Annotated in this window: 66 protein-coding genes (2 of these 66 running past the window's edge); 33 read left to right on the top strand and 33 right to left on the bottom strand. The window is 70.0% G+C overall.

All coding sequences use genetic code 11. The features are described from left to right. From IEY36_RS02490 to IEY36_RS02480, 3 genes are all read right to left on the bottom strand, one after another. A protein-coding gene (locus IEY36_RS02490) for a bifunctional 2-methylcitrate synthase/citrate synthase (RefSeq protein ID WP_188965321.1) crosses the window boundary here: on the bottom strand, positions 1–748 show its 5' portion. The gene continues 386 nt to the left of window position 1, outside the view; 748 of the gene's 1,134 nt are visible here — the first part of the coding sequence; it begins with the start codon at positions 746–748; its stop codon lies off the left edge, out of view. Positions 749–839: 91 nt separating this feature from the next. Next, entirely contained in the window at positions 840–2,408 is a 1,569-nt protein-coding gene (locus tag IEY36_RS02485; RefSeq protein ID WP_188965320.1) for a DHA2 family efflux MFS transporter permease subunit, read from the bottom strand. Next, positions 2,405–3,487 carry an HlyD family secretion protein gene (locus tag IEY36_RS02480; RefSeq protein WP_188965319.1) on the bottom strand — a complete coding sequence of 361 codons (1,083 nt, stop codon included), beginning with the start codon at positions 3,485–3,487 and terminating at the stop codon, positions 2,405–2,407. Before IEY36_RS02480 ends, IEY36_RS02485 begins: the two co-directional genes overlap by 4 nt. A gap of 91 nt (positions 3,488–3,578) precedes the next feature. Here IEY36_RS02480 and IEY36_RS02475 point away from each other — a divergent pair, with 91 nt between their 5' ends. Continuing rightward, a complete protein-coding gene (locus tag IEY36_RS02475; RefSeq protein ID WP_188965318.1) occupies positions 3,579–4,214 on the top strand; it encodes a TetR/AcrR family transcriptional regulator in 636 nt (211 codons plus the stop codon). A 10-nt stretch (positions 4,215–4,224) separates the two neighbouring features. On the opposite strand, the gene IEY36_RS02470 is transcribed toward IEY36_RS02475, so the two are convergent. Together IEY36_RS02470 and IEY36_RS02465 are read right to left on the bottom strand one after the other, a co-directional pair. Beyond that, positions 4,225–5,751, bottom strand: coding sequence for an MmgE/PrpD family protein (locus tag IEY36_RS02470; protein ID WP_188965317.1), 1,527 nt, complete (start codon positions 5,749–5,751; stop codon positions 4,225–4,227). A 158-nt stretch (positions 5,752–5,909) separates the two neighbouring features. Next, positions 5,910–6,776: a phosphonopyruvate hydrolase gene (locus IEY36_RS02465; RefSeq protein WP_188965316.1), complete on the bottom strand. Its 867-nt coding sequence runs from the start codon at positions 6,774–6,776 to the stop codon at positions 5,910–5,912. A gap of 117 nt (positions 6,777–6,893) precedes the next feature. Here IEY36_RS02465 and IEY36_RS02460 point away from each other — a divergent pair, with 117 nt between their 5' ends. From IEY36_RS02460 to IEY36_RS02420, 9 genes are all read left to right on the top strand, one after another. Next, entirely contained in the window at positions 6,894–8,285 is a 1,392-nt protein-coding gene (locus IEY36_RS02460) for a dihydroorotase (RefSeq protein ID WP_188965315.1), read from the top strand. Then, positions 8,278–8,562, top strand: coding sequence for a hypothetical protein (locus tag IEY36_RS02455; protein ID WP_188965314.1), 285 nt, complete (start codon positions 8,278–8,280; stop codon positions 8,560–8,562). Before IEY36_RS02460 ends, IEY36_RS02455 begins: the two co-directional genes overlap by 8 nt. Further along, the gene (locus tag IEY36_RS02450; protein WP_188965313.1) at positions 8,559–9,503 is read left to right on the top strand and encodes an N-carbamoyl-D-amino-acid hydrolase; all 945 of its coding nucleotides are present in this window, start codon (positions 8,559–8,561) and stop codon (positions 9,501–9,503) included. The genes IEY36_RS02455 and IEY36_RS02450 overlap by 4 nt, the downstream gene beginning before the upstream one ends. Before the next feature lie 79 nt (positions 9,504–9,582). Further along, entirely contained in the window at positions 9,583–11,340 is a 1,758-nt protein-coding gene (locus IEY36_RS02445) for a flavin-containing monooxygenase (RefSeq protein ID WP_188965312.1), read from the top strand. Then, complete coding sequence (locus IEY36_RS02440) at positions 11,337–11,537, top strand: hypothetical protein (protein ID WP_188965311.1); 201 nt, start codon at positions 11,337–11,339, stop codon at positions 11,535–11,537. The genes IEY36_RS02445 and IEY36_RS02440 overlap by 4 nt, the downstream gene beginning before the upstream one ends. A gap of 25 nt (positions 11,538–11,562) precedes the next feature. After that, entirely contained in the window at positions 11,563–12,177 is a 615-nt protein-coding gene (locus IEY36_RS02435; RefSeq protein ID WP_188965310.1) for a glutathione S-transferase family protein, read from the top strand. A 74-nt stretch (positions 12,178–12,251) separates the two neighbouring features. Further along, positions 12,252–13,223: an N-carbamoyl-D-amino-acid hydrolase gene (locus IEY36_RS02430; protein ID WP_188965309.1), complete on the top strand. Its 972-nt coding sequence runs from the start codon at positions 12,252–12,254 to the stop codon at positions 13,221–13,223. Between the two features lie 207 nt (positions 13,224–13,430). Next, complete coding sequence (locus IEY36_RS02425; RefSeq protein ID WP_188965308.1) at positions 13,431–13,733, top strand: hypothetical protein; 303 nt, start codon at positions 13,431–13,433, stop codon at positions 13,731–13,733. 95 nt (positions 13,734–13,828) lie between these two features. Beyond that, positions 13,829–14,071, top strand: a complete 243-nt coding sequence (locus IEY36_RS02420) for a hypothetical protein (protein ID WP_188965307.1) — start codon at positions 13,829–13,831, stop codon at positions 14,069–14,071. Positions 14,072–14,204: 133 nt separating this feature from the next. Here IEY36_RS02420 and IEY36_RS02415 read toward each other — a convergent pair whose 3' ends face one another. Beyond that, positions 14,205–14,882, bottom strand: a complete 678-nt coding sequence (locus tag IEY36_RS02415) for an aspartate/glutamate racemase family protein (protein ID WP_188965306.1) — start codon at positions 14,880–14,882, stop codon at positions 14,205–14,207. A 134-nt stretch (positions 14,883–15,016) separates the two neighbouring features. Here IEY36_RS02415 and IEY36_RS02410 point away from each other — a divergent pair, with 134 nt between their 5' ends. The 5 genes from IEY36_RS02410 (at position 15,017) to IEY36_RS02390 (ending at position 19,481) form a co-directional block, all read left to right on the top strand. Next, a complete protein-coding gene (locus tag IEY36_RS02410; protein WP_188965305.1) occupies positions 15,017–15,466 on the top strand; it encodes a DUF983 domain-containing protein in 450 nt (149 codons plus the stop codon). Next, positions 15,459–15,929 (top strand): UPF0262 family protein, encoded by a 471-nt coding sequence (locus IEY36_RS02405; protein WP_188965304.1) that lies wholly within the window; start codon positions 15,459–15,461, stop codon positions 15,927–15,929. The genes IEY36_RS02410 and IEY36_RS02405 overlap by 8 nt, the downstream gene beginning before the upstream one ends. Positions 15,930–16,259: 330 nt before the next feature. Further along, a complete protein-coding gene (mtnA, locus tag IEY36_RS02400; RefSeq protein ID WP_188965303.1) occupies positions 16,260–17,348 on the top strand; it encodes an S-methyl-5-thioribose-1-phosphate isomerase in 1,089 nt (362 codons plus the stop codon). Beyond that, on the top strand, positions 17,348–18,043 hold the full coding sequence (locus IEY36_RS02395; protein ID WP_188965302.1) for a cysteine hydrolase family protein: 696 nt from the start codon (positions 17,348–17,350) through the stop codon (positions 18,041–18,043). The genes mtnA and IEY36_RS02395 overlap by 1 nt, the downstream gene beginning before the upstream one ends. Before the next feature lie 31 nt (positions 18,044–18,074). Next, on the top strand, positions 18,075–19,481 hold the full coding sequence (locus IEY36_RS02390) for an FAD-binding oxidoreductase (protein ID WP_188965301.1): 1,407 nt from the start codon (positions 18,075–18,077) through the stop codon (positions 19,479–19,481). A 384-nt stretch (positions 19,482–19,865) separates the two neighbouring features. Here IEY36_RS02390 and IEY36_RS02385 read toward each other — a convergent pair whose 3' ends face one another. Beyond that, positions 19,866–20,468, bottom strand: a complete 603-nt coding sequence (locus IEY36_RS02385; protein ID WP_188965300.1) for a nitroreductase family protein — start codon at positions 20,466–20,468, stop codon at positions 19,866–19,868. Positions 20,469–20,602: 134 nt separating this feature from the next. On the opposite strand from IEY36_RS02385, the gene IEY36_RS02380 reads away from it, so the two are divergent. Then, the gene (locus IEY36_RS02380) at positions 20,603–21,304 is read left to right on the top strand and encodes an MgtC/SapB family protein (protein ID WP_188965299.1); all 702 of its coding nucleotides are present in this window, start codon (positions 20,603–20,605) and stop codon (positions 21,302–21,304) included. Beyond that, positions 21,301–21,489: a hypothetical protein gene (locus IEY36_RS02375; protein ID WP_188965298.1), complete on the top strand. Its 189-nt coding sequence runs from the start codon at positions 21,301–21,303 to the stop codon at positions 21,487–21,489. The genes IEY36_RS02380 and IEY36_RS02375 overlap by 4 nt, the downstream gene beginning before the upstream one ends. A 2-nt stretch (positions 21,490–21,491) precedes the next feature. On the opposite strand, the gene IEY36_RS02370 is transcribed toward IEY36_RS02375, so the two are convergent. From IEY36_RS02370 to IEY36_RS02290, 17 genes are all read right to left on the bottom strand, one after another. Next, positions 21,492–21,893, bottom strand: coding sequence for a methylglyoxal synthase (locus IEY36_RS02370; RefSeq protein WP_188965297.1), 402 nt, complete (start codon positions 21,891–21,893; stop codon positions 21,492–21,494). Further along, complete coding sequence (locus IEY36_RS02365) at positions 21,884–22,213, bottom strand: DUF1937 family protein (protein WP_229681035.1); 330 nt, start codon at positions 22,211–22,213, stop codon at positions 21,884–21,886. Before IEY36_RS02365 ends, IEY36_RS02370 begins: the two co-directional genes overlap by 10 nt. A gap of 8 nt (positions 22,214–22,221) precedes the next feature. Then, positions 22,222–22,854 (bottom strand): 3-oxo-tetronate 4-phosphate decarboxylase, encoded by a 633-nt coding sequence (gene otnC, locus IEY36_RS02360; RefSeq protein WP_188965295.1) that lies wholly within the window; start codon positions 22,852–22,854, stop codon positions 22,222–22,224. Further along, positions 22,847–24,106, bottom strand: a complete 1,260-nt coding sequence (gene otnK / locus IEY36_RS02355) for a 3-oxo-tetronate kinase (RefSeq protein ID WP_188965294.1) — start codon at positions 24,104–24,106, stop codon at positions 22,847–22,849. The genes otnC and otnK overlap by 8 nt, the downstream gene beginning before the upstream one ends. A 12-nt stretch (positions 24,107–24,118) precedes the next feature. Continuing rightward, complete coding sequence (locus IEY36_RS02350; RefSeq protein ID WP_188965293.1) at positions 24,119–24,601, bottom strand: cupin domain-containing protein; 483 nt, start codon at positions 24,599–24,601, stop codon at positions 24,119–24,121. A 13-nt stretch (positions 24,602–24,614) separates the two neighbouring features. Continuing rightward, positions 24,615–25,487, bottom strand: coding sequence for a class I SAM-dependent methyltransferase (locus IEY36_RS02345; protein WP_188965292.1), 873 nt, complete (start codon positions 25,485–25,487; stop codon positions 24,615–24,617). After that, positions 25,487–26,533 carry a glycosyltransferase family 4 protein gene (locus tag IEY36_RS02340; RefSeq protein ID WP_188965291.1) on the bottom strand — a complete coding sequence of 349 codons (1,047 nt, stop codon included), beginning with the start codon at positions 26,531–26,533 and terminating at the stop codon, positions 25,487–25,489. The genes IEY36_RS02345 and IEY36_RS02340 overlap by 1 nt, the downstream gene beginning before the upstream one ends. Continuing rightward, positions 26,530–26,934, bottom strand: a complete 405-nt coding sequence (locus IEY36_RS02335) for a 6-pyruvoyl trahydropterin synthase family protein (RefSeq protein ID WP_188965290.1) — start codon at positions 26,932–26,934, stop codon at positions 26,530–26,532. Before IEY36_RS02335 ends, IEY36_RS02340 begins: the two co-directional genes overlap by 4 nt. A gap of 46 nt (positions 26,935–26,980) precedes the next feature. Further along, a complete protein-coding gene (locus IEY36_RS02330) occupies positions 26,981–27,181 on the bottom strand; it encodes a hypothetical protein (protein WP_188965289.1) in 201 nt (66 codons plus the stop codon). Between the two features lie 94 nt (positions 27,182–27,275). After that, positions 27,276–28,253, bottom strand: a complete 978-nt coding sequence (locus IEY36_RS02325) for a zinc-dependent alcohol dehydrogenase (RefSeq protein WP_188965288.1) — start codon at positions 28,251–28,253, stop codon at positions 27,276–27,278. Beyond that, positions 28,250–29,026 carry a RibD family protein gene (locus tag IEY36_RS02320; protein WP_188965287.1) on the bottom strand — a complete coding sequence of 259 codons (777 nt, stop codon included), beginning with the start codon at positions 29,024–29,026 and terminating at the stop codon, positions 28,250–28,252. Before IEY36_RS02320 ends, IEY36_RS02325 begins: the two co-directional genes overlap by 4 nt. A gap of 134 nt (positions 29,027–29,160) precedes the next feature. Next, the gene (locus IEY36_RS02315) at positions 29,161–29,676 is read right to left on the bottom strand and encodes a permease (RefSeq protein WP_188965286.1); all 516 of its coding nucleotides are present in this window, start codon (positions 29,674–29,676) and stop codon (positions 29,161–29,163) included. Continuing rightward, entirely contained in the window at positions 29,673–30,200 is a 528-nt protein-coding gene (locus IEY36_RS02310; protein WP_188965285.1) for a hypothetical protein, read from the bottom strand. The genes IEY36_RS02315 and IEY36_RS02310 overlap by 4 nt, the downstream gene beginning before the upstream one ends. A 120-nt stretch (positions 30,201–30,320) precedes the next feature. Then, positions 30,321–31,415, bottom strand: coding sequence for a hypothetical protein (locus IEY36_RS02305; RefSeq protein ID WP_229681034.1), 1,095 nt, complete (start codon positions 31,413–31,415; stop codon positions 30,321–30,323). 97 nt (positions 31,416–31,512) lie between these two features. Then, the gene (locus IEY36_RS02300; RefSeq protein ID WP_188965283.1) at positions 31,513–31,914 is read right to left on the bottom strand and encodes a hypothetical protein; all 402 of its coding nucleotides are present in this window, start codon (positions 31,912–31,914) and stop codon (positions 31,513–31,515) included. Beyond that, entirely contained in the window at positions 31,911–32,252 is a 342-nt protein-coding gene (locus tag IEY36_RS02295; protein WP_229681033.1) for a rod-binding protein, read from the bottom strand. Before IEY36_RS02295 ends, IEY36_RS02300 begins: the two co-directional genes overlap by 4 nt. After that, positions 32,252–33,373, bottom strand: coding sequence for a flagellar basal body P-ring protein FlgI (locus IEY36_RS02290; RefSeq protein WP_229681032.1), 1,122 nt, complete (start codon positions 33,371–33,373; stop codon positions 32,252–32,254). The genes IEY36_RS02295 and IEY36_RS02290 overlap by 1 nt, the downstream gene beginning before the upstream one ends. 181 nt (positions 33,374–33,554) lie before the next feature. Here IEY36_RS02290 and IEY36_RS02285 point away from each other — a divergent pair, with 181 nt between their 5' ends. Continuing rightward, the gene (locus IEY36_RS02285; protein ID WP_188965282.1) at positions 33,555–33,971 is read left to right on the top strand and encodes a flagellar assembly protein FliX; all 417 of its coding nucleotides are present in this window, start codon (positions 33,555–33,557) and stop codon (positions 33,969–33,971) included. Positions 33,972–34,113: 142 nt separating this feature from the next. Further along, positions 34,114–34,530 carry an RNA polymerase-binding protein DksA gene (dksA, locus tag IEY36_RS02280; RefSeq protein ID WP_188965281.1) on the top strand — a complete coding sequence of 139 codons (417 nt, stop codon included), beginning with the start codon at positions 34,114–34,116 and terminating at the stop codon, positions 34,528–34,530. Positions 34,531–34,704: 174 nt separating this feature from the next. Here the strand turns inward: dksA and IEY36_RS02275 are convergent, their stop codons facing one another. The 5 genes from IEY36_RS02275 to flgF form a co-directional block, all read right to left on the bottom strand. Beyond that, on the bottom strand, positions 34,705–35,436 hold the full coding sequence (locus tag IEY36_RS02275; RefSeq protein ID WP_188965280.1) for an SOS response-associated peptidase: 732 nt from the start codon (positions 35,434–35,436) through the stop codon (positions 34,705–34,707). Positions 35,437–35,504: 68 nt separating this feature from the next. Further along, complete coding sequence (flgH, locus tag IEY36_RS02270; RefSeq protein WP_188965279.1) at positions 35,505–36,239, bottom strand: flagellar basal body L-ring protein FlgH; 735 nt, start codon at positions 36,237–36,239, stop codon at positions 35,505–35,507. A gap of 1 nt (position 36,240) precedes the next feature. Then, positions 36,241–37,206, bottom strand: coding sequence for a flagellar basal body P-ring formation chaperone FlgA (gene flgA / locus IEY36_RS02265; protein ID WP_188965278.1), 966 nt, complete (start codon positions 37,204–37,206; stop codon positions 36,241–36,243). After that, the gene (gene flgG, locus IEY36_RS02260; RefSeq protein ID WP_188965277.1) at positions 37,206–37,991 is read right to left on the bottom strand and encodes a flagellar basal-body rod protein FlgG; all 786 of its coding nucleotides are present in this window, start codon (positions 37,989–37,991) and stop codon (positions 37,206–37,208) included. The genes flgA and flgG overlap by 1 nt, the downstream gene beginning before the upstream one ends. Positions 37,992–38,003: 12 nt before the next feature. Further along, a complete protein-coding gene (gene flgF, locus IEY36_RS02255) occupies positions 38,004–38,747 on the bottom strand; it encodes a flagellar basal-body rod protein FlgF (RefSeq protein WP_188965276.1) in 744 nt (247 codons plus the stop codon). 208 nt (positions 38,748–38,955) lie between these two features. Between flgF and IEY36_RS02250 the strand changes: the two genes are divergently transcribed. From IEY36_RS02250 to speE, 9 genes are all read left to right on the top strand, one after another. Beyond that, positions 38,956–39,495 (top strand): flagellar basal body-associated FliL family protein, encoded by a 540-nt coding sequence (locus tag IEY36_RS02250; RefSeq protein ID WP_188965275.1) that lies wholly within the window; start codon positions 38,956–38,958, stop codon positions 39,493–39,495. Beyond that, a complete protein-coding gene (gene fliM, locus IEY36_RS02245; protein ID WP_188965274.1) occupies positions 39,492–40,610 on the top strand; it encodes a flagellar motor switch protein FliM in 1,119 nt (372 codons plus the stop codon). Before IEY36_RS02250 ends, fliM begins: the two co-directional genes overlap by 4 nt. Beyond that, positions 40,607–41,038: a DUF6468 domain-containing protein gene (locus tag IEY36_RS02240; protein ID WP_188965273.1), complete on the top strand. Its 432-nt coding sequence runs from the start codon at positions 40,607–40,609 to the stop codon at positions 41,036–41,038. Before fliM ends, IEY36_RS02240 begins: the two co-directional genes overlap by 4 nt. Then, the gene (locus tag IEY36_RS02235) at positions 41,035–41,673 is read left to right on the top strand and encodes a MotE family protein (RefSeq protein WP_188965272.1); all 639 of its coding nucleotides are present in this window, start codon (positions 41,035–41,037) and stop codon (positions 41,671–41,673) included. The genes IEY36_RS02240 and IEY36_RS02235 overlap by 4 nt, the downstream gene beginning before the upstream one ends. 30 nt (positions 41,674–41,703) lie before the next feature. Further along, complete coding sequence (locus IEY36_RS02230; protein ID WP_188965271.1) at positions 41,704–42,084, top strand: chemotaxis response regulator CheY; 381 nt, start codon at positions 41,704–41,706, stop codon at positions 42,082–42,084. Then, a complete protein-coding gene (locus tag IEY36_RS02225; protein WP_188965270.1) occupies positions 42,077–42,670 on the top strand; it encodes a protein phosphatase CheZ in 594 nt (197 codons plus the stop codon). Before IEY36_RS02230 ends, IEY36_RS02225 begins: the two co-directional genes overlap by 8 nt. Next, entirely contained in the window at positions 42,670–45,579 is a 2,910-nt protein-coding gene (locus IEY36_RS02220; protein WP_188965269.1) for a hypothetical protein, read from the top strand. Before IEY36_RS02225 ends, IEY36_RS02220 begins: the two co-directional genes overlap by 1 nt. Before the next feature lie 160 nt (positions 45,580–45,739). Next, positions 45,740–46,198 (top strand): adenosylmethionine decarboxylase, encoded by a 459-nt coding sequence (speD, locus tag IEY36_RS02215; RefSeq protein WP_188965268.1) that lies wholly within the window; start codon positions 45,740–45,742, stop codon positions 46,196–46,198. Positions 46,199–46,279: 81 nt separating this feature from the next. Beyond that, positions 46,280–47,149, top strand: a complete 870-nt coding sequence (gene speE, locus IEY36_RS02210; protein WP_188965267.1) for a polyamine aminopropyltransferase — start codon at positions 46,280–46,282, stop codon at positions 47,147–47,149. Between the two features lie 90 nt (positions 47,150–47,239). On the opposite strand, the gene IEY36_RS02205 is transcribed toward speE, so the two are convergent. The 4 genes from IEY36_RS02205 to IEY36_RS02190 form a co-directional block, all read right to left on the bottom strand. Continuing rightward, the gene (locus IEY36_RS02205) at positions 47,240–48,715 is read right to left on the bottom strand and encodes a hypothetical protein (protein WP_188965266.1); all 1,476 of its coding nucleotides are present in this window, start codon (positions 48,713–48,715) and stop codon (positions 47,240–47,242) included. 199 nt (positions 48,716–48,914) lie between these two features. Further along, positions 48,915–49,652 (bottom strand): flagellar type III secretion system pore protein FliP, encoded by a 738-nt coding sequence (gene fliP, locus IEY36_RS02200; protein WP_188965265.1) that lies wholly within the window; start codon positions 49,650–49,652, stop codon positions 48,915–48,917. Continuing rightward, positions 49,649–49,909: a flagellar biosynthetic protein FliO gene (locus IEY36_RS02195; RefSeq protein ID WP_188965264.1), complete on the bottom strand. Its 261-nt coding sequence runs from the start codon at positions 49,907–49,909 to the stop codon at positions 49,649–49,651. Before IEY36_RS02195 ends, fliP begins: the two co-directional genes overlap by 4 nt. A gap of 33 nt (positions 49,910–49,942) precedes the next feature. Further along, positions 49,943–50,215, bottom strand: coding sequence for a hypothetical protein (locus IEY36_RS02190; protein ID WP_188965263.1), 273 nt, complete (start codon positions 50,213–50,215; stop codon positions 49,943–49,945). A gap of 125 nt (positions 50,216–50,340) precedes the next feature. Between IEY36_RS02190 and flgB the strand changes: the two genes are divergently transcribed. The 5 genes in view from flgB to IEY36_RS02165 are tightly spaced (at most 41 nt apart) and all read left to right on the top strand, a layout consistent with a single transcriptional unit that may run on beyond the window. Then, positions 50,341–50,721: a flagellar basal body rod protein FlgB gene (flgB, locus tag IEY36_RS02185; RefSeq protein WP_188965262.1), complete on the top strand. Its 381-nt coding sequence runs from the start codon at positions 50,341–50,343 to the stop codon at positions 50,719–50,721. Positions 50,722–50,733: 12 nt separating this feature from the next. Next, complete coding sequence (flgC, locus tag IEY36_RS02180; protein ID WP_188965261.1) at positions 50,734–51,141, top strand: flagellar basal body rod protein FlgC; 408 nt, start codon at positions 50,734–50,736, stop codon at positions 51,139–51,141. Next, the gene (locus tag IEY36_RS02175) at positions 51,141–51,437 is read left to right on the top strand and encodes a flagellar hook-basal body complex protein FliE (RefSeq protein WP_188965260.1); all 297 of its coding nucleotides are present in this window, start codon (positions 51,141–51,143) and stop codon (positions 51,435–51,437) included. Before flgC ends, IEY36_RS02175 begins: the two co-directional genes overlap by 1 nt. 41 nt (positions 51,438–51,478) lie before the next feature. Continuing rightward, positions 51,479–51,748, top strand: a complete 270-nt coding sequence (locus tag IEY36_RS02170; protein WP_188965259.1) for a flagellar biosynthetic protein FliQ — start codon at positions 51,479–51,481, stop codon at positions 51,746–51,748. Further along, positions 51,748–52,255, top strand: the 5' portion of a protein-coding gene (locus tag IEY36_RS02165) for a flagellar biosynthetic protein FliR (RefSeq protein ID WP_188965258.1). It continues 269 nt past the right edge of the window; the window shows 508 of its 777 coding nt (coding positions 1–508); its start codon is at positions 51,748–51,750; its stop codon lies beyond the right edge, outside the window. Before IEY36_RS02170 ends, IEY36_RS02165 begins: the two co-directional genes overlap by 1 nt.

The raw sequence follows: 52,255 nt of genomic DNA, 5'->3' as shown, positions 1-52,255 counted from the left end.
TGCCTTCCAGCCAGCTCTCCGCCGCCTCGGGGGACGGGATCTCCTTCAGCATGTGCATCACGGCCTCGTTGGCGCCGCCATGCAGCGGGCCCTTCAGCGCGGCGATCGCCGCGGTGATGGCGCCATGCATGTCCGCCTGGGTGGAGGTGACGGTGCGCGCGGTGAAGGTCGAGGCGTTGAAGGTGTGCTCGGCGTACAGGATCATGCTGACGTCGAAGGCCCTCAGGACCTCCGGCTGCGGGACCTTGCCGAACACCATGTTGAAGAAGTTGGCGCCGAAGGACAGCGAGGCGTCCGGCGCGATCGGCGCCTGGCCCTTGCCGGCGCGGTGCGCGGCGGCGACGGCGGTCGGGATCTTGGCCAGCAGGCGCATCGCCTTGCGGCGCTGCGCGGCGTCGCCGATGTCGGCCCATTCGGGGTCCTCCATCCCCATGAAGGAGACGGCGGTGCGGATCGCATCCATCGGATGCGCGTCCTTCGGGAAGTCGGCGATCACCCGCAGCAGGGCGGGGGAGAGCGCGCGGTTCGCCTTCTCCTCGGCCTGGAAGGCGGCGAGCTGGGCGGCGGTCGGCAATTCGCCGTTCCACAGCAGGTAGGCGGTCTCATCGAAGGAGGCGAGTTCGCACAGGTCCTGCACGGCATAGCCGCGATAGGTCAGGCTGTTCGTCTCCGGCATCACCTTCGAGATGCTGGAGACGTCGGCATAGACGCCGACGAGGCCCTTCTTGATGTCGGGGGTATCGCTCATGGCTTTCCTCATGCTGGCCGTTCGGCGCGGTGGAACGTGTGCGGCGCAGCAGAATAGGCCGGGGCGAACCCCTGGCAACAGGGCGCCGCTGTCAATGCGCCGGGGCGCCCCCCGGGCCGCGCGGCGCGCGCATCAGCAGTACCAGCGGCAGGGCGGCGGCGAAGAAGGCCGCCATCATCAGCAGCGCGTCGTTGTAGGCGAGCACATTGCCCTCGCGCGTCACCATCATGGCTAGGCGCCGCAAGGCCACCAGGTCGGGATCGACGCCGTTCAGGACATGCGTGGCCATGCCGTCCTGCATGTGGGCGAGCATCGCCACCGCCTCGTTCCGGCCGGTCGTCATGCCCTCGGCCAGATGCAGCCGGTGTGCGGCGCCGCGGTCGATCACCATGGTGTTGATCAGCGCCAGGCCGAAGGCGCCGCCGAAATTGCGCATCAAGTTGAACAGCCCGGCGGCGTTCTTGATCGCCGGTGGCGGCAGGGTGCCCATCGCCAGGGTGGTGACCGGCACCATCACCAGCATGATGCCGAGCCCGCGCAGCCCGAGCGGAAACCACAGTTGCGGCAGCGCCGACTGGTTGGTCAGCCGCGCGGTCAGGAGCATCGCGATGCCGGTGATGGCGAGGCCGAGCGCCACCAGCCAGCGCGCATCCACCCGGCGCGACAGCATGCCCACCACCGGCGAGGCGACGAACATCACCGCCCCGGTGACGAACATGGTCTGGCCGATCTGCAGCGCGTCGTAGCCGCGCACCGAGCCGAGGAACAGTGGCACCAGGTAGACGCTGCCGTACAACGCCACGCCGAGGATGAAGCCGAACATGCTGCCGATGGCGAAGTTGCGGTCGGTGAAGGCGCGCAGATCCACCACCGGATGCGGGTTGGTCAGGCTGCGCCAGAAGAACAGCGCGCCCGAGACCGCGGCGATGGCGGCAAACGTGGCGACGGTGTCGTCCTGCAGCCACTGCCAGCGCGCGCCTTCCTCCAGCACGTAGTCGAGGCTGCCGAGGAACAGGGCGAGCAGGCCGAGCCCGAACCAGTCGAAACGGGAGAACAGGGTGAGGTCCGGCCGGTCGAGGTCGAGGGTCAGCCACACCGTCACCGCGATGAAGATGCCGACCGGCACGTTGATCAGGAACAAGGCGTGCCAGGAGAACGCCGCGGTCAGCATGCCGCCCAGCGTCGGGCCGAGGGTCGGCGCGAGCGTCGCGGTCAGGCCGATAATCACCGTCGCGCGCACCCGCGCCGCGCCGGGGAAGAGCAGGAAGGAGGCGGCGAAGACGGTCGGGATCATCGCCCCGCCAAGGAAGCCCTGGGCGGCGCGGAAGGCGATCATCATCGACAGCGAGGTCGCCAGCGAGCACGCGAAGGAGAAGATGGTGAAGCCGATCGCCGAGATCACGAACAGCCCGCGCGTCGAGAGCATGCGCGAGAGGAAGCCCGACAGCGGGATCATCACGATCTCGGCGATCAGGTAGCTGGTCTGCACCCAGGAGGCTTCATCCGCGCTGGCGCCGAGGCCGGCCTGGATGTCGGCGATCGAGGCGGAGACGATCTGGATGTCGAGCACCGCCATGAACATGCCCAGCACCATCGCGAAGAAGGCGAGGGTGGTGCGCGCGCCGACCGGCGCCGTGGCCGGGGCGGCGCTGGCACTCATGGCGCGGGAGCGGGGTCGGTGTTGACCGTCACCGTCGCCGAGAGGCCCGGTCGCAGCATGGCGTGGCTGTCGTCGAGCGCGATGCGCACCGGCAGGCGCTGGATGATGCGGGTGAAGTTGCCGGTGGCGTTCTCCGGCGGCAGCAGGCTGAACAGCGCGCCGGTCGCCCCCGCGAAGCTGTCGAGATGGCCGCGCAGCGTCTCGCCGGTTACGTCGAGCACCACCGAGACGGGCTGACCGGCGCGCAGGGTGGCGAGCTGCGTTTCCTTGAAGTTGGCCACCACCCATTGGCGCGAGGCCGGCGGCGTCAGCGAGATCAGCCCCTGGCCCGGCTTCACATGCAGGCCGAGCTGGGCGGCGCGGTTGCTCACCGTGCCGTCGAAGGGCGCGCGGATGATGGTGTAGGCGAGGTTGTTCTCGGCCAGCGCGAGGTTTGCCTCGGCCTGGGCGATGCGGGCGAGGGCGCTCTCGGTCTGCGCGGCGAGCACGGGCAGCGCGGCGGCGGCGGCGGCCTGGCCGGCATGGGCGGCGGCCAGCGTGGCATCGGCCTGGTGCATCGCCGCGCGGGTCTGCTCGGCGCGTTCGCGCGAGCCGACGCCGCTCGCCGCCAGCGAGCCGAAGCGGGCGGCCTCGGCGACGGCGAGTTCGCGGCCGGCCTGGGCTTGCGGCACGGCGGCGGCGGCGGCATCGAGGTTGGCCTGTGCCTGGGCTTCCTGCGCGAGCAGCGCGGCATGGGCGGCGCGCGCCTCGGTGACGGCGGCGGCGGCGAGGTCGCGGCGCGCCTGCCAATCGGCATCGACCAGGCGGATCAGCGGCTGGCCGGCGGTGACGGTGGCATTGTCGGCGACCAGGATGGCCTCGATGTCGCCCTCGATGCGCGAGGAGATCGGCGCGATGTCGCCGGCGACATAGGCGTCGTCGGTGGTGACTTCGCCGCGATGCAGCCACCACCAGCCGCCGCCGGCGGCCGCCAGCAGCGGGATGCAGAGCAGGCCGAGAAGGCGCGGGGACAGCCGGCGACGGCGCTTGACCGCGGGGGCGGTACGCGTCGGCAAGACCGGAGGGAGGGCGTCAGGCATATGAACCATACCGTTCAGTTCAGTTTCTGATTGCGCCGCCGAACGGAAAGGGGCAAGTAAAAAAGCTGAAACCTGCCAGCCGATGGACCGCATGACCGCCCCTTTGAAGCCGCGCCAGGCCGCCAAGCGCCAAGCCATCCTGGCGGCGGCGGGGCGGCTGTTCATGGCCGAGGGATTGTCCGGCACCAGCATGGATGCGGTGGCGCGCGAGGCCGATGTCTCGAAGGCAACGCTCTATGCGCATATAGCGAGCAAGGATGCGCTGTTCGGCGCGGTGGTGACGGAACGCTGCGACGCCATGGCGCGTGAGGCGGTGGCGTTGGCGGGGCACGGCACGTCGCTGCGCGAGGGGCTGGCGCGCTTCGGGGCGGCGACGCTGCGGTTCCTCGTCTCGCCAGGCACGCTGGCGATATACCGCATCGTGATGGCCGAGGGGCCGCGCGCACCGGGGATCGCCGCGACCTTCTACGAGGCGGGGCCGATGGCGGGGCGCCGCGCGCTGGCCGCGTGGCTGGCGGATGAGCAGCGGCGCGGCCGGCTTGATCCGACAGTGGATGCCGATGTGGCGGCGGTGGATTTCGCCGGGCTGCTGCGCGGCGATGTCTGGCTGCGCGCCGGGCTTGGGCTCGGCGTGCCGGATGACGCCGCGCTGCGGGCGGCGGCGGAGCATGCCGCCGCCGTGTTCTGCCGCGCCTATGGGACGGTTCAGGCCGCGCGGACGGCCTGAACCGTCGGCATCAGAAGATGCCGGGCTTGCTCTCGGCCAGCGTGCCGGCCGGCAGGGCGACGTTGAGCGCGCTGAGTTCGCCCGCCTTCAGCTTCGGCAGGTTCTGCACCACCTCGATGAAGCGGTTGGTCTCGCGGGCCGTGAGCAGGCCCTCGGTGATGGTGCGGAACTTGCGGATGTAGTCCTCGCGGCCGAAGGGCTTGGCGCCGTTCGGGTGGGCATTCGCCACGCCCAGTTCATCGACCAGCTTCGAGCCGTCCTTGAACAGGATCTCGACGCGGCCGCCGAAGGCCAGCTCGTCGGGGTCCTTGGAATGGTACTTGCGGGTCCATTCCGGGTCCTCGGTCGTGACGACCTTGTGCCACAGGCGGACCGTGTCGGCGCGGCCGGCGCGCTTGGGCGCGTAGCTGTCGACATGGTGCCAGCGGCCGTCCTGCAGGGCGACGGCGAAGATGTACATGATCGAGTGGTCGAGCGTCTCGCGGCTCGCCTTCGGGTCCATCTTCTGCGGGTCGTTTGCCCCGGTCCCGATCACGTAGTGGGTGTGGTGGGAGGTGTGGATCATGATCCTCTCGATGGCGTCGAAGTCGCTGATCTGCTCGCGCATGCGGAAAGCGAGGTCGATCAGCGCCTGGGACTGGTACTCGGCCGAGTGTTCCTTGGTGTAGCTCGACAGGATGGCGCGTTTGGCCTCACCGGGCTCGGGCAGCGGCACGTTGTAGTAGACCGGGCCATAGACGTCGTCGCGATTGGAACGGCCCGAGAGCACCCAGGCAATGACGGAATCTTCGCCTTCATAGATCGGCGAGGGGGCGCCTTCGCCGCGCATGCAGCGGTCGACCGCCTCGATTGCCAGCTTGCCGGCATGGGCCGGGGCGTAGGCCTTCCAGGAGCTGATCTCACCCTTGCGCGACTGGCGGAACGAGACGGTGGTGTGCAGCGCCTGCTGGATGGCCTGGAACACCACCTCCTGCTTCAGGCCGAGCAGCGTGCCGATGCCGGCGGCGGCCGAGGGCCCGAGATGGGCGATGTGGTCGACCTTGTGTTCATGCAGGCAGATCGCGCGCACCAGGTCGATCTGCAGTTCGTAGCCGGTGGCGAGGCCGCGGATGAGGTCCTTGCCCGACTTCTCCATCGCCTGCGCCACGGCAAGCACGGGGGGGATGTTGTCGCCGGGGTGGGAGTAGTCGGCGGCGAGGAAGGTGTCGTGCATGTCGAGCTCGCGCACCGCCGTGCCGTTCGCCCAGGCCGCCCATTCGGGGGAGACGGTGGTCGAGGACTTCACGCCCATCACCTGCGCACCGCCGGCCTTCTTGGCGTGGCCGAGCGCCATACCGCGGGCGGAGACGACCGGGCGGCGGTTGATCGCGGCGATGGCCACCGAGGCGTTGTCGATCACCCGGTTGATGATCATCTCCTGGACGTCTTTCTCGACCGGCACCTTGTCGGTGGCGACGCCGGCCATCTTCCAGGCGAGCTGGTCCTCGCGCTTGAGCAGCGACTTGGACGGGTGGACCTTCACGGGGTGGAGCTTCACGGGCGTTCTCCCTTCAACAGAGCACTAAAGAGCACGAATGATGCCTTGTGCCCTCGTCTGGCGCGATCGTCCAATCCGGCCGGTCGAAGGGCGGGCATGCCGTCCGCTTCGCCCGACCATGCATCCTTTCGATGCGTGCGACCGGCCGTCTTCGGCGATCAGCGCAGGAAGCGCTGCTCGAGGTCCCGCATGTGGTCGTCCCCCTGCAGGGCGAAGATGTCCCGCACCGAGGCGATGCGGGATTCGACGCCCGCGATGCCACCCTCGGCGAGGATGCGCCCGAAGGTGTCGCGCATCGCGGCGACCGCGGCGCGGATCGCGTGGTTGCCGCAGATGATCAGGCCGACCTTGCCCAGCGCGGCGATGTCGCCGAAGGACAATTGCGGATAGGAGGTCGGCACCAGCACCAGCGGCACCTGGCCGGGCCAGGACTGGCAGAAGGTGATGATCTCATCGGGCGTCTTCTGCTTGGAATGGATCAGCACGGCATCGGCGCCGGCCTCGGCATAGGCGATGCCGCGCCTGAGCGCCTCGTCCTGCCCGAGGCCGGCGATCAGCGCCTCGGTGCGGGCGATGACCAGCGGGCCGCCCGCCACCCGCGCGGCTTCGACCTTGCCCTGGAATTCCTCGACCGGCACGAGTTCCTGCCTTCCGCCGACCCGCAGGGAGGAATCCTTGGGGAAGGTCTTGTCTTCCATCACCACGGCGGCGACGCCGGCTGCCGCGTAGCGCGGCACCAGGTAGGCGACCGAGACGGCATTGCCGCTGCCGGTGTCGATATCGGCGACGACCGGGGCGTCCTGCACCTCGACCATGGCGCGCATGGCGGCCAGATGCGTCTCCCAGGACAGGATCGAGGCATCGGGCACCGCATGGGCGGCCGAGAGCTCGAAGCCGCTGCCCCAGATGGCGCCGAAGCCGGCCTCGGCGGCGAGCTTGGCGGAGAGCGGATTGTGCGCCGACATGGCGATGGCCGGGTTGTCGGGGGTGAGGCGGGCGCGCAGCAGCGCGGCGGGCGTTTGCATGCCGCGATGCTCCACCGCCGCGGCCATCGCATCAAGACGGACAACCGGGCCCGGGGTGGGCATGGCGCGCGGCTGGCGGTAGCTTCCCGCCTTCCTTCTTGCCGGGAGTCCCAGCCCATGTCCGACGCCGCCCCCTTCGACCGCGTCATCCGCGGCGACATCGTCCTGTCCGACCGGGTGCTGCGCGACGGCTATGTCGCCATCCGTGGCGAAACCATCGCCGCGATCGGCGAAGGGGCAATCCCGCCGGCCAAGGATGTGGTGGATTTCTCCGGCAAGTATGTGATGCCCGGCCTGGTGGACGGGCATATGCACACCTCCTCCTCGCGCGGCTGGCCGGGGATCAAGGGGGCGTCGATGTCGGCGGCGGCCGGTGGCGTGACCACCTGCGTCGACATGCCCTATGACGTGCCGCGGCCGGTCACCGATGCCTCGATCCTCGCCGAGAAGATCGAGGTGGTGAACAGCCTGTCGCATGTCGACATGGCGCTGTACGGCACCATCAGGAAGGAAGGCGGGGTAGACGCCATCGCCGGGCTGGCGGAAGCCGGCGTCTGCTCCTTCAAGCTGTCTACATATGAGTATGACCCGGTGCGCTTCCCGCGCATCGACCATCCGACCATGGTCGCCGCCTTTCGCGAGATCGCCAAGACCAACCTGATGGTTGGCATTCACAATGAAGACCAGGAGATCGTGGTCCGCATGACGGCGGAGGCGAAGGCCGCCGGCCATACCTCGCCGATCTGGCATTGCCGCACCCGCCCGCCGCTGTGCGAGACCATGGCGGACCTCGAGATCTTCGAGATCGGGCTGGAGACCGGGGCGCATGTCCATATCGCCCATTCATCGCTGGCGCGTGGCTTCGACATCGCCGAGGTGTTCCGCAGGATGGGCGGCAAGGCCTCCGGCGAGGCCTGCATCCAGTACCTGTGCATGACCGAGGAGGACATCATCCGCCTCGAGGGCTTCGGCAAGTGCAACCCCCCGTTCCGCACGGCGGACGAAGTCACCCGCATGTGGGACGCCTTCGCCGCCGGCAAGATCGCCTATGTCTCGACCGATCACGCGCCCTGGCCGAAGGATCGCAAGACCTATACCGGTGATATCTTCACCGTGGGCGCCGGGCTGACCGGCATGCAGTCCTTCGCGCCGCTGATGTTCACCCTGCTTACCGAACGCTCGCTGCCGGTGACGCTGATGGCGAAGTACTGCGCCGAGCGGCCGGCGAAGTTCCACGGGCTGTTCCCGAAGAAGGGTGCGATCCGCATCGGGGCGGATGCCGATTTCGTGGTGATGGAGACCGGCGACTTCACCTTCGACGCGCGCGAGATCCAGGACGACGAGGATGCCCGCTGGTCGCCCTATGACGGGCGGCGGATGTCGGCGCGCGTTGCCTCGACTTGGCTGCGCGGTGCGTGCATCTGGGACGGCAAGACGGTGCTGGCCAAGCCGGGGGCCGGGCAGTTCGTGCCGCGCCAGCACAACGGGACCTATCTCGGCGATGAGTGACAAGCGACCACCCGGCCATTGGGTGAAGCGCCCGCCGCGGCCCTCGCGCGCCGGCGATGCGCCGCCGCCGCGCCAGAAGCCAGGCTTCGGGCCGGCGATGATCGCCATCGCGGTCGGGCTTGGGCTTGGCCTGCTGGGTGCCAGCCTGTCGGCCCAGGCCGGGGTGCGCGAAGGCGTGCCCGGGCTGCTGCTCGGCGGTGGCTTCTGTCTTGGTGCCGCGCTGGTGTGGCGCGCGTTTGGTGGCACGCTTCAGGATTTCAGGGATCTCTTCAAATGAGCCGTATCATCCGCCTTGCCGGCGCCCAGATGGGCGCCAACCAGAAGGCCGACAGCCGCCGCCAGATCCTCGATCGCATGATCGCGCTGCTGGACGATGCCGCCGGCCAGGGCGCGCAGCTCGTCGTCTTCCCCGAACTGCCCTTCACCACCTTCTTCCCGCGCTGGCTGTTTGAGACGCAGGCTGAGGTCGATGCCTGGTTCGAGACATCGATGCCCGGGCCGAACACCCAGGCGCTGTTCGACCGGGCGAAGGCGCTCGGCGTCGGCATGTATGTGGGCTTCGCGGAACTCACCCCGCAGGGGCAGCATTTCAATACGTCGATCACCGTCGGGCCGGATGGGACGATCCTCGGCAAGTACCGCAAGATCCATCTGCCAGGCACGGTGGAACCGCGCATCGGCGACCGTTTCCAGCAGCTGGAGAAGCGGTATTTCGAGTATGGCGATCTCGGCTTCCCGGCCTTCCGTGGGCCGGAATCCTGGGGCCGCGCCATCATGGGCATGCTGATCTGCAATGACCGCCGCTGGCCGGAAGGCTGGCGCGTCTATGGGTTGCAGGGCGTGGAGCTCATGCTGATCGGCTACAACTCCGCCGCCTATGACCCGATGGGCGGGACCACCGAGGACGCCTCGCTGCGCACCTTCCACTCGACGCTCGCCGCGCAGGCCAATGCCTATATGAATGCGACCTGGGCGGTCTCGGTCGCCAAGGCCGGCAATGAGGATGGCTCCGGGTTGATCGGCGGGTCGGTGATCGTCAGCCCGAATGGCATCGTCGTCGCCGAGGCGAAGACGCTCGGCGACGAGGTGATCGTCGCCGATGCCGACCTCGACGCCTGCCGCCAGGGCAAGGAGAAGATGTTCAACTTCGCCGCCCATCGCCGGCCGCAATGGTATCGGCCGATCATCGACCAGGTGGGCGCCGTCCCGCCGGCCTGACCGCGCGCGCCGCTTGCCGCGCCGTTGCGTGGCGCCCAAACTCCGTCCCAACAATCATAGGGATGGAGGAAGCGGCGCCATGGACGGCATCCTCACCGGCACATCGACCGAGGCTGCGGCACGGGCCTGGATCGCGGATTTCGCGGCGGCGCTCGAAGCCGCCGACGCCAGGCGTCTCGCCGCGCTGTTCGGGGCGGAGTGCCATTGGCGCGACATCCTCGCCTTCACCTGGGACCTGCGCACCGTCTCGGGGGCGGCGGCGATCGCCGGGCGGCTGCTGCCGAGGCTAGCGGCCACGACACCGCGCGGTCTCGCCCTTGCCATGGACCGCACCCCGCCGCACCGCGTCACCCGCGCGGGGACCGAGGCGATCGAGGCCATCTTCACCTTCGAGACCGCGACAGGTCCCTGTACGGGCGTGGTTCGCCTGGTGACTGAGGGCGGCGCCGCGCGCGCCTGGACGCTGATGACCTCGCTGGAGGAGATCCGCGGCCATGAGGATCCGGCCAATGGCAAGCGTTGGCGGGATGTCGACTGGAAGCGGAATTTCGGCGGCGAGAACTGGCTCGACCGGCGCAACAAGGCGCGTGCCTATGCCGCCCGCGACCCGGCGGTGCTGGTGGTGGGTGCGGCGCAGGCCGGGCTGTCGGTCGCGGCGCGGCTGGGGCTGCTCGGCGTCGATACGCTGGTGGTGGACCGCGACCCGCGCATCGGCGACAGCTGGCGGCAGCGTTATCACGCGTTGACGCTGCACAACGAAACGCGCGTCAACCATTTGCCCTACATGCATTTCCCGAAATCCTTCCCGGTCTTCATCCCGAAGGACATGCTGGCCAATTGGTTCGAGCTCTACGCCGAGGCGATGGAGCTGAATGTCTGGACCGGCACGGAACTCGCCGGCGGGTCCTGGGACGAGGCGGCGCAATGCTGGGAGGTGACGCTGCGGCGCGCCGATGGCCTGACGCGGCGGATGCGCCCGCGCCACATCATCATGGCCAATGGCGTCTCCACCACGCCGATCATGCCCGACCTTCCGGGGCTGAAGGACTTCAAGGGCGCGGTGCGCCATTCCAGCAAGCTCGGCAGCGGGCGCGACTGGGCGGGCAAGCGGGCGCTGGTGCTCGGCACCGGCACCTCCGGGCATGACGTGGCGCAGGACCTTGCGGTCTCGGGCGCGGCGGAGGTCAGCATCATCCAGAACCGCCCCTCGCTGGTGGTCAGCCTGAAGGAAGCCCAGGCGCCCTACATGCTTTACGACGAGGAGATCAGCTTCGAGGACAAGGACCTGCTCGCCACCTCCTTCCCCTATCCGGTGATGCGGCGGGCGCACCAGCGCATTGTGGTGATGAACCGCCAGGCCGACAAAGCGTTGCTGGAGGGACTGGAACGGCGCGGCTTCCGCCTGAACTTCGGCGAGGACGATACCGGCTGGCAGATCATGTATCAGAACCGGGGCGGCGGGTATTACTTCGATGCCGGCTGCTCGCAGATGATCATCGATGGCCGCGTCGGGCTGCTGCAGTTCGCCGATATCGAGCGCTTCGGGCCTGACGGGGCGGTGATGAAGGATGGCTCGGTGACGCCGGCCGACCTCATCGTGCTCGCCACCGGGTATGAGGGCCAGGCGGCGGCGGCGCGGCGGCTGTTCGGCGATGCGGTGGGCGATCGGGTCGGGCAGGTCTGGGGCTTCGACGACGAGGGTGAATTGCACGGCATGTGGCGCCCCACCGGCCAGAATGGGCTGTGGTTCCATGCCGGCGGGCTGGCACAATGCCGCATCTATTCGAAGGTGCTGGCCTTGCAGATCAAGGCGCGGGAATTGGGGATGGTCGCGTGATCGAGGTCGTCCAGGATGAGCAGACCGGCTTCTTCCGCGTGGTGACGCTGCGCGGCGAGACGCTCGGCATCGCCCGCACGCGCCCGGCGGCCGATGACCTTGCGGAATTGATGCTGGAAGCCTGGGAGGAAGCGCTTTCCGCCGCCGCCGCCCGGGCGCGGCTGAAGCATGGGGCGGCGATCATCGAGCCGCGGTGAGGCGGCGCGAGGTGGAGGGCAGCGGGTGCACCGGTTGTTCTATGCGCAGGGATCCTCCTCGCTTGCCGCTCATATCGCCCTCGAGGAAGCCGGCATCGAGTTCGACGTGCAGCGCATCGATGAGGATGCCGGCGAGCATCGCCGCCCGCCCTATCTCGCGATCAATCCGCGCGGCAAGGTGCCGGCGCTGCGCCTGCCGGATGGCTCGGTCCTGGTCGAGAACATCGCCATCCAGTTCTACGCCGCGCGCAGCAATCCGGCGGCGGCGCTGCTGCCACCCGATCCGGCCGGCGAGGCACAGGTACTGGCAATCATGGCGCTTTTTGCCACCGCGGTGCACCCGGCCTTCTCGCATTTCTTCGCCCCGCAGCGCTTCACCGGCGACCCGGTGGGCGAAACCGGGGTGCGGGAGCGCGGCCTCGCGACCTTTCATGAGCATTGCCGTGACATCGATGCTCGGCTCGCCGGGCGGGTCTGGCTTTTCGACACCTATACGCTTGCCGATGGCTATGCCTTCGTCTTTTACGGCTGGGGGCTAAGGGCCGGCCTGCCGATGGAGGCGCTGGTGCATTACACCGCGCATCGGGCACGCATGATGGCCCGTCCCGCCGTGTGCCGGGTTCTCTCGCGTGAGGCCTGAGGGCAGTGCCGCCGGGCCTCGACCGAGCGGACCTGGATGGTTAGGACTCGCCGAGCCATTCGGAGCTCCCGCCCATGACCCGCAGCCTCGTCCTCGCCGCCGCCCAGCTCGGCCCCATCCAGAAGGCCGAGGGCCGTGACGCCGCCGTCGGCCGCATGGTGCGGCTGATGGAAAAGGCGCACCGGATGGGCGCGCAGGTCGTCGTCTTCCCGGAACTGGCGCTGACCACCTTCTTCCCGCGCTGGTACGAGGAGGACATCGCTCAGGCCGACCATTGGTACGAATCGGCGCTGCCGTCGAACGAGACCGCGCCGCTGTTCGAGGCTGCGCGCAAATACGACATCGCCTTCCATCTTGGCTATGCCGAGAAGACGGCGGATGGCCATCGCTACAACACTGCCGTCTTCGTCAGTCCGGGCGGTGAGATCATGCTGAAATACCGCAAGGTCCATCTGCCCGGGCACAAGGACTACGACCCGATCCGCAAGGTGCAGCATCTGGAAAAGCGCTACTTCGAGGTCGGCAATCTCGGCTTCCCGGTGATCCGCGCCCCGGTCGCCGGGCAGGAGGTCAACGTCGGCATGCTGATCTGCAACGACCGGCGGTGGCCCGAGGCCTGGCGCGTGCTGGGGCTGCAGCAGGTCGAGCTGGTCATGCTCGGCTACAACACGCCCTCGCTGAACATGGATAACCGCGGCTTCGAGGCGCATCACCTGCGCGTCGCCCATTCGCACCTGACGATCCAGGCCGGCTGCTACCAGAACGCCTGCTTCGCCGTCGCCACCGCCAAGGCGGGCACCGAGGACGGCCACGAGCTGTTCGGCCATTCCATCATCGTCAATCCGCAGGGCGAGATCATGGCCCAGGCGACCTCCTGGGGCGACGAACTGATCGTCGCGGAAGCCGACCTCGGCATGTGCGACCTCGGCCGCACCACCATCTTCAATTTCGAGAAGCACCGCCGGCCCGAGGCCTATGGCCGCATCACCGCGCAGGTCGGCAGCGAGCCGCCGGCGGTGTGGTCCCCGGCGCGGGCGGCGGAATAGCCGCACCTGGGGCAGAGGGTTGGCGGCAACCACGCGTTGAACAGCGGCGCGCCGCGCCCACGGGCGCCTGGCGCGGCGCCCTTCGCAAGCGTCGCGCAGTTCGCCCTAGCTTGTTGTTTTCATGCGTATCTTAACCCGACCATGTGATTCCATCCGATCGGGATCTGCTCTAGGATCGTGGCCGACATTCCTCAGGACGAACACCCCATGCTTCGCCTTCTGCTGCCGGCCATTCTCCTCATCGGTGCCTGCGAGCAGCGGCCGCCCATCCCGATCACCTATGTGCCGCAGGCGCCGACTCCGGCCGCGGCCGGCACCGCGGCGCAGCAGGATTCGCAACGTCTGAACCGGGCGATGAACCAGGAGACGCGGCAGGATCGTGCGCAGGATGCCGACCCTTATGCCGCCTCGATGTCCGGCATGCCGACGCCGTCCACCGACCTCGATGTGGGTGGCAACGACGTCGGTGGGGCTGTGCCGCAGGTAGGCATCCCGTTCAGCGGCATCTGACCGCGGCCTCGCGACGTTGTCCGTGCGGGGCGCGGTGCCGCCTGCCGTGGCGTGGCCGGTGTCGTGTCCGACATGCTTGTTGAGGAGGGGAAGCAATGCGCCGCATGATCCTGATGGCCGCGGTGCTCGCCGCTGGCTGTGCCGAACAGCCCATGCCGCCTGCCGCGGCACTGCCGGCCCCGGTGCCCCGCAGCGCCCCTGAGCAGCAGGGCGCGCGCCGCCCCCCACCAACCGCCCAGCCGAGCGGCGAACCCGGCTATGCGCCCTTCGACATCGGTGGCTCGGGCCAGGGGCCGGTGATGCCGGACCAGGTCCCGCCGGCCTTCCGCAACTTCTAGCGCGGCGCCCCGTCATCCGGCGCCATGGCGGAAGGTCTCCGCAGCACGCGGTTGGGGGATGCCTCGTCGGCCCGGCGCTGCCGATGCAAGCGGCCAGGCTTGTTCCGACCGCGAAGCCCGGGAACGGCGATGCCTACTCGGCCGCCATCCGGACCTGCCCGCCGCGTGCCGCCACGACCGCCAGCAGCGCCTGCGTTGCCGCCGCCTGGCAGGGTTCGATCACCGGCACGCCGCAGGCATCCTCGGCGAAGGCGCGATGCCCGGCCATGCCGGCGCAGCCGAGGATGATCGCCTCCGCCCCCATCGCCACCAATTCGCGCGCCGCCTCGGCCAGCCGGGCGCGTGGCGCGACCGGGTCGGTGAGCACTTCCATGTCGAGGTTGAGCGGGACCGTGCCGGCGAGCCGCCCTTCCACCCCCAGCGCCTGCAGCGCCCGGCGCTGGCGCGGCTTCGATTTGTCGGTGAAGGCGACGATGCCGAAGCGTTCGCCGCGCATCATCGCCGCGGCGACGGCACAGCGCAGCGTCCCGAAGACTGGCTTGTCGGTCGCGGTGCGCACCGCCTCGATCCCAGGGTCGGAGACGCAGGCAATGACATAGGCATCGGCCTTCTCGCGCTCGACGACGCGGCACAGCGGTTCGGCGATGCCGTACCAGTCGCGCCAGGTGACGATGGCGGGCGGCCCCTCGGCGATGCGCATCACGTCGAAGCGCGGCAGCCCCGGCGCCGCAAAGGGCGCGATGGCGGTAGCGATTCCGTCCGTGCAGGACAGGCTCGAGTTCGGGTTGATCACCAAGATGCGTTCGGCCATCACGCATCCTCGCGCCGAGTGCATGGCTGCTTCAAGCCCGTCCTGGTGCGTCAAGCTTGAATTTTCGGCACGAAACGTGTTTATGTTGCATTGCACAATCGGCGCCGCGAGAGCGTCAGCGAAAGGAACGCCACATGCCCTGGACTTCCGAGCCGGCCCCCGCCGCTGTCGCCGCCGCCCTGCCGCCGATCGGCACCGCCCTGGCGCGTGGCGCGATGGGCCGCTGCCCGGTCTGCGGACAAGGCAAACTGTTCAACGGTTATCTGCGGCTGGTCGATGAATGTTCGCAGTGCCACACGCCGCTCGGCCGCATCCGCGCCGATGATGCGCCGCCCTATTTCACCATCCTGATTGTCGGCCACGTCCTGGTGCCGATCGTCTTCGTCGTCGAGCGCGCCTGGCATCCGCCGATGTGGGTGCACATGGCGGTGTGGCTGCCGCTGTTCGCCATCCTCAGCGCGCTGTTCCTGCGCCCGGTGAAGGGGGCGGTGGTGGCCTGGATGATGCGTCTCGGCCTGACCGGCACCGAGCAGGGCGCGCAGATCCCGACCCCGCCGACCCGAACGGTGCCGCGCGATGCCTGAACAGCGTCTGATCCGGCTGGAACTGCCGGAGGAAGCACCGGCACCTTCCGCCTTCGCCGAGGCCGACCGTCGCCAGGCGATCGCCGACCTGCTGTCGGGCAACCACTTCGACCCGCCCAACCTGCCGCCGGGTCCCTATGCGCTGGCGGTGTCGGTGCGGGAAGGGCGGCTGGTGCTCGACATCCGCGATGTCGACAACCGGCCGCTGCATGTTCTGGCGCTGGCGCTCGGCCCGTTCCGCCGGCTGATCAAGGACTACCACATGGTGGTCGAGGCGCATGAGCGGGCGGTCGCCGAAAGCGGCCCGGAGTCCCGTGTCCAGGCGATCGACATGGGCCGGCGCGGGCTGCACAACGAGGGTGCCGAACTGCTCCAACAGCGCCTCAAGGGGCGGATCGACGTCGATTTCGAAACGGCGCGGCGGCTGTTCACCCTGGTCTGCGCGTTGCACCAGCGCATCTGATTTCCTGACCCGACGTCTTGCGGAGCTGGTTTTCGCACCACCCGACATGGTTTTCGGTGACCTGCCCGTTCCTACGGTTCGCTGGAATGTCAGTGACCTTTGCCGGCAGGACACCAAGGCGATGTCCGACCTTCCGGACGCGTCACTCCCCCTCGCTCGGCCACCCATTCGGGCGATTGTCACCGTGACAGGCGCCCTGGGCCGGAGCCGTCCGATCGAAAAGCGTGCCGGGCGGATCGAGCTGCAACCGGTTGCGCTTGTCGTCCCGCATCCAGTCGTGCGACTGCGGATGCATCGGACCATGCATGCATCGCTGAGGACACCCCCGCCATGAAGATCGACGGCATCTGGTACCGCAGCGTGCGCGTGGATGCCGATGACGGCTGGTCCGTGCGCATGCTCGACCAGACGAAACTGCCCTGGCACGTCGAATGGCTGCGCCTGACCGATGAAGCGCAGGTCGCGCACGCGATCCGGTCCATGCAGACGCGCGGCGCACCGCTGATCGGCGCCGCTGCGGCCTATGGCGTGGCGCTGGCGATGCGGCGCGACCCGGCGGCGCTGGAGGCTGTCTGCGCGAAGCTGGCGGCGACGCGCCCGACCGCGATCAATCTGCGCTGGGCGATCGAGCGCATGCTTGCCGCGCTGCGCAGCCTGCCCGAGGCGGCCCGTGCCGCCGCCGCCTATGCCGAGGCGGCCGCCATCGCCGAAGACGACGCCGCCACCTGCGAGGCGATCGGCCGCCACGGCCTGCCGCTGTTGCAGGCCATCGCGGCGCGCAAGCCGAACCAGCCGGTCAACGTGCTGACGCATTGCAATGCCGGCTGGCTCGCCACGGTGGACTGGGGCACTGCGCTCGCGCCCATCTACATGGCCCATGATGCCGGCCTGCCGATCCATGTCTGGGTCGATGAGACGCGGCCGCGCAACCAGGGTGCGGCGCTCACCGCCTTTGAACTCGGCGCCCATGGCGTGCCGCACACCGTCATCGCCGACAATGCCGGCGGGCACCTGATGCAGCATGGCGAGGTCGACATCGTCATCGTCGGCACCGACCGCGTGACGCGCAACGGCGATGTGGCAAACAAGATCGGCACCTATCTCAAGGCGCTGGCGGCGCAGGATAACGGTGTGCCGTTCTGGGTGGCGCTGCCGCATTCGACGCTCGACATGCGCGTCGCCGATGGCGTCACCGAGATTCCCATCGAGGAACGCAGCCAGTCTGAAGTGACCGACCTGACCGGCCGCACCAAGGATGGCCGGATCGAGACCATCCGCGTCGTCGCCGAGCACAGCCCGGCGGCCAACCCGGCCTTCGACGTGACGCCGGCGCGGCTGGTGACCGGGCTGATCACCGAACGCGGCCGCATCGCGGCGACGGCCGAGGCGATCGCTGCGATGTATCCCGAGAAGCCGTGATGGCCGGCTGGAAGACCGCCTGGCGTTCCTTCTACTACGACGGCGCGCCCGAGGCGGAGGACCCGGTGTTAGTGAAGGGCCGCGTCGCGCTGCTGGTGATCGACGTGCAGAACACCTACCTGGTCCAGGCCAACCCGGCCGGGCTGCCACCGGCCGAGCAGGCGCGCATTGCCGGTTGGGCGCCCTTCCACGACCGCATGCATGGCACGGTGATCCCGACCATCGCGCGGCTGGTCGAGCGCTTCCGCGCCGATGGCAACCCGGTGGTCTTCGCGCGCATCGCCTGCCTGACGCCCGATGGCGCCGACCGCTCGCTCAGCCAGAAGAAGCCGGGCTGGAACAACATCTTCCTGCCGAGGGATGCCGAGGCCTCGCAGATCGTTGCCGAACTCGCGCCGCGTCCCGGCGAGGTGGTGGTGACCAAGACCACCGATTCCGCGCTGACCGGCACCAATCTGCGGCTGGTCCTGCACAACATGGGCGTCACCCATGTGGTCTGTACCGGCATCTTCACCGACCAATGCGTGTCCTCCACCGTGCGGTCGCTGGCCGATGAATCCTTCGATGTCATCGTGGTCGAGGATGCCTGCGCGGCCGGGACCATGGAGTTGCACACGCGCGAGATCGAGATCCTCAACCGCATCTATTGCGAGGTGATGCGCGCCGACGACCTGCTCAGCTACCTGCCGGCTTGACCGGCCGCGCCGCGGGCGCAGGATCACGGGCATGGAAACGCTCGACGAATTGGCCGCAACGCTCGGCCCGCGCCACTGCCTCACCGAACCGGACGACATCGCCCCCTATGCCGTGGATTGGCGCGGCACCTGGCACGGCACGCCGCGCGCCGTACTGCGGCCGGGCAGCACGGAGGAGGTCGCCGCCACGCTGCGTGCCTGCGCCGCGCAGGGGCTGTCCGTGGTGCCCGCAGGCGGCCGCACCGGCCTGTGCGGCGGCGCCATCGTGGCTCAGAACGGGCCGCCCTCGGTGGTGCTCAGCCTCGAACGGATGAACCGCATCCGCGACGTCGATGCGCGCGACTTCTCGCTGGTCGCCGAGGCTGGCTGCGTCATTCAGAACGTGCAGCAGGCGGCGGTGGCGGTGGACCGGCTGTTCCCGCTCTCCTGGGGCGCGCAGGGCTCGGCGATGGTCGGTGGCGCGCTGTCCACCAATGCCGGCGGCATCCGAACCCTGCGCTGGGGCAATGCGCGCGACCTGGTGATGGGTCTCGAAGTGGTGCTGCCCGATGGCCGCGTGCTGAACGACTTGCGCCGCGTGCGGAAGGACAATTCCGGCTACGCGCTGCGCCACCTCTTCCTGGGTGGGGAGGGTACGCTCGGTGTCATCACCGCCGCCGCGCTGCGGCTGGTGCCGGCGCTCAAGCGGGTCGAGACCGCCTTCGTCGCGGTGCCCTCGCCGGATGCCGCGCTGGCGCTGTTCTCACGCGTGATGGAGAGCGGCGCGGATGTCATCGCCTTCGAACTCATCATCGGCGAATGCATGGAGATCGTCAGCCGCAATGGCATCGGCATCCGTATCCCGCTGCCGGTCGGCAGCCCCTGGTATGTGATGGTTGAACTTGCCGCCGCGCATCCCTCGGTGCCGCTGCGCGAGATGCTGGAGGACACGCTCGCCGCCGGGGCCGAGGCGGAGGAGGTGCTTGACGCCGCCATCGCCGAGAACGAGGCGCAGCGCGCGATGATCTGGCGCATCCGCGAGGACTGGCCCGATTGCGGGCGGCGCGAGGCGCCCTCGGTCAATACTGACACGGCGGTGCCCGTCTCGGCGGTGCCGGCCTTCTGCGCGCGGGTCGGGGCGGCGCTGGCCGAGCGTTGGCCGGAAGGGCGGCTGATCGCGATCGGCCATGCCGGCGACGGCAATATCCATGTCAGCCTGATGGCGCCACGCGGTACCGACTATGCCGCCTGGAGCGTCCGCGCCAGCGGGGCGGAGGAGGTCGTCAACGCGATCGCCGTCGATCTCGGCGGGTCGTTTTCCGCCGAGCACGGCATCGGGCAGTCGAAGCGGCATGCGATGGCGACGCACAAGGACAAGGTGGCGCTCGACCTGATGCGTGCGGTCAAGGCGGTGATCGACCCGACGGGGATGATGAATCCTGGCAAGATGCTGCCCTGACGGGGGGAGTGCCGCTGAAGCACTGGAGGGGCGTTGGACCGCAGGCGTGAGGAAGGTGCGGCCGCGCGGTAGAAGCGGAGAGGGCTTTGCCCCCTCCGCGCGAGGCAGTGCCTCACGCCCCCACCAAAGACCTAAGGGCCTCTGGACACCAATACTGGGCGTTGCGCGGGCCGGGATTTGCGCCGGGACGATGCGGCCGCCGCGCCCGAAACGTGGTCGCGATTCACGGCACTATGCTCGAAAGCGTGCCTATGCTGCCCAGTACCACGTCCCGGCGGTCCAGGGTGCCCGGCACCCTGGCGGGGTGAGGTTTGGAGAGGGGCAGCGCCCCTCTCCAATCGCCGACGGCAATTGGCGCGGCGCCTTCCCCAAGGCGCCCGCGCGTCACGGCGCCCCGGTGCTGCCCCAGGCGCCGAGATGCACGAACTCACCGATCGGCTTGCGCATCCGCGGCGCCGTCTCGCGCGCCGCCAGCGCTTCCGGCAGCGCCTCGGCCGGGCCGGGGTGGCCGAGGGCGACCATCACCAGCGGGTCGAAGCCCTCGGGAATGGCAAAGGCCTCGCGCGCCTTGGCGGCATCGAAGCCGGCCATCTGGTGCACCTGCAGGCCGGTCGCCGCCGCCTGCGCGGCGAGGTTCGCCGTCGCCTGGCCGAGGTCATAGGCCGCATGCCGGTTCGGGTTGCCGTTCGCGGCGAAATGCGTGCGTGCGATGCCGAGGATCAGCACCGGCGCGCGCCCGGCCCAGCCCTGGTTGTTCGCCGACAGGCAGGCGAACAGCCTGGCATGCGCCTCCGGCTCGCGATCCTTGCGGGCGACAATGTAGTTCCACGGCTGGTCATTGACGCAGGAGGCCGCCCAGCGCGCGGCTTCCAGCACCTGCGCCAGCGCCGCGTCGGGCACGGCGCGGTCCTCGAAGGAGCGCGGGCTCCAACGCGCGGCGAGGACGGGCGCGATCGGATGCGCGGCGGGGGCGGTGCGGTCGGTCATTGGTGAAGTTCCTCCGGCGCCTGGATGGCGCGTTGTCGTGGCCTCTCGCCTGCCGGCTCGGCCGGGTCAAGACGCCGCCCTTGCCGTGCCGCTCCTGACCGGGGCACATCCGGTGTGCCGGGAAGGATGCCGCCATGTCGTTCGAGGATGCCGCGTTGCGGCTGGTCATCTCCCTGTTGCTGGGCGGGGCGATCGGTGTGGAACGCCAATACCGCCAGCGCGCCGCCGGGCTGCGCACCAATGCGCTGGTCGCCCTCGGGGCGGCGGCCTTCGCGCTGGTCGGATTTTCCATGGCGGGGGAGGCGAGCCCGACCCGCATGGCCGCGCAGGTGGTCTCGGGCATCGGCTTCCTCGGCGCCGGGGCGATCATGCGCGAGGGGCTGAACGTGAAGGGGCTGAACACCGCGGCGACGCTGTGGTGCTCGGCTGCGGTGGGCGTCGGCTGCGGGGCGGGGTTCTTCGCGCTGGCGACGCTGGTGGCGGGGCTGATCGTGGTGGTGAACATCGTGGTCCGCCCGCTGGTCGCGGCGATCGACCGCTCGCCGCGATCGGGGGCGGAGGTCGAGCGTGTCTTTCGCATCACGGCGACCGGCGCGGCCGAGAGCGAGGCGGCGCTGCGCCTTCTGCTGGTCAAGCAGATCGCCGCCAGCGAGGCGCGGTTGCGGCGCCTGGACAGCGAGGACCTGCCATGTCCTGACGGCGGCACCGCGCGCGTCGCCCTGACGGCGCAGGTGGTGGTCGGCGGCGCGGCCGAGGAACGGCTGGAGGCGATCACCGGCCGGCTGAGCCTGGAGCCCGCCGTGACGCGGGCGGGTTGGGCGGAGGTGGGTGAATGACCGCGAAGAGGGCGCGTCGATGGCGCTGGCACGCGCTGGCGGCCGGGCTCGCCTGCCTCGCAGCCTGTGCCGCTGCCCCGCCGCCACCGCCGGAGCCGGTCATCCGCTGCCACGAAATTCCGAATGGTCTCGTCGAATGCGCGGTCATCGAGCCGGGGCAGGAGGCGCCCAGCGCCGGGCACTGAGTTCAATCGCCGCCGGCGGCCTTCGGTGGCGTCAGCAACCCGCCGGCTACGAGCAGATCCGCCGTCGCCGGGCTGAACGCCGCCGGGATGTCATAGACCAGCGCGATGCGCAGCAGCGCCTTCACATCGACGTCGTGCGCCTGGGGGGCGAGCGGGTCGGGAAAGAAAATCAGCGCGTGGATTTCTCCCTCGGCGATCATGCCGCCGATCTGCTGGTCGCCGCCGAGCGGGCCGGACTTCACCAGGCGGATCGGCAGGTCGGGGCATTGCTCACGGATCGTCCCGCCGGTCGTCGCCGTGCAGACCAGCGCATGCGGGGCGAGTTCCGCCGCGTGGCGCGTGGCCCAGGCGGCGAGCGCGGGCTTCATCCGGTCATGCGCGACCAGGGCGAGGGTCAAGGGCATGCCGGAACTTCCTCGATGGTGTGGCACACCAGCTTGCCGGCGGCGGTGAACCGCGCCACCTCGGCATCCGCCCCGGCGCTCGGCCCGCCGATGCGCAGCACCGCATCGCAGCGCTCGGCCAGCGCGAGGGAGAGCGGCATCATCACCTCGTCGAAGGCGTCGCACTCGGCCGCTTCGATGACCGGCAGCGCCATGTTCACGCCGATGACCGGCACATGGCCGAGGCGGAACAGCGCGAGCGCGGCGCGGTTCATCTCGGCCACGCGTACCGCGCGGGTCGCCTCATCGGCATCGCCACTGGTGTATGGCCCGGCGACCATGATCCACATCAGCCGAAGGTGGTCAGCAGGTCGTCCACCTGCGCCGGCGTCAGGCCGCGCGCGCCCACGCCGCGCAGCAGCAGCGCGAGGCGGGCCGATTCCTCGAGTTCCTCGGCAGCGGCGACGGCATCGGCGAGTGTCCTGCCGCTGACCACCGGGCCGTGGTTGGCGAGCAGCACCGCCTTCGCGCCCTTCGCCGCCTCGTGGATGTCGCCTTCCATCGCGCCGTCACCGGGCCGGTAGTAGCGGATCACCGGCAACGAGCGGCCGACGCGCATGACGAAATACGGTGTCAGCGGCGGGATCGGCGCCGTCTCGCCGGGTTCGGCGAGGCATCCGATGGCGGTCGCATAGGTCGAGTGCAGATGCACCACGGCGCCGGCATCCGGCCGCGCTGTCAGCACCGCGCGATGCATGAAGACTTCCTTCGACGGCTTGTCCCCGCCGATATGCGACCAATCCGGCGCGAGCTTGCTGATCCGCGCCGGGTCGAGCCGCCCGAGGCAGGAATTGGTCGGCGTCATCAGGTACCCGTCGGCCAGGCGCACGGAGATGTTGCCCGCCGTGCCGACCGAATAGCCGCGCTGGAACAGCGAGGCGCCGAGCATCGCCAGTTGATCGCGGAGTGCGGCCTCATCCATGGCTGAACGCCTTGAGGAAGAAGTCGCGTGCGCCGAAATTGCCGGACTTCAGCGCGAGATGCAGCCCGGTCGGGTTGGCATAGGTCCAGGGCACGCCGGGGTCGATCTCCGGCCCGATGCGCAGCGAGGTCACGCCGAGACGTTGCACCACCGCGCCCGAGGTCTCGCCGCCCGCCACCACCAGCCGGCCGACACCGCGTTCCACCAGCCCGGCGGCGATGGTTGCGACCGCGCTCTCCACCAGCGCGCCGGCGGCATCGCGGCCGAGCTTCGCCTGCAAGGCCGCCACCTTCTCCGGCGTCGCGGAGGCCGCGATCACCACGGGGCGGGATGCCTCCAGCTTGCCATCAACCCAGGCCAGCGCCTGGGCAGCCATCGCCGCCGCATCGGGGGTGGCGAGCGCATCCAGTTCCAGCACCGGCACATGGTCGCGGGCAAGGCCGATCTGACCGAGCGTCGCGCGCGAGCAGGACCCGGCGACGACGGCGGCGAAACCCTGCATCGGTGGCAGCGCATCGGCATCCGGTCGCGCCGGCAGCAGCCCGGCGCGGCGGAAGTTCTCCGGCAGCCCCATCGCCACGCCCGACCCGCCGGTCACCAGCGCATGCGGGGCCACCGCCTCGCCAATTGCCATCAGATGCTCGTCGGTGACGGCATCGACGATAGCCCAGCGGCGGCCGGCCTCGACCAGGCGCGTCATCGCCTGGCGGATCGCCGCAGCACCCTGTTCCACCGTGTTGAAGGGCACGAGCCCGACGCCGCCCTCGGCCTGGCGCGACAGCACGCGCACCAGATTGGCGTCGGTCATCGGGGTGAGGGGATGGTTCTCCATCCCGCTCTCATTCAGCAGCGCGCCGCCGACGAACAGGTGGCCGAGATAGATCGTCCGCCCATTGGTCGGGAAGGCCGGGCAAGCGATGGCGAAGCCCGAGCCGAGGCGCTTCAGCAGCGCATCGCCGACCGGGCCGATATTGCCCTGGTCCGTGCTGTCGAAGGTCGAGCAGTATTTCCAGAACAACTGCTTCGCGCCGGCCTTGGTCAGCGCGTCGCAGGCGGCTAGGGACTGCGCCACCGCATCGGCGACCGGCGCGGTGCGCGTCTTGAGCGCGATGATGACGGCATCGGCCTCGGGCAACGGCCCATCGGGCACGCCGATCACCTGCACGGCCGACATGCCGCCCTTGACCAGCGTATTGGCGAGGTCGGTCGCGCCGGTGAAATCATCGGCAATGCAGCCGAGCAGCAGGGGCATTGTCGCCCTCCTTCAGAAAACGGGCGTGCCGTCCTTGCGGAAATAGACGCTCTTGCCGTCCGGTCCGGGCCGGACCATCAGGTCATCGTCGGGGTAGTCGACCTTCTCGAAGGGCGTGCGGTCGCCGATTTCGAGATAGACGCAATCGGCCGTGCCGCGATTGACCAGGTGGTGCGCATCCCCGGTGCCGGCGCGGAAGCCGGCGCACATGCCGGCCTGCATGGGCGTCTCGCCGGCATCGGTGACCAGGGTGCAGGCGCCCTCGACGATGTAGACGAACTCGTCCTGCTTCTCATGCGCATGGCGCAGCGCCGAGGCGGAACCCGGCGGCAGGCGCGTGAGGTTCACGCCGAAATTCTTCAGCCCGAACAGGTCGCCGAGGATCGTTTTCTGCCGCCCGCCGATCTTGTCGACCAAATCGGCCGGATAGTTCGACGGCCGCGCGCGCGGCGGCACTTCGGCGGCGGTGACGGCGATGGGGGGCTTGTCGCTCATGGACGGCGTCCTCTCAGCCAGGGGGCAAGGCGAGCAGATCCTGATGGCCGATGCGCACCGAGAGCAGCCCATCGGCTGCCTGGGCGCGTCGCGTGGCGATCCAGTCCTCGATGGCGGCCGCGCCGCGCCGTTCCCAGGCCAGCGCCGCCGTGCCGTGGCCGGTCGCGATCTCCTGGGTGAAGAAGCGCGCGCGGCGGTCGATGATCCAATCGGACGGCGCGCGCAGCACGGTATAGCCATGTGCCGCGAAGGCCGCCGCCATCACGGAAGGCGCGGCCGGGCCCAGCGCCACGCCACCGAAGCCCTTGTCGCGCCGCTGGTCGCGCCGGAAGCCACGCGCCACCAGCGCATCGGCGCGATGCGGCGGCCAGAAGCGCTCGCGCCCCGTCACGTTCAGCGCGGCATAGAAGGGCAGGCGGCGCGCGGCGCAGGCGGCGGCCATGCGCTCCACCCAGGCCGCCGAGACCAGGTCGCACAACGCCGTGCTGACCACCGCGTCGGCCTTGTCGAGCGGCAGCATCTCCGGCGCCTCGGCGAGGTCGGCGAGCAGCCCCTCGATCCGCCAAGCGCCGCCGGGCGCATGCACCAGCAGCGTCTTCTTCCCCGGGAAGGTGGCCGCCACGCCCACCGCCTCGGCCCGTTCGGCGATGGTGTCAAAGGCGCGCGACATCAGCTCGGCGTCGGCATCGACCATCGTCCAGGCCTGGGCGCGGTCGATGAAATGGGCGAGCCAGCGGATCAGGCTGCCGGTGCCCGAACCGAGGTCGAGCAGCCGCGGCCGCGCCGGCAAGGCCTCGGCGAGCCGGAAGGCGAGGTCGATGTCGCGCGCCGCGGCGTCATAGGGTTCGCGCAGGTCGAGCCAATCGCCGTCGAAGCCTTCCGACATCAGGCGTAGGCCTTCTCGATCTCGGCACGGAACGCCGTGGCGCGGTCGGGCCAGCGCGGCAGGGCCTGGCCGCCGGACCAGGCCGCCTCGGCCATCTCGGCGCGCAGGTCGGCGTCGAAGATTGCCCGGCGCATGCCCTTGGACAGCGACACCACGTCATCGACCGGCGAGACGATGGCCGAGCCCGGCACCACCACCTCGGCGATCGCGCCGCCGGCGGTGATGGCCAGCGGCAGGCCGCGCGCCATCGCTTCTGCGGCGACCATGCCATAGCCTTCCCATCGCGTGGCTAGGGCGAAGAGGTCCGCGCGGTGATACAGCGCCTCCAGCGCCGTGCCCGTCAGTTCACCCGCGAAGGTCACACGGTTGGCGATACCGAGTTCCTCGGCCAACGCCTTCAGCCCATCGGCATGGACGATGTCGCGCCGGCTGTCGCCGACGATGGTCAGGCTCCATTCGAGGTCGGTGAGCCGGGCCAGGGCGCGCAGCAGCACGTCATGCCCCTTGCGCGGCACCAGCGTGCCGACCGAGAGGATGGCGCAGCCCGGCCCGCCCGACCCCGCCGCACGCGTGGCTTCGTCGGTGCCGGGCTCGACCACGCCGATGCGGTCGGGATTGGCGCCGAATTCCTCAGGCAGGCGCCGCGCCGTGAGCGGGGAGGTGCAGACGATCCGCGCCATGGCGCCGAACAGCGCGCGTTCGCGGGCCTTGAGCACGGTGCGCGCCGCCTCGGACGCGCCATGTTCGAGCGCCGTCGGGTGATGGATCAGCGCGACCGCGCGGCGTTCGGCGAGTTCCTGCGTCAGCGGCAGGAAGGCCGGCAGGCCGAGCCCGTCGATGACGATCCGCGCATCGGCCGGCAGGGCACGCAACGCGGCCCGCGCTCCCTCGGTCGAGGCCTCGTCCGGGGCGGGGTGGCTGCCGGGCAGTTCCACCACCTCGACGCTCTCGCCCAGGGCGCGCAGGCCCTCGACCATGCGCCGGTCATATATATAGCCGCCCGAGATGGCGTCGAACGGCCCCGGCACCAATAGATGCAGGCTCACGCCGCCGGTGCTCCTTCATAGGCCGCCCAGGCGATGTGGCTTTCCTTCAGCAGGATCTTCAGCCCCGTCACCGCGCGCCCGCCATCCCCGAGCCGGCCTTCGGCGAGCGCCGCCGAGAGCAGCCTGTGGATATGCGCGCAGAGATACTCGGTGGTGGTGTTCTGCCCGGCGAATTGCGGTTCGGCATCGAGGTTGCGGTAGTCGAACCCGTCCAGGATGCGTCGCAGCTCCACCTTGGCAGCGGCGATGTCCACCAGCAGGTTCAGGCGGTCGAGTTTCGGCGCGCGAAACTCGGCCTCCACCACCATGGTGGCGCCGTGCAGGCGCTGGGCTGGCCCGAATTCCTCCCCGCGGAAGGAATGGGCGATCATGACGTGGTCGACGACGGTCAGGCTGAACATGCAGCCTGTTTAGCGGTGCCTCAGCCTCCCGTCACGCGGCGCCGATTCATGGCATCGGCATGACAGCGAAGGCGACGATGAAGGATGTCACCACGGCAATGAGCGAGACCAGCAGCACCCACCGCATCGAGCCGAGTGTCTGGCCCTGGCGGACTGCCGTCGTCTCGTCGACGACGTCGGGTGACATGGCGGATTTCGGGTCGGTCATAGGCTGTCCTTCCTGGTCGGAGACGGGCAGGCCACGCATCGCGCATCGCTCCGCGCAAACAACGCCAGCCGACCGCGGAAGTTTGCTGGACCGCAGTGGAAGGATGAGTGAATCCGCTCAGATTTGCGTGAGGTCAGCCATAGGCGACGACCGGGCAAAGCGGTGTCGCCGCGCCAGGCGGCGGATTGAGCAGCCCCGGCATCGCCGCGGCCAGCCCGGCGAAGGGCGTGGCCGGTGCCAGCAGCGCGTCGAAGCGCGGGTCGGCCAGCAGGGACAGCGCCAGCGCCATGCGCTCGGCATGGCTGCGCCGCCCGCGCATCGCCGGCGCCACCGCGCCGACCTGGGTCGAGACGATCTGCAGCCGCTTGGCATGGAAGGCCTCGCCGAGCGGCAGCGTGGCTTCCCGGGTGCCGTACCATGATGCTTCGATGATGCGCGCCTCGAAGGCGCAGAGTTCCAGCGCGCGGCGCAGCCCGGCCGGATCGGCGCTGGCATGGATGATCAGGTCGCGCTCGGCGGGGGCGTCCTCCGGCGAGGCGAAGGTCGCGCCGAGCGCCTCCACCATGGCACGGCGAAGCGGGTCGAGGTCGCAGACCACCACCTCCATCCCCGGCATGCGCGCGAGTAGGGCGGCGACCAGCAGCCCGACCACCCCGGCGCCGATCACCAGCGCGCGCTCGCCCGCCAGCGGCCGGGCATCCCACAGGATGTTCACCGCGGTTTCCATGTTGGCGGCGAGCACGGCGCGGGCGTCGGGCACGTTGTCCGGCACCGGGATGCACATGCCGGCCGGGGCGAGGAAGCGGTCCTGATGCGGGTGCAGGCAGAAGACGCGGCGGCCGAGAAGCGCCGCCGGCCCGTCCTCGACGACACCGACGGCGCTGTAGCCGTACTTCACCGGGAAGGGGAAATCGCCGGCCTGGAAGGGGCAGCGCATCGCCGCGTACTGGCTTTCCGGCACGCGGCCCGTCAGCACCAGCCGCTCCGTGCCGCGCGAGATGCCGCTCACTAGCGTGCGTATCAGCGCATGGTCGGGCGCGCGCGACGGCAGCGTCTCCTCGCGGATCTCGCAGCGCCCCTCAGCGACGGTCCAGAGCGCGCGCGCCATCATGCGAGACCTCCCGGCCGTGCCCGATCCACCGGGATGTCGAGCAATATGTCCGGCGGGATCGGATACACCTGCCAGGTGAAGCGCAGCCCGTCAGCGATGCGCGGCACCTCCGGCAGGGTGAAGGCCGGGATGCCCGAACCGAGCAGCACCGGCGCGATCGTTACATGCAGCCGGTCGAGGCAGCCGGCGGCGAGGAAGCGCGAGACGGTCAGCCCGCCACCCTCGACGAATATGCGCGTCAGCCCCCGCGCGGCGAGGGCGCGCAGCAGCGCAGGCGGCGCGATACCGCCGGTCGGCGTGCGCGGGATCCGCAGCACATCGGCGGTGCCGTGGCGGTCGCCACCCGGGGCATCATCCGCGCAGACCAACAGCGTCGGCGGGCCATGGCGGAACACGCCATAGTTCGCCGACAGCCGACGGTCGGTGTCGATCACCACGCGCACCGGGTCGGGGCCGCGCACCTCGCGCGTCGTCAGCCGCGGGTCGTCATGGCGCACCGTGCCCGCACCCACCACCACCGCGTGGCACAGCGCGCGCAGGCGATGGGTGTGCAGGATGTCGCCTGGCCCGCCGATCCACTGGCTGGAGCCGGAGGCGGTGGCGATTCGTCCATCCAGCGTCTGCGCCAGCCGCCCGACCACGCGGCAGCCATCGGCTGCGAGGGCGGGTGCGAGCAGCGGCGCGAACAGGGGCGCCAGCGCTCCGGTCGCCGGCCCGCCATCGCGGGCGGCCAGCAGCGCGGCCCAGTCGGGGTCCTCGGGGGGGCTGTCCATGCTCGCGCCTCATGCCCGAAGCCGCAGGCCAACGCCAGAGCGTGATGACCGTCGGTGCGACAGCACCGAAGGTCTGAATCACGCCATCAGACAATAGGTTAGGGCGTGATGGGTGAACCCATCGCGATCGAGCGTCAGGGGGTGCCGATGGTCATCGGCAGGAATTCGACAACCAGCTCGGCCAGCAGCCCGGCCAGGATCGGCAGCGGCAGGGCCGAGACCAGCCGCAGCACCACGAAGCGCCAGCCCAGCAGCGGATATTCCCAGCTGATGATCCGGTGCACCGCGAAGATCGACCAGCCGGTGATCAGCGCGACCATCTGCGGCACGCCCGCGCCGGCCTTGGCAAAGGCCAGCACCAGCGGGAAGGTGACGAAGGGCCCGCCCGGCATGAAGCCGCCGGCGACCGAGGCGATCACCACCCCCAGCGGCCCCGACTCCGGCCCGATCCAGGTGACTGCCGCATCGGCCGGCATCAGCTCGGCGAGGAAGGCCGCCATCGGCAGCGCGACGGCGAACAGCGGCAGGATCTTGACCAGGCTCTGCCCGGTCTCGGTGCCGACCCGGCGCAGCATGCCCGGCCCGCGCCGCAGGCAGAAGCCCAGCGCGACCAGCGCCACCAGCCACAGGAACATTTGCCCCGGCGTCACTTGGGCGGCTCCCACACGATCGGCAGCTTGCGCGCGAGCCAGCCCGCCAGCATTGGCATTGGCAGGGTGATCAGCGTGCGCATGATGGCGAATTCCGGCCCCAGCAGCGGCACTTCATAGACCAGCAGCTTCTGGAAACCGTTCAGCGACCAGCCCAGGATATAGGCGATCAGCGCGCCACGGTCGGCCCCCGCGCCGCCGAGCACCAGCACCAGCGGGAAGGCCGCCATCGGCCCGCCGGGTGTCAGCCCGCCGGCGACCGTCGCGACCAACAGGCCGAACCAGCCGCTTTCCGCCCCCATCCAGCGCCCCAGCGCGCCGGGTGACATCAATTGCCGCAGCGCCGCGGCGAGCAACAGCCCGGCCAGCAGCGAGGGCACGATGAACAGGAACAGCTCCCACGCATGATAGAGCGCATGGCCGACAGCGGCGCCGCCATCGCGTTGCCACAGGCCGGCCGCGGCGGCGGCTCCGATGGTGGCGATCACCATCAGGCTGGCATTGCGGCGGAGCAGATTGATCACGCGCGCAACCTGCGCCGGGCCGCGGCGGCCGGCAAGCCCACCGGGCTCGGGTCGGCGCCGCTTCTGCGACATAGCGCCGCAAGCAGGACAATGCCCGAATTCGCCTGCGCGACGAGACTGTCAGGCGAAGAGGCCCGGCTCCCACCAGCGCTCGGCCGTGAACATCTCGCGGCCTTCGCCTCGCAGGGCGAAATGACGCGTCGCCACGGCGCGGGCGAGGAAGTCGGTCGGCGCGCGGGCGACGAGGCCGAGGATGGCCTCGAGCGTCAGCGCGCCGGTGGCGATCTGTCGGCGGTGTTCGCGCCGGATGGCGGCGCGCAGCGCGCCGAAGGCGATGGTCTCCGGGGTCGGGAAGCGCTGCGCGAAGGCGTTCTGCAGCCGCAGGGCAGGGCTGTCCGGCCGGGTGCGCAGATGCTGCTCGACCATCAGGAACTGCCCGGCGAACTGCGCGAAATTATTCTGCATGTGCCAGTACAGCACGGGCCGGCCGCCGAACCGGTCGATGCCATCGGCGCGGGTCGCCACGATCGGCGCGGCGGCGCCGTGGAACCGGGGCATCAGCGGATTGTCGAAGGCCGCGTAATCCTGGAACAGCGAGCCGAGGTCGCCGCGCGTCAGGATGCGGGCGCGCAACAGGGCGCCCAGCAGGTTCTGGTCGCTGCCGATCTGCCGACGGCTCGGCGTGCCGGGCCATTGCAGGCGCGCCTGCGTGGCCTCCGGGTCGTGGTCGAAGGCCTCGATCTCGGCGCACCAGGTATCGAGCCAGCCGGTGTCGGACATCGCCATGAAGCACGGGCTGCCCAGCGTCCCGCTTCGCCCGGCGAGCGCCGCCGTGATCGAGGCGAAGGAGGGCTGCAGGAACAGGTCGAGGTCGATGTGGAGGAACGGCGCGCCCGCCAGTGCCTCCCGCAGCACCGGCCAGCGCAGGAAGCACAGCGTCTCGTAGCGGTTCAGGCGCTGGCCGAGATGTGGCAGCCGCGCCCGCCAGGCCGCGACCAGCGACGTGGCGTCCTCGACCAGCACATGCCCGGCGGCAAGATGGGCGGCGTAGGCCGGCGTCACCTTGGCGAAGCCGTCGAGCACCAGCACGCGCAGCGGCGCGGCGGCCGAGGCACGCCCATGCTCGGCATGCAGGCCGAGCCCGACCGACAGCTCGAATTCCTCGAGCGAGGCGTCGATCCAGGCGGTGGAGACGATCTGCATGGTCGCGGGCATCCCGGTGTCAGGGATGCTTAGAGCAGATTGCCCGATGCTGGTATCGGCTGTGGGGGCGCGGATGCCTGCCCATCGGCGCCGGCGCCCACCGACGGCGTCAGATGCGCGCCGACAGCGCCAGCGCCGGCGGCCGCTGCCCCCCCACCCGCGTGCCGGCCGGCGCATAGCCCTGCGTGGTCATGCGCGGCAGCGCCGCCCCGGCGATCGTCTCGATCACCCGCGACTGCAGCGAGACGGCGCGTTCGAGCAACTGGCGATTCTCCCGCCCGAGTTCCTCGAGCCGCCGGGTCAGCAGCGCAGCCGCCTGGCGCACCGGCGCCTCTGGCGCCATCCCGTGCTTGGCCTGCGCGGCATAGGCGGCGGCGAAGGCGTCCGAGGCGGCGATCTTGCTGCTCGCCAGCGTCGCCGCGCGCGACAGGTCGAGCTTGGCGAGCGCCTCGTTCTCCGCGCGCAACGCCTCGGCGAGGCGGTGGCCGGCAAGGATCAGGCTGTCCATCATGGTGTGGTCTCTTCCGTATTGGAGGTGGGCTGCGCGCCGCGGATGCGTTGGATCTCCCGCAGCACGAAATCTGCGAGGCCGATGCCGGCACCCGCGCGCACGGCGGCGGCGGCGTAGGCATCGACGAGCATGGGTCGCCACTGCGCCTCCGCCGCGCCGCCGCCGAAGCGGGATTTCGAGGTATCGACGGTGGCGAAGATGGGTTGCAGCAGCATGCCCATCGCCTGTGCCTCGAAGTCGCGGGCGGCCTGGCGCTGCGCGGCCTCGTTGCCCGCGGCCCCCGGCGCGCGCAGAGCGCGGGGCTGGGCGGGGGCCATGGCGGCAGCGGGGGTGTCCATCAGCGGACCTCCAATTCGGCCTGCAGCGCGCCGGCGGCCTTGATTGCCTGCAGGATGGTGATGAGGTCGCGCGGCCCGACGCCGAGGCTGTTCAGCCCGCGCACCAGTTCCTGCAGCGTGACCGAGCGCGGCAGCACGCCCATCCGCCGCGTGTTCTGGTCATCCACCTCGATATTGGTATTCGGGGTGACCACCGTGCGCCCCTGGGCGAGCGCATTGGGCTGGCTGACCTGTGGCGTCTCGGTGACGCGGATCGTCAGGTTGCCCTGCGCGATCGCGACGGTGGACACGCGCACATTGTCCCCCATGACGATGGTGCCCGAGGCCTCGTCGATGACGACGCGGGCGACCTGGTCGGGTTCGACGCGCAGCTGTTCGATCCGGCTGAGGAAATCCACCGCGCTGTGGCCATTGAGAGCGACGGTGACGGTGCGCGAATCGGTCGCCGCGGCGACCTGCCCGCGCATCGCGCCGTTGATCGCGGAGGCGATCCGCCGGGCCGTGGTCAGGTCCGGGTTGCGCAGCGACAGCCGCACACGGTCGCGCGAGGCGAGTTGGAAGGGCACCTCGCGTTCGACGATCGCCCCATTGGCGATCCGCCCGGCGGTCGGCACGCCGCGTGTCACCGAGGCGCCGGCGCCGCGCGCGCTGATCGCCCCGGTGGCGATCGACCCCTGGGCGACGGCATAGACCTCGCCATCGGCGGCGAGCAGCGGGGTCACCAGCAGCGTGCCGCCGGTCAGGTTGGTGGCATCGCCCAGCGCCGAGACCGAGATGTCGATCCGGCTGCCGGGCCGGGCGAAGGGCGGCAGGTTGGCGGTGACCATCACCGCCGCGACGTTGCGTGTGTCGAGCTGGCGTTCATTGTCCCGCGTGTTGACGCCGAGCCGTTCCAGCATGCCGACCAGCGACTGCCGGGTGAAGACCGAGGAACGCAGCCGGTCCCCGGTGCCGTTCAGCCCGACCACCAGCCCGTAGCCGACCAGCTGATTGTCGCGCACGCCCTCGACATCCGCGATGTCCTTGATGCGGACCTGGGCGCTGGCCGGCAGGACCAGGCTCAGGGCGAGGAGAAGGCCAGCCAGCAGCCTCTTCGTTCTCGCGAAAGCATTGCAGCCCAAGATGCGTCTCCCGCGCGACGCAATGAATGCGACACGCCTGACCGGATCGGGCCCCGCGGGAGGTCCCGGGGGCTGGTGGTGGTGAAAGCGCAAGGCGCATGCCAGCCGCGGGGACGGAATCGACCGGCAGGCTTTGCCGGGGATGGGCCGGGACTTGCCGGTCATGAGGAAGGGAAGGGTCATGGTTGGCGTCAGTGGCGTGACGGGAGGGACGGCGGCGGGGAAGGGGCGGCGGGTGCGCAACGGCGCGTCCGGCTTCAGCCTGGGCAGCGCCTCGACCGGGGCGGCGGCCGCGGCGCAGGCCGCGGCACCGGCGCAGGCGGTTGGCCTGCTCGCCCTGCAGGAAGCCGGGCCGGTCGCCGAGCGCGACTCCCGCGCCCGCAAGCGCGGGGAGGCGCTGCTGCAATCCCTGTCCGAGTTGCAACTCGGGCTGCTCGGTGGCCGGCTGGACCCGGCGCGACTCCGTGCCATGGCCGCACTCGTCCCAGGCGAGGAGGCGGCCGATCCGGCACTTGCCGCGGCAATCTCGGCGATCCGCCTGCGCGCCAGGGTGGAACTGGCGCGGCACGGTCTGGAGGCCGCATCGTCATCAGACTGAAAAGCGCGCTGTTTCAGGGATTTGTCTCGTTCTCCCCTCTTGGCTTCCGCCATGGCACGCGTCTATGTTCCGCCCGCATTGAGGGGGGGTGTCCGCTCTGACCCGAGCAGGACGCCCCTTCGGCCCGGGGGAATGGATAGAAATGCTCGTGACGCTACCGCCGGACTACCGCCCCTCGGACGACGAGGAATTCATGAACCCGCTTCAGCAGGAGTATTTCCGGCAGAAGCTGATGCGCTGGCGGCAGGACTTGCTGCGCGAGGCGGGCGAGACGCTGTCCTCCCTCTCCGAGGGTGGGATCACCGAACCGGACCTCACCGATCGCGCGAGTGTCGAGACCGACCGTGCCCTTGAGCTGCGCACCCGCGATCGGGCCCGCAAGCTGATCAGCAAGATCGACCAGGCGATCGAGCGCATCGAGACCGGCACCTACGGGTATTGCGAGGAGAGCGGCGAGCCGATCGGCCTGCGCCGCCTCGAAGCCCGCCCGATCGCGACGATGAGCATCGAGGCGCAGGAACGCCACGAGCGCATGGAACGCGTCCACCGCGACGATTGACGGCCCGGGCCGCGTGTGGCGGCCTTTTTTATTGCCCTTGGACGCCGGACGCGGGCGAGCCGGCCCGCTTGCCTTCGCGCCGAGCACCGCTGTGCTGGCGACGACAGGCTGTCTCGGCGCCGTCGCGCTGTGCGCTCGCGGCCCGAGAGCGGGCCTCGGGCAGGTTCGGGTCAGTCAGCCATCGAAGCGCAATGGCGGGTCGTCGAGACCGGGCGGCGCCACGGCCAAGGGATCACGCGCGATCAGCCCGGCATCATCCTCCGCCACCCTGCCGACCCGCGACCCCACCGGCCACACCGCGAGGCCGGCACGCGGGTAGGGCTGCAGCAGGGCGTGCAGCGCCGCCTCATCCGCCGATGCCTCGCCGAGCCAGGCGGCCCAGGATTCGGGCGGCAGGATCACCGGCATGCGGTCGTGCAGCACCGCCAATTCGGGCACCGCGGCCGTGGTCAGGATGGTGAAGCTGCGCAGGATGGTGCCGTCCGGGGCGCGCCAACCTTCCCACAGCGCGGCGAGCGGCATCGGCGCGCCATCGGCCATCGCCACTGCGAAGGGCTGCTTGGCGCCCTTCGGGCCATGCTGTTGCCATTCATAGAAGCCGTCGGCCACTGCGATGCAACGGCGCTTGGCGAAGGCATCGCGGAAGGCCGGCTTCTCGGCGGCGGTTTCGCTGCGCACATTGATCATACGTGCGCCGCCCGAGGCATCCTTGGCCCAGCGCGGCACCAGCCCCCAGCGCAGCGCGTCGAGGTGCCGCGCACCGGTCTCGGGGTGGCGCCGCAGCACCAGCCCATCCTGGGTCGGCGCGCGGTTGAAGGAGGGTGGCAGGTTCGCGATCGCGCCCGTCACCTTGAAGTGCCGCGCGACGTCGCCCGACGACCGCTGCTGGAAATACCGCCCGCACATCCACCCTGTTTGCCCGCACCGGCCCCCGGGGGGCAAGGCGCCGGAGGGGGGACCCATCCGGCGGTGCCTCAGAACGGCAGGATGATATCCAGCAGTTCCTGCCCGGTGCGTGGCCGCTGCACGTCGCTGAGCGTGCCGCGTCCGCCATAGGCGATGCGCGCCTCGGCCAGCCGGTCATGCTGCACGGTGTTGTCGGAGGCGATGTCCTGCGGCCGGATCACGCCGCCCACCGTCAGGTCGCGCAATTCGCTGTTCACCCGCACCTGCTGGTGGCCGGTCACCACCAGGTTGCCGTTGGGCAGCACCTGGGAGACGGTCGCGGCGACGCGCAGCGTCACCGTCTCGTTGCGGCGGATCTGGCCAATGCCGTTCACGCCGCTGGTCGAGCTCGCCTCCACCAGGCGGGAGGGGTCGATGCCAGCCGGGAACAGCCTGGGATAGGAAGCCTGGAGGCCAAGCAGCTGCGGCAGCCCCATCCCCTCGCTGTTGTCGCGCGAACGAATGGTGCGGTTCTGCAATTCGGCCTCATCGGCGATCTTCACCAGCACCGTGACGATATCGCCCACCGTGGCGGCACGCTGGTCGCGCAGGAAGGTCCGGCTGCCGGGCCGCCACAGCGAGTTATTGGCGAGCGGTGGGTCCTGCGGGTTCGGCATTGGCATGGTGACCGGCCGCCAGCGCGGATCCTGGGTCGGGTTGGTGACGCCGGCCATCTCCGGCGCGTCCCCCAGGCGTGCGAGCCTCTCCGCCCCCGAACACGCCATTGTCGCCAGCGGCAGCATCAGCAGCAGGTAGCGGCGCATCTCAGTTCCTCCGCCCGAGTTGCAGCGGCACGCTGCCGGTGACCACACGCACGCGGCCCGGCCCAATCGCCTCGGCCTCGACGATCGAGCGGGAGCCGAGGTTCATCACCGGCACGCGTTCGCCGTGCGCGGCGGCCGACATGGCGCGGCCCTGCGCGGTCATCGCCAGGCCCGGCCCGTCCAGCACCATCAACACCACTTGATTGCGGGCAACGATTCGCGGCGCGACGAGGTCGACCAGCACGAAGGGCAGGTTGGCCCCGATCGGCCGGCGCAGCTGGCGGCCGACCACTTCCTCCGCCTGTTGGGCGGCGCCGGGGCGGACGCGTTCGCTGCGCAGGCGGATCTCGCGCAGATCCTCCGGCCCGACGATGTCACCGACCGCGAGCCGGCGCGTCGCCACCACCACCGGCGCGGTCGGCAGCGCCCGGCCGGTCACCCGCCCGCGCCAGCTCGCCATGCCATCGGCCGCGACCACCAGCGTCGCGGCGAAGCGCCGCGTGCCGTTGTCGTATTGCGCGGCTTCGAGCATCAGCTGCGGCAGCGTGCCGAGCGGCACGGAGGGCGCGGCGAAGCCGGGCAGTTCCAACTCGGCTTCCGGATCCATGCCGAGACGCACCAACTCCTCGCGCAGCAGCGTCTCGACCTCGTCGCGCGGCAAGGGGTGGCCGGGCCGCTCGATGATGCTGCGTTCCTCGCCCGAGAGCGGCCGCCAGGCCAGGTTGTAGCGCCGCGCGATGATGGCGAGCTGCCCGGCATCGAGCATCATCCGTCGCCCCGGCACGGGGGCTGCGCCGAGCACGGCCTGGCCGGCATCGCCGGCATTCTCGAACAGGTCAGCGAGCCGGAGCGTCGCGCTTTCGGCGACCACGAGCGGGCGGGGCGCGGGCGGCGACCCCTGGGCGACGCCCTGCGCGCGCGCCGGCAGCGCGAGCAGCGGCAAGAGGGCAAGCGCGCGCCGGCGCATCACCGCAGCCTCGTCAGGGTCGAGAGCATCTCGTCGGACGCGGTGATGACGCGCGAGTTCATCTCATAGGCGCGCTGGGCGGTGATCAGGGAGGTGATCTCCTGCACGACATTGACGTTGGACGTCTCGATGAAGCCCTGCATGGTCTGGCCGTAGCCGACCGCACCGGGTGAGCCCTGCTGCGACTCACCGGAGGAAGGGGTGGAGAGGAACAGGTTGTCGCCGACCGCTTCGAGCCCACCTTCATTGGCGAAGATGGCGAGCTGGATCTGCCCGACATTCTGCGGCGCCACCTGGCCGTCGATCTTGGCGAGCACCTCGCCATTGGCGTTGATGGTGACGTCGCGCGCATTGGCCGGGATGGTGATGCCCGGCTGCACGATGAAGCCTTCCGCCGTGACGATGGTGCCTTCCGCCGAGAGGCCGAAGGTGCCGTCGCGGGTATAGGCCGTCTCGCCGGAGGGCATCTGGATCTGGAAGAAGCCATTGCCGCGGATGGCGAGGTCGAAGCGGTTCTCGGTCTGCTGCAGATTGCCCTGTTCGCTGATCCGGTAGACCGCGGCGGTGCGCACGCCGAGGCCAATCTGCGCGCCGGAGGGCAGCGTCGTGCCGGTGTCGGCCGATTGCGATCCGGTGCGGCGCAGATTCTGGTAAATCAGGTCCTGGAATTCCGCCCGACGCCGCTTGAAGCCGGTGGTCGAGATGTTGGCGATGTTGTTGGAAATGACTTCAACGTTGTTCTGCTGGGCCATCATGCCCGTGGCGGCGATGGTGAGGGAACGCATCGGGCGTGATCCTTACGAGCGGCGGCGCAGGATGCGCTCGACGGCGGTGGACAAGCGTTCGCCTTCCTTCTCGGCGAACTGGGCGGCGAATTGGAATTCGCGCAGCTCGGTGGTCAGGCGGGTCATTTCCATGATGGGGCGAACATTGCTGCCCTCGAGCGCCCCCTGGACGACCTGCGGACGGTCGACCTGCTGCGGCGGCTCGCCGGCCGGGTCGAACAGCCGGTCGCCCTCGGCGCGCAGTGTCTGTGGATTGTCGAAGCGCACCACGCGCAACTGGCCGAGCGTGCCGTTCTCGCTGCGCACGGTGCCGTCGCCCTGGATGGTGATGCGGGTGTCGTTGGGCGAGACGGCGATCGGCGCGCCGCCGGCGCCCATCACCGCATGGCCCTCCATGTCGACGATGCGGCCGTCGCCGCTGAGCGAGAAGCGCCCGGCGCGGGTGAAGCGCTCGCCGCGCGGGGTCTCGACGGCGAAGAAGCCCTCACCGCTGATCGCGACGTCGAGCGGGTTGCCGGTGGACTGGATCGCGCCCGGTTCCATCTCCCGCCAGGTGGCGCGGTCCTGCACATAGGCGACCGGCCGGCCGCCGGGCGGCACGGCGCCAGCTTCCTGGCGCGCGACATATTCGGCGAAGACCGGGCGCTGCGCGCGGTAGCCTGGCGTGTCGGCATTGGCGACGTTGTGCGCCAGGATCTCGGTGGCACGGCTCTGCAACGAAAGCCGCGAGAGGATGATGTAGCCGGGGTTGTCCATGCCGTGGTCTCCGTCGCCCCGGCATCGTCCGTCGGGGGCAGCCGGGCGGGGCAACCGCCGTGCCAGTCCGGGGCGCCCAGTGGGGCGGCATTTGCTGCCGGCAGCCGGCAGGGGCGGCCTGGTACCCGGCAGTCCAGGGCCGGTTTCCGCCGCCGCAAGCCTTCCTTAACGAGGCCCGTGGATGCTGCCCCCTTACAGGAGGCATGGCATGGCAGCGGCGGCAGCGGCCGAGCAAGTCGAGATGGCAGCGGGCAAGGGCGGCGGGGGAAGGAAGAAGCTCATCCTGATTGCCCTGCCGTTGCTGCTGGGCGGCATCGGGGCGGGGCTGTGGTTCAGCGACATCCTGCCATCAATGTTCGGCGTGGGAGCGCATCCGGCGGACGAACACGGCCGGACGGCGGCGGCCGAGCCGCCGCGCCCGCCCGCCTTTTTCGAGATGCCCGAGATCATCGCCAATCTGAATGCCACCGGGCGGCGGCCGGTCTATGTGAAGCTGCGTAGCAAGCTCGAGATCACGCGGGCCGAGGATGCGGCGGCGATCCAGCTCGCGCTGCCCCGCCTGCTCGACCTGTTCCAGACCCACCTGCGCGAGATGCGCCCCGAGGAACTGCGCGGTTCCGCCGGCACCCAGCGCCTGCGCGAGGAGTTGATGGCGCGCGCCAATATCGCCGTCGCGCCGCCAGCGGGCAGCACGCAGCCCGCCCCGCGCATCACCGATGTGCTGTTCACGGAGATTCTCGTGCAATGAGCGGGGAGTCCGGCAGCGAGCAATCCGACGACGACCTCGCCGCCGCCTGGGGCGCGGCATTGGATGAGGAGGAGAGCACCGGCAGCGATGCCGCCGCGGCCGCCGGCGCCGGGGAAGCCTCACCGGGGCCGGATGCCGCGCGGGTGCTCAACCAGGCCGAGATCGACAGCCTGCTCGGCTTCGACAGCAAGGGCGGCGACGGCAGCGAGGAGAGCGGAATCCAGAGGATCATCTCCTCGGGCCTCGTCTCCTATGAACGCCTGCCCATGCTGGAGATCGTCTTTGATCGCATGGTCCGGCTGATGTCCACCACGCTCCGCAACTTCACTTCCGACAACGTTGAAGTGTCGATCGACGGCATCGTCTCGCTGCGTTTCGCCGACTACCTGAATTCCATCCCGCTGCCGGCGATGCTGGGCGTGACGCGCGCCGAGCAATGGGACAATTACGGCCTGGTCGTGGTCGATTCCGCGCTGATCTATTCCGTGGTGGACGTGCTGCTGGGCGGGCGGCGCGGCACCGCGGCGATGCGCATCGAAGGCCGCCCCTACACCACCATCGAACGCACCCTGGTCGAACGCCTGATCGGCGTGGTGCTCGACGACCTGACCGCCGCCTTCGAACCGCTGTGCCCCGTGGTGTTCGGCTTCGAGCGACTGGAGGTGAATCCGCGCTTCGCCGCCATCTCGCGGCCGTCCAATGCCTGCGTGCTGGTGCGGCTGCGCGTCGACATGGAGGACCGTGGCGGCAAGCTCGAATTGCTGCTGCCCTATGCCACGCTGGAGCCGGTGCGCGAGCTGCTGTTGCAGCAGTTCATGGGCGAGAAATTCGGCCGCGACAGCATCTGGGAGACCCACCTCGCCGAGGAGTTGCGCTCGACCGAGGTCGCGCTCGACGTCGTGCTCGATGAACAGATGGTGCCGCTCTCCTCGGTCATCAGCCTGAAGGTCGGCGACCGCATTGCCCTCGGCGTTTCGCCGGGCGCGCCGGTGCGACTGCGCTGCGGGGAGGTGCCGTTGTTCGAAGGTGAACTCGGCCGGCAGGAACAGCGCCTTGCGGTACGCATTTCGCGGGAATTGGAACGCGGTCGCGGCGTGGCGGGGGCGGCGGCATGACGATGCTCGAATGGGTCCTGCAACTGGCGCTGCTGTTGATGCTCGGCGCGGCGATCCCGTTCGCGCTGCGGCTGGAACGCGCGCTGCGCGAAATCCGTGCCGACCGATCGGCACTGGAGGGCAGTGCGCAGGGGTTGAGCGAGGCCGCGCGCATGGCCGAGGCGGCGATGGTGCGGCTGCGCGCCTCGGCGGAACTGGCCGGCCGGCAGGTCGCCGAGCGCACCGCGACGGCCGAGCCTCTGCGCGACGACCTGCGCTACCTCGTCGAGCGTGCCGAAGCCCTGGCTGACCGGCTTGAGGGCCTGGTGCGTGCCGGCCGGCCGATCGCCAATGAGACGCCGCGCCCGGCCGAGCCCGTCCCCTTGCAGAGCCAGGCCGAGCGCGACTTGCTGCGCGCCATCACCCTCGGGGCGCGGGCCGCGCGATGACATGGCGCCCGCGCCTGCTGCCCGCGGCCATCCTGGCCATGGCGGGGCTGTTCCTGGTCAAGGCCGAGGCGTTGCTGACCGCCTTGCGCGCGCCGGCATTGCCGGTGATGGCCCCGGCGCGGGCCTCGGAACCGGCGCCGGCGGCCCATGCGCCGGGCCCGGCGGTGACCCCGGCTCGGCCCCAGGCACCGCCGCCGGCACCGTCGCCGCCCGATCCGGCGGCGGTGGCCGAACGCGCGTTGCTCGAACAGCTGCGTGCGCGACGGACGGAACTGGAAGCGCGCGAGCAAGCGGTCGCCGCGCAGGAGGTCGTGTTGCAGGCGACCGAGCAGCGCCTGGCACGGCGCGTCGAGGAACTCACTGCCATGCAACGGCGGATCGAATCCCTCGACCGCACGCACAGCGAACAGGAGGAGGCAGGCTGGCGAGGCCTGGTGCGCACCTATGAAACGATGCGCCCGCGCGATGCGGCGACCATCTTCAACGAACTCGAAATGCCTGTGCTGGTAGAGATTCTCGACCGCATGAGCGAGCGCAAGGCGGCACCCGTGATCGGCGCGATGCGCCCGGAACGGGCGCGGATGGTGACGGCGGAGTTGGCGCGCCATCGCGCACGCCAGACCGTGGCGGATTGAACTTACCAGACAGGAGGCAAGACCGGACCGATGGACAGGAATACCAACGTCCTGATCGTGGACGACTACCGGACGATGCTGCGCATCATCCGCAATCTGCTGAAGCAGCTCGACTTCAACAATGTCGATGAGGCGACCGATGGGCAGGAGGCGCTGGCCAAGCTGCGCGCCGGCAATTTCGGCCTCGTCATCAGCGACTGGAACATGGCGCCGATGACCGGGCTCGACCTGCTGAAGGAGGTTCGTGCCGACGCGCGGCTGAAGAACATGCCCTTCATCATGATCACGGCCGAAAGCAAGACCGAGAACGTGGTCGCGGCCAAGGCTGCCGGCGTCTCGAACTACATCGTGAAGCCCTTCAACGCCGAGACGCTGAAGGACAAGATCGAGAAGGTGTCGGTCCATGCCTGACGGTATCCCCGGGGATCCGGAAGGCGACCGCGTCGAAGCGGCCGTGCGTGCCGTGCTCGGCTCCATGTCGGGCGACCTCACGGCGCGTGAAGCGGCGTTGTTGGCCGAGCTTGAGGCGCTCGGCCGCACCATCGCCCGCGCCAAGGCGGAGATCGCGGCGCTGTCGGTGGATGACATCACCGGCGCGCACATTCCCTCGGCGACCGATGAACTCGACGCGATCGTCGGCCACACGGCGGAGGCGACCAACGAGATCCTCGACTGCTGCGAAGTGCTCGAACGGCTGCAGTCGCAGGTGCCCGCGGACGCGGCCGCCGCCCTGCAAGACGCCGTGACACGCATTTATGAGGCCTGCTCCTTCCAAGACATCACCGGCCAGCGCATCGGCAAGGTGGTCTCCGCGTTGAAGGCGATCGAAGCTCGCGTCGAGGCAGCCGTCTCCAACGCCACGGGGCGACCGATGGCGGTGCCACCGCCCCCGTCCGCGCCACGCACCGAGGGCCAGGAACTGGCGAATGGCCCGCAGCTGCCCGGTGGTGGCTCCTCGCAGGAGGAGATCGACCGCCTGCTGGCGAGTTTCGATTGATGCGTCTACCGGCGCTGCTGTTTCTCGCGCTGCTTGCGTTCATGCCGGTGGCGTGGGGGCAGGAGGCGCCGCGCATCGGCGTGCGCGTTGGTACCCATCCCGATCGGGGGCGGCTGGTCTTCGACTGGCCGTCCCGGGTCGGGTATAGCCTTGAGGAACAGGATGGGCGGGTCGTCATACGCTTCGCCGCGCCGGCACGGATCGACCTTGCCGCGGTGCGACGCCCGCCGCGCAATGTGCTGGCCATCGACCAGGATGGCGAGGCGATCGCGCTTCGCATCCCACCGGGCGCGCGGCCGCTGGCCTTCCGCCTCGGCAACCGCATCGTGGTGGATGTGCGCGACCCCGTCGCGGCTGCCGAGCCGGCACCGCCGGCCCGCGCACCCACGCCGCCACCGACCCGGACGCGGCTGGCAGCAGCAGCACCGCCACCCGCTGCCGAACCCATTGCCGCCGCGCTGCCCCAGGCAGCCGCGCCTTTGGCCCAAACTGCCGTGGCACCCGGCCAAGCGGTGGCGCCGGCCGCTCATGGCGCCACGCCAGCAGCGCATGTACCCGTGACGGCTGCTGCATCAGCAAGCCCCGCCGCCACACGCTCTTTGGCGACCCGCGCGACGGCGCTCCCTGGCGCGCGCCCCTCATCCATCAGGCTGCTTCCTGGCGCCCCTGCGATCGCGCTGGATGCCGGTGCCGAGGCGGGCCTCGCTGTGTTCCGACGCGGTGACTGGGTCCATGTCGTGCTCGACCGCGCCATCGACACCGACCTGTCCGCCTTGCGGGGCCACCCAGTCTTCGGCGGGCTGGAAGCGCAGCCGGCCGGTGAGGCCACTGCCCTCCGCCTGCCATTGTCTGCCCCTGCGCACCTCGCGGTGCGACGCGACGGCGCGGCATGGGTGCTGGAAGTCACGCCCGAAGCAAGTCGCGTCGATTCGGCGAACCTGCGTGCGATTGCCGATGCCGGGCCGCCGACGCGCCTGTTGCTGCAGGGCGGCCTTCCCGGTGGCAGCGTCACCCTGGCCGACCCGGCAACCGGGGAAACCCTGCTGGTCGGCACCTTGCGCCAGCCCGGGCCTGGCGTGCACCAGGCCCGTCGCTTGCCGGAATTCGACCTGCTGCCGAGCATGCAGGGGGCCGCGATCGTGGCACGGTCGGATCGGCTGGCGCTGCGCGTGACGACCGAGAACCGTTTCTCGCTGCAGGCAACGGGGACGGAACCGCTCGGCCTCGGCCCGCAACTCGGGCGCGAACCGCCAGCCGCGGCGACGGCGATGACGCGTCTGCTCGATTTGCCATCGGGTTCCGTGCAGACCTTGCTCGAACGGCTGCGCAATGTGCTGACCGCGGTGAACGCCGCCCCGCCGCTTGCGCGCGCGCCGGTGCGGCGCGATGCGGCGGAGACGCTCCTGGCGCTCGGCATGCCGCAGGAAGGTCAGGCAATGGGCACCATCGCCTTCCGCGAATCCCCCGAGGCGCGGGAGGATCCTCGTCTGCTGCTTGCCCATGGCGTGGCCGCGTTGCTGTCCGGTCGCCTCGAGGATGCCGGGTCGATCGACGATCCACGGCTGCCGTCGCGTGATGAGGTCGTGGTGTGGCGCGCGTTGCTGGCCATCGCCCGTGGCCAGGACGCCGCGGCCGCGTTGCGTGCGAGTGCCCCGGTGCTGCTGACCTACCCCGAGGCGCTGCGCGCCAGAACGCTGCCGATGGCCGCTGAAGCCATGGCCAGCGGCGGGGAAGCGACCGCGGCAGCCGCCCTGCTGGCCCAGGCGGGGGACGCGCCGGGTCTCGACCTTGCGCGCGCCATGGTGGTTGAGGCGCGGGGCGAACGGGATGCGGCGATCGCGGCCTATGGCGCGCTGGTGGCCGGGCGAGACCGCCACGATCGTGCGATAGCGATGCGTCGCCTCGCGGAATTGCGGCTGACCGCCGGCATCATCGACAAGCCCGGGGCGGCTGAGGCGCTTGAGCAATCCCTCTATGCCTGGCGGGGCGGTGCTGAGGAGCCCGCGTTGCGCCGACGCATCGCCGAGTTGCGGCAGGAGGCGGGGCAGGGTGAACAGGCTTTCGCGCTGATCGATGAAACGGGGAAGCTGTTCCCCGACCAGGCGGCGGCGCTGCGTCCAGCCTTGCAGGATGCCTTCGCCTCGGCGCTGGAGACCGCACCGCCGCTTGCCGCCGCGACCTTGTTCGATACGCGCCCCGACCTGCTGCCGGCCGGGGCACGCGGTCAGGCGGCGGTGCTCGTGCTGGCCGACAGGCTGGCCGGTCTCGACCTTCCACAGCGCGCGGCGGCCTTGCTGCAAGGTGCGATGGGCGCAACGACGGACAGTACGGCGCGGGCGGCCATCGGCGCGCGGCTCGCGGCCGTGCGCGCGGCCGAGGGGGACAGTGCGGGCACGATCGCCGCGCTGGATGCCAGCGAATCGATCAATCCTGAAGCGTCGCTGGCCATGCGGCGCACGGTGTTGCGCGCACGCGCGATGGCGCGCAGTGGCGCGCGCCCGGAGGCCGAGGCGCTGCTCGCCACACTCGGACACGCCGGCGCCGCGCCGCTGGCCGACCTGCGTGCCGAGGCGCGGGATTGGGCAGGCGCCGCGGCGGCGATGGCGGACCATCTCGCCGCGATGCTGCCGGTTGCGTCCGAACCACTTGGGCAGGGGGATCGGGCTGCGCTGGCGCGCCAGGCCGCCTATCTCGCGCTGGCCGGCGACGATGCGGGGCTGTCCGCCTTGCGCGCCGCGCAGGGTACGCGCATGGCAAACGGGCCGCTGGCCGAGGCATTCGGCGTGTTGACATCCGACCCGGTGCGCGGCCTGTCCGACCTGCCGCGTCTGCAACGGGAACTCGGCATGATGCGCTTGTTGCCATCTCGGCTGGATGCCTTGCGGGCAGGGGTGCAGGTCGCGCGCTGAGATGCGTGTCCCCCCGGGGGGACATCTGCAAATTTTCCGGCGCTGTCTCGTAATTTCACTTGCGCTGTCGGACCCCTTGCCCCATATGCGCCGGCCGTTGACCCAATGATCGGAATTCACCGATCGCCCTGGTCATCTGCTGGCTGGAAGGAGCCCTCACATGGATGCTCTCGTCCAACCGGGGATGGTCTCGGATTTGCCGAGCGACACCCGGAACATTGACGAAGACCGCTCGGTGCACCCCGAGAAGGACTACTTTATTGCGCGCAACGGCATTCGTTATGCCGGCACGCACCTGATCATCGACCTGTGGGGGGCGACGAATCTCGACGACCCCGATCATATCGATGCGGTGCTGCGTGAAGCCGCGCTGGCGACCGGGGCGACCATCCTGCACGGGCATTTCCATCACTTCTCGCCCAATGGCGGCGTGTCGGGTGTGCTGGTACTGGCGGAAAGCCATGTGTCGATCCATTCCTGGCCGGAACGTGACTACGCCGCGCTCGACATCTTCGTCTGCGGCGAGTGCGATCCGTACAAGGCGATCCCGGCGCTCAAGCGCGGCTTCCTGCCCGAACGCGTGCAGCTGTCGGAACACAAGCGCGGCCTGATCGGCTGACGCCAGGCTTCAATCAGCACGTCTGCAAGGGGTCGGGCGGCAACGCCCGGCCCTTCTTCGTTGCAACGGGGGACCATCCTCATGGCCTATGATCTCTGGGTGAATGAGACGCTGTACGACGCCTGGGGCCAGCGCTTCCGAGTGAAGCGCGAACTCGCCCGCGTCACGTCCGACTTCCAGGACATCATGATCTTCGAGAGCGAGACGCATGGCCGCGTCATGATGCTCGATGGTGTGGTGCAGATCACCGAGGCGGATGAATTCTCCTACCAGGAGATGATCGCCCATGTGCCGCTGCTGGCGCATGGCGAGGCGAAGCGCGTGCTCATCATCGGTGCCGGGGATGGCGGCGTGCTGCGCCGCGTGCTGCAGCACAGGAACGTCGAAAAGGCGGTGATGGTCGAGATCGATGGCGAGGTGATCCGCCTGGCCAAGGAATTCCTGCCCCGTATTGCCGGCGATGCGTGGAACGACCCCCGTGCGGAAGTTCTGGTCGCCGATGGCATCGACTTCGTCCGCAAGGCGGCCGATGCGTCCTTTGACGTGGTGATCGTTGACAGCACCGACCCGATCGGCGTGGGCGAGGTGCTGTTCACCGACGAATTCTATGCGAATTGCGCGCGCCTGCTGACCCCGCGCGGCATCGTGGTGAACCAGTGCGGCGTACCGGCGATGCAGGCCGATGAACTGCGCGAAACCTCGATCCGTCGCGGCACGTTCTTCCCCGACATCTGGGCCTATCTCGCTGCCGTGCCGACCTATGTCGGCGGTTTCATGACGCTGGGCTGGTCAGGCAAGGACGCCGCCTGCCGCACTGTGCCGGTGGCCGAGATCCGCCGTCGTGCCGAGGCCGCCGGCATCCTCGGCACCACGCGCTACTGGACGCCGGAAATCCATGTCGGTGCCTTCCACCTGCCGCCCTATATCGCCGAGCATCTGCCGGCGGATTAGAGCAGGTCGCGATCAGGTGGACTCACCTGATCGGTTGGAGATGCTCGCCTAGACATGGAATTCGGCGAGCCGGAGCGAGCGGAAGCCGTTCTAGTAAAGCACCGGCTCCGGACGTTCGCCGGCCCGCAATGCCATCAGGCGTGGGGCTTGGAAGCGTTCGCCGAAGAAGTCGAACAGCGAGGTGGCGAGCGCATTGCGCGCTGTCTCGAAGGCAAGCTGCGCGTTCTGATCGTCCGGCTTGAGCAAGACGGCGGTTTCCGCCTCGCGCGTCGCGCGCACTTCCTCGTTGAGCCGCTTCGCCGATTCCCGCGGCAGCGCGCGCCCCGCGACATAGACCGCCTGCGACAAGCCGATCAGGTAGTTCAGCTGCTCCGGGATCTCGAAATGTTCGAGGTCGCCGGTGCCTTGCACCACCAGCGCGACGGCGGCGAAGAGGCTGAAGGCCAGCGCCTGCACCCGCGTCACATCGATCTCGCCGTCGCCAGCCAGCATGTCCTGCCACCGCGGCACGCGCGGGGAGGGGTCGATGATGCCGGTACCCAGCAGCCACAGCCGGTTCGGCGTATCGACCACCGGCCCTTCGATCACCCGTGCCAGCGTCGAGCCCGACAGGGTGATGCCGAGCAACGCCAACACCGTGTTCGAGACGTTCGGCAGGCTGCCGGTACGCGCCATGACATAGGCATAGACACCGGCGAGCACGAGCGTGAACATCAGCACCTGGAAGCGTGCCAGGGAACAGAAGCCGAAGGCGTCCTGCGCGATCACAGTCGGGCGCAGCGCGAAGGTCCAGGCGGCGACAGAGCGGCCTGAGGATGCTTCCATGGCGCGGCGCGCCACCTCGAATTGGCGGCGGTGCAGCAGCGCGGCGGTGAAGGCGAGTACCACATACAGCGCGAGAAAGCCGCCAATGCCGATCGCCGCCGACAGCTTCAGCGATGACACATACAGCGGCACGCGCCCGTATTCCCGCACCAGGTGGTTATTGTCGAGATTGGGGTTCGCGCCGACGCCGCGATCGACGCAGACGAGCAGCGCCACCTCCCAGCTCGATGGCAGCCAGCCGCCGCTGATGTCGGGGAATTCGACGGTGACGTTGGTGTCGGCCGCCGTTGGTGTCGGCGGCTGGACGCGACCGGCGATCAGGCTGCCGGCGGTGATCTCGGTGCGGGCGATATTGGACGGGTAAAGCACGGCCTCGAGCCAGGCGCGCGTCCAATCCGCTTCGCTGATCGTCTCCGGCCGGCTGAGGCGGAATTCGACGGTGGCGATCGCCTTGGCGGTCTGCCGGCTGGCCTTGACCACCAGGCGCGGCGCATTCGTGCGCAGGTAGCGGGCGACCTGTTCCTCATCCATGTAGGGCGTGGCCGCGTGCTGCTGGCCATTGTCGAGCAGCACGGTGCCTTCATTGGTGCCGCAGAAGATGAAGCTTCCGGCGCGGATCGGAGGCCGGTCCTGCGTCGCGGGCGGTGTCGTCGCCGTCAGTGGCGCTTGGGCCGGCGTCTGCGCGGTGGCGGCGGCACCCAGCAAGGCCACCATCGACAGGATTGCGAGCAAGCCGCGCATGTCGCGTGAACTCCCATCATTGAGACCGACGCTATCAGCCTGCTGCGCGGCATGTCCACAAAGCGCGAGACCGTGCGGACCGTCGCGCGTGCGGGTTGTGCGCCGGAACACCGCTGCCCGACCAGACCCCGCCGGCGGTCCGGCGCTTGCGGGGACACCCGTCGCCGACGCCAGCGGCGGATGCATCTGTCCGCAGGCCTCACCCGCTGGCGAAACCCTGCACCAGGCTCGCCGCGACCAGTCGCCAGCCATCCACTAGCACGAAGAAGATCAGCTTGAAGGGAAGCGCCACCACCGATGGCGGCAGCATCATCATGCCGAGCGACATCAGCACCGAGGCCACCACCATGTCGACGACGAGGAAAGGCAGGAACAGCAGGAAGCCGATCTCGAAGGCGCGGCGCAACTCGCTGATCATGAAGGCGGGCACCAGCGCGCGGTAGGGTGCGGCCCCGGCACTGGCCGGCTGCGGCAGGTTGGCGAGTTCGATGAAGTGGTTGAGATCATCCTCGCGCACATTGGCCGCCATGAAGCGACGGAAGGGTTCGGCCGCTGCCTCCAGCCCCGGCAATTCGGCGAGCCGCCCCTCGGTCATCGGCAGGATGCCCTGCGTCCAGGACGCTTCGAAGACCGGTTGCATGACGAAGAAGGTGAGGAACAGCGCAAGCCCCACCAGCACCGGATTGGGCGGGATGCCCTGTGCGCCGATCGCGCTCCGCAGCAGGGCCAGCACGATGACGATGCGCGCGAAGGCTGTCGCCATCACCAGCAGCGACGGCGCCAGCGACAGCATGCCGATCAGCGCGGTCAGCTGCACCAGCCGCGCGGTCGCGCCGGGCTGGCTGGTCTGGCCGAGGTCGATCGCCACCGATTGCGCCATCGCGGCGCCCGGCAGGACCAGCAGCAGCAGCAGCGCCAGCGGCAGCCAGCGTTTCATGCGCTGCCCTCGGGCAGCCAGCCGACTACCTGGTCCTGCGCGCCGCCGGTCAGCAGCAGGAGCGCCCGCCCGTCGCAGCGCACCAGCACCAGACGCCGACGCGCATCCAACGCCACCGTCTCCTCCACGCGCAGCCGGCCGCTGCCTTGCGGCGCCAGACCGGCCCGCCGCGCCAGCCGCCCGGCGAGCAGGATCAGCGCGACGACGCCGGCAAGCGCCGCGGCCGCTGTGATCCAGGTGGTGGGGTCCATGGTCATGCCGCGGCCTCCTGCCGGCGGTTCGGGGTGACGTCAGGGCGGCGCGAGCGCGCCGCGCAGCTGGTCGAGCCGCCGCAGCAGCCCTTCGAGCCTGGCGCGCACCGCCGGCACCGTGCTGCGCGGAGCGGCGAGGCAGGCCACGCAAATGCGCCCGACCTCATCCTCCAGCCCGGCGAGGTCGATGCGACGACGTTCGGTGGCGAGCGCATCGGCGACGGCGACCGTCGCTTCCATCGCCTCGATCGCGGCAAGCAGCACGGCCGCCTGTCGTGCCTCCGCGTCGGTGCTGATCACGATGCTGTCCATCGACGCATCCAACACCGGCTGTGGTTACCGCGAGGTTGTCGAGGCGCCGACATCCACGGCAGGCCAGCGCGGAAGGCCACGGTCGTTAACCGATCCTTCGTCACGTCCATGCGACCTGATGCGTCATGGACCCGACCCGCTCCGGCCCGATCGCCCTTGCCGAGACCCGCCTGCGCTGGCTCGATGCGCGCCAGCGCGTGCTGTCGCAGAACGTCGCCAACGCCGATACACCCGGCTACCGTCCTTCGGACCTGCAACCCTTCACCCAGGCGCTGGCTGGCGCGCAGGGCGCGATGGCGCGCACCGATCCGCGCCACCTGGCGCCGACGCGCGATGCCCGCATCCAGCGTGAGCGGCGCGTCGAACGCAGCATGGACGGCAATGGCGTCGCCCTCGACCGCGAGGCCATGCGCATCGCCGATACCGAGACGGCGCATGCCCTCGCGACCGGGCTGCACCGCCATTACATCGGCATGTTCCGCACGGCGCTCGGGCGTAATCAGTAAGGGACGATGGGCATGGACCTCGATCGCGCGCTGCGCATCTCCGCCGCCGGCATGCAGGCGCAATCGGCGCGCCTGCGCGTGGTGGCCGAAAACCTCGCCAACCGGGACAGCACGGGGCAGACACCCGGCGCGGACCCATATCGCCGCAAGACCATCACCTTCCGCAACCGCATGGACCGCGAACTCGGCACCAACATGGTGCAGGTCGGGCGCATCGGCACCGCCGTTGGGGATTTCCCGCAGCGCTACGACCCGTCGCATCCGGCTGCCGATGCACGCGGCTATGTCCGCATGCCGAATGTCGACAGCATGATGGAGACGATGGATATGCGCGAGGCGCAGCGTTCCTACGCCGCCAATCTGCAGGTGCTGGAAGTGACGCGCGGCATGTTGACCCGCACCATCGAGGCGCTGCGCTGATGGTGTCGCCACTCGCCGCCGCTGGCGTAGCTGCTGCCTACCGCAGTGCCGACGCGTTGCCGCAGGCCGCGACCGGCGGCGCGGGCTTCGGCGCCGCGCTCACCCGCGCGATGGAACAGGCCGTCGATGTCGGCCACCAGGCCGATGCAGCCTCCACCGCGGCGTTGAGCGGGCAGGGCAGCGTGACCGATGTGGTGCTCGCGGTCGGGCGGGCGGAACTGACGTTGCAGACGGCGGTGGCGGTGCGTGACCGCGTCGTCGCCGCCTATCAGGACGTGATGCGGATGCCGATCTGACGGGTCGCCACGCGCGGCCACCCCCTGGGAAAATCCCGGCCATGAATGAAACCGCCCTCGCCGCGCGCCAGGCGCTGTGGGTCACCTTGCAGATCGGCGGGCCGCTGCTGGTGCTGCTGCTCGCCATCGGGCTGGTGATCGCCGTGCTGCAGGCGCTGACGCAGGTGAACGAGGCGACGCTCGCCTTCCTGCCCAAGGTCGTGGTGCTGGGTGGCGCGTTGCTGGTGCTTGGGCCGTTCTTCGTCGGCGTGCTGCGCGGTTATGCCGGCGAACTGTTCCAGGCGATGGTGGATGTGGGCCTGCGCGGCTGATGGAAGCCGATGGCTTCCTCGCCGAACTGCCCGTGCTGGCCTTCCAGGCGGTGTTGCTCTTCGCCCGCCTCGGCGCCGCGGTGATGCTGCTGCCCGGCCTCGGCGAACAGGAAGTGCCGGCCACCATCCGGCTCGGCCTCGGCCTCGGCCTGGTGTTGTTGTTGATGCCGGCACTGGCCCCCGGCCTGCCGGCCGCGCCTGACGATGTCGGAACGGCGACGCGGCTGATCGTCATCGAGGTGGTGATCGGCCTGTGGCTCGGCGGGCTGGCGCGGCTGGTGACGATCGCGATGGCCATGGCGGGCCAGGCCGTCGCGCTCCTGCTTGGCCTGGCGCAGGCGCTGGTGCCGGACCCCGAACTCGGCGGGCAGGGCACCGCGACGGGGCGGCTGTTCTCGCTGGCGGCAGTGGTGGTGGTGCTCGGCACCGGACTGTACGCGCTGCCGCTGCGGGCGCTGACCGAATCATACGCCGTGCTGCCGGTGGGCGAGCCGTTCCCCGCCGGGG

It is taken from the genome of Neoroseomonas lacus, from assembly GCF_014644535.1.
In the GTDB taxonomy this organism is placed as follows: domain Bacteria; phylum Pseudomonadota; class Alphaproteobacteria; order Acetobacterales; family Acetobacteraceae; genus Neoroseomonas; species Neoroseomonas lacus.
This window is presented reverse-complemented; position numbering and strand designations above follow the sequence as displayed.

What these genes read in the sequence shown, in the direction of transcription:
- IEY36_RS02485 (WP_188965320.1), bottom strand. Translation starts at nt 2,408, where the DNA reads ATGAGTGCCAGCGCCGCCCCGGCCACGGCGCCGGTCGGCGCGCGCACC.
- IEY36_RS02480 (WP_188965319.1), bottom strand. Translation starts at nt 3,487, where the DNA reads ATGCCTGACGCCCTCCCTCCGGTCTTGCCGACGCGTACCGCCCCCGCG.
- IEY36_RS02475 (WP_188965318.1), top strand. Translation starts at nt 3,579, where the DNA reads ATGACCGCCCCTTTGAAGCCGCGCCAGGCCGCCAAGCGCCAAGCCATC.
- IEY36_RS02465 (WP_188965316.1), bottom strand. Translation starts at nt 6,776, where the DNA reads ATGCAAACGCCCGCCGCGCTGCTGCGCGCCCGCCTCACCCCCGACAAC.
- IEY36_RS02460 (WP_188965315.1), top strand. Translation starts at nt 6,894, where the DNA reads ATGTCCGACGCCGCCCCCTTCGACCGCGTCATCCGCGGCGACATCGTC.
- IEY36_RS02455 (WP_188965314.1), top strand. Translation starts at nt 8,278, where the DNA reads ATGAGTGACAAGCGACCACCCGGCCATTGGGTGAAGCGCCCGCCGCGG.
- IEY36_RS02450 (WP_188965313.1), top strand. Translation starts at nt 8,559, where the DNA reads ATGAGCCGTATCATCCGCCTTGCCGGCGCCCAGATGGGCGCCAACCAG.
- IEY36_RS02445 (WP_188965312.1), top strand. Translation starts at nt 9,583, where the DNA reads ATGGACGGCATCCTCACCGGCACATCGACCGAGGCTGCGGCACGGGCC.
- IEY36_RS02430 (WP_188965309.1), top strand. Translation starts at nt 12,252, where the DNA reads ATGACCCGCAGCCTCGTCCTCGCCGCCGCCCAGCTCGGCCCCATCCAG.
- IEY36_RS02425 (WP_188965308.1), top strand. Translation starts at nt 13,431, where the DNA reads ATGCTTCGCCTTCTGCTGCCGGCCATTCTCCTCATCGGTGCCTGCGAG.
- IEY36_RS02420 (WP_188965307.1), top strand. Translation starts at nt 13,829, where the DNA reads ATGCGCCGCATGATCCTGATGGCCGCGGTGCTCGCCGCTGGCTGTGCC.
- IEY36_RS02415 (WP_188965306.1), bottom strand. Translation starts at nt 14,882, where the DNA reads ATGGCCGAACGCATCTTGGTGATCAACCCGAACTCGAGCCTGTCCTGC.
- IEY36_RS02410 (WP_188965305.1), top strand. Translation starts at nt 15,017, where the DNA reads ATGCCCTGGACTTCCGAGCCGGCCCCCGCCGCTGTCGCCGCCGCCCTG.
- IEY36_RS02405 (WP_188965304.1), top strand. Translation starts at nt 15,459, where the DNA reads ATGCCTGAACAGCGTCTGATCCGGCTGGAACTGCCGGAGGAAGCACCG.
- mtnA (WP_188965303.1), top strand. Translation starts at nt 16,260, where the DNA reads ATGAAGATCGACGGCATCTGGTACCGCAGCGTGCGCGTGGATGCCGAT.
- IEY36_RS02395 (WP_188965302.1), top strand. Translation starts at nt 17,348, where the DNA reads ATGGCCGGCTGGAAGACCGCCTGGCGTTCCTTCTACTACGACGGCGCG.
- IEY36_RS02390 (WP_188965301.1), top strand. Translation starts at nt 18,075, where the DNA reads ATGGAAACGCTCGACGAATTGGCCGCAACGCTCGGCCCGCGCCACTGC.
- IEY36_RS02385 (WP_188965300.1), bottom strand. Translation starts at nt 20,468, where the DNA reads ATGACCGACCGCACCGCCCCCGCCGCGCATCCGATCGCGCCCGTCCTC.
- IEY36_RS02380 (WP_188965299.1), top strand. Translation starts at nt 20,603, where the DNA reads ATGTCGTTCGAGGATGCCGCGTTGCGGCTGGTCATCTCCCTGTTGCTG.
- IEY36_RS02375 (WP_188965298.1), top strand. Translation starts at nt 21,301, where the DNA reads ATGACCGCGAAGAGGGCGCGTCGATGGCGCTGGCACGCGCTGGCGGCC.
- IEY36_RS02370 (WP_188965297.1), bottom strand. Translation starts at nt 21,893, where the DNA reads ATGCCCTTGACCCTCGCCCTGGTCGCGCATGACCGGATGAAGCCCGCG.
- IEY36_RS02365 (WP_229681035.1), bottom strand. Translation starts at nt 22,213, where the DNA reads ATGGTCGCCGGGCCATACACCAGTGGCGATGCCGATGAGGCGACCCGC.
- otnC (WP_188965295.1), bottom strand. Translation starts at nt 22,854, where the DNA reads ATGGATGAGGCCGCACTCCGCGATCAACTGGCGATGCTCGGCGCCTCG.
- otnK (WP_188965294.1), bottom strand. Translation starts at nt 24,106, where the DNA reads ATGCCCCTGCTGCTCGGCTGCATTGCCGATGATTTCACCGGCGCGACC.
- IEY36_RS02350 (WP_188965293.1), bottom strand. Translation starts at nt 24,601, where the DNA reads ATGAGCGACAAGCCCCCCATCGCCGTCACCGCCGCCGAAGTGCCGCCG.
- IEY36_RS02345 (WP_188965292.1), bottom strand. Translation starts at nt 25,487, where the DNA reads ATGTCGGAAGGCTTCGACGGCGATTGGCTCGACCTGCGCGAACCCTAT.
- IEY36_RS02335 (WP_188965290.1), bottom strand. Translation starts at nt 26,934, where the DNA reads ATGTTCAGCCTGACCGTCGTCGACCACGTCATGATCGCCCATTCCTTC.
- IEY36_RS02330 (WP_188965289.1), bottom strand. Translation starts at nt 27,181, where the DNA reads ATGCGTGGCCTGCCCGTCTCCGACCAGGAAGGACAGCCTATGACCGAC.
- IEY36_RS02325 (WP_188965288.1), bottom strand. Translation starts at nt 28,253, where the DNA reads ATGATGGCGCGCGCGCTCTGGACCGTCGCTGAGGGGCGCTGCGAGATC.
- IEY36_RS02320 (WP_188965287.1), bottom strand. Translation starts at nt 29,026, where the DNA reads ATGGACAGCCCCCCCGAGGACCCCGACTGGGCCGCGCTGCTGGCCGCC.
- IEY36_RS02305 (WP_229681034.1), bottom strand. Translation starts at nt 31,415, where the DNA reads ATGCCCGCGACCATGCAGATCGTCTCCACCGCCTGGATCGACGCCTCG.
- IEY36_RS02300 (WP_188965283.1), bottom strand. Translation starts at nt 31,914, where the DNA reads ATGATGGACAGCCTGATCCTTGCCGGCCACCGCCTCGCCGAGGCGTTG.
- IEY36_RS02295 (WP_229681033.1), bottom strand. Translation starts at nt 32,252, where the DNA reads ATGGACACCCCCGCTGCCGCCATGGCCCCCGCCCAGCCCCGCGCTCTG.
- IEY36_RS02285 (WP_188965282.1), top strand. Translation starts at nt 33,555, where the DNA reads ATGGTTGGCGTCAGTGGCGTGACGGGAGGGACGGCGGCGGGGAAGGGG.
- dksA (WP_188965281.1), top strand. Translation starts at nt 34,114, where the DNA reads ATGCTCGTGACGCTACCGCCGGACTACCGCCCCTCGGACGACGAGGAA.
- IEY36_RS02275 (WP_188965280.1), bottom strand. Translation starts at nt 35,436, where the DNA reads ATGTGCGGGCGGTATTTCCAGCAGCGGTCGTCGGGCGACGTCGCGCGG.
- flgH (WP_188965279.1), bottom strand. Translation starts at nt 36,239, where the DNA reads ATGCGCCGCTACCTGCTGCTGATGCTGCCGCTGGCGACAATGGCGTGT.
- flgA (WP_188965278.1), bottom strand. Translation starts at nt 37,206, where the DNA reads ATGCGCCGGCGCGCGCTTGCCCTCTTGCCGCTGCTCGCGCTGCCGGCG.
- flgG (WP_188965277.1), bottom strand. Translation starts at nt 37,991, where the DNA reads ATGCGTTCCCTCACCATCGCCGCCACGGGCATGATGGCCCAGCAGAAC.
- flgF (WP_188965276.1), bottom strand. Translation starts at nt 38,747, where the DNA reads ATGGACAACCCCGGCTACATCATCCTCTCGCGGCTTTCGTTGCAGAGC.
- IEY36_RS02250 (WP_188965275.1), top strand. Translation starts at nt 38,956, where the DNA reads ATGGCAGCGGCGGCAGCGGCCGAGCAAGTCGAGATGGCAGCGGGCAAG.
- fliM (WP_188965274.1), top strand. Translation starts at nt 39,492, where the DNA reads ATGAGCGGGGAGTCCGGCAGCGAGCAATCCGACGACGACCTCGCCGCC.
- IEY36_RS02240 (WP_188965273.1), top strand. Translation starts at nt 40,607, where the DNA reads ATGACGATGCTCGAATGGGTCCTGCAACTGGCGCTGCTGTTGATGCTC.
- IEY36_RS02235 (WP_188965272.1), top strand. Translation starts at nt 41,035, where the DNA reads ATGACATGGCGCCCGCGCCTGCTGCCCGCGGCCATCCTGGCCATGGCG.
- IEY36_RS02230 (WP_188965271.1), top strand. Translation starts at nt 41,704, where the DNA reads ATGGACAGGAATACCAACGTCCTGATCGTGGACGACTACCGGACGATG.
- IEY36_RS02225 (WP_188965270.1), top strand. Translation starts at nt 42,077, where the DNA reads ATGCCTGACGGTATCCCCGGGGATCCGGAAGGCGACCGCGTCGAAGCG.
- IEY36_RS02220 (WP_188965269.1), top strand. Translation starts at nt 42,670, where the DNA reads ATGCGTCTACCGGCGCTGCTGTTTCTCGCGCTGCTTGCGTTCATGCCG.
- speD (WP_188965268.1), top strand. Translation starts at nt 45,740, where the DNA reads ATGGATGCTCTCGTCCAACCGGGGATGGTCTCGGATTTGCCGAGCGAC.
- speE (WP_188965267.1), top strand. Translation starts at nt 46,280, where the DNA reads ATGGCCTATGATCTCTGGGTGAATGAGACGCTGTACGACGCCTGGGGC.
- IEY36_RS02205 (WP_188965266.1), bottom strand. Translation starts at nt 48,715, where the DNA reads ATGCGCGGCTTGCTCGCAATCCTGTCGATGGTGGCCTTGCTGGGTGCC.
- fliP (WP_188965265.1), bottom strand. Translation starts at nt 49,652, where the DNA reads ATGAAACGCTGGCTGCCGCTGGCGCTGCTGCTGCTGCTGGTCCTGCCG.
- IEY36_RS02195 (WP_188965264.1), bottom strand. Translation starts at nt 49,909, where the DNA reads ATGACCATGGACCCCACCACCTGGATCACAGCGGCCGCGGCGCTTGCC.
- IEY36_RS02190 (WP_188965263.1), bottom strand. Translation starts at nt 50,215, where the DNA reads ATGGACAGCATCGTGATCAGCACCGACGCGGAGGCACGACAGGCGGCC.
- flgB (WP_188965262.1), top strand. Translation starts at nt 50,341, where the DNA reads ATGGACCCGACCCGCTCCGGCCCGATCGCCCTTGCCGAGACCCGCCTG.
- flgC (WP_188965261.1), top strand. Translation starts at nt 50,734, where the DNA reads ATGGACCTCGATCGCGCGCTGCGCATCTCCGCCGCCGGCATGCAGGCG.
- IEY36_RS02175 (WP_188965260.1), top strand. Translation starts at nt 51,141, where the DNA reads ATGGTGTCGCCACTCGCCGCCGCTGGCGTAGCTGCTGCCTACCGCAGT.
- IEY36_RS02170 (WP_188965259.1), top strand. Translation starts at nt 51,479, where the DNA reads ATGAATGAAACCGCCCTCGCCGCGCGCCAGGCGCTGTGGGTCACCTTG.